Genomic DNA, 57671 nt, shown 5'->3' with positions numbered 1-57671 from the left:
TCAGTTAATGTACAATGACGCACCCGTTGCAAACAACAATCGCAGTGAAGAAGAACCGGCAGCTAAAGAAGAAGAGCCTGCTGAAGAAACACAATCTGAAGAAACTGTAGCTTCTGAATCCACAGAACCAACAGAATCAACTGAAAGCAGTTCATCAGAATCAGCTAGTTCTTCAAGTGAGTCACCTGAAGGCACAACAATGACAATGGAAGCAACAGCTTACACGGCTGATTGCGAAGGTTGCTCAGGAATTACTGCAACAGGAATTGACCTTCGTAACGATCGCAATGCAAACGTAGTCGCAGTAGACCCTAATGTTATTCCACTTGGTTCAACAGTTTATGTTGAAGGATACGGTGAAGCAATTGCCGGAGACACTGGTGGCGCGATTAATGGAAACAAGATCGACCTTCACATGGCAACAACTGAAGAAGCACTTAACTTTGGTCGCCAAAGTGTTGAAGTAACAGTCTTAGACTAATTCTATAACACAACCTCTGATGCCCTGTGCATCGGAGGTTTTTTTGCGTTCGAATAATTTCCGAAATCCATCTCTTTTTTTCATCGGTTTAGAAGATTCTTCGATTATACTTAGATTAACAGAATAAATCACGTTATTTTTCCTATTATTCAGAATAAATAATGTCCAGAGGTGAAATAATGGTAAAATTGATTGACAGTACAGATCGACAATTATTAAAAGCACTCCAAGAAAATGCACAAATTGCAAATGTTGATTTAGCAAAGCGAATTAATTTGTCTCCATCTGCCACTCACACACGCCGTAAGAGACTTGAGAATGAAGGAATTATTTTGAGCTACGAAACAACGATTGACCGACAAGCATTAGGGTATGACTTACTCTGCTTTATCTACATCGCAATGAATGCACATCAACGAGACGACATTACTCAATTCCAACATAACGTCACTCGTCTTCCAGAAGTATTAGAATGTCACCATGTTACCGGAGAATACGATTACATCCTCAAAGTCGTACTAAAAAATACGAATGACTTAAAGTATTTTATCGTTGAACATCTGAGCTCGTTGCCTAGTGTGACGAGAATTCAAACGACCGTTTCATACGGTGAGGTCAAGCAAACGACTGCACTACCACTCTAATTCGTAGGAGGATTACACATGAGTCAACAAGTAAAAACAGGCATGCAACATTACGTTGAAATTGGACGACAAAAGCAACAAGCCGAGCAACAATATCGAGAGAAAATGCGCAAAAAGCGCTTTGACACCATTGCTGCACACGGCATCTACAGCCTTGAAGAATCTTCTTCAAACTATGGGAGTACGATGGAGCCTCTCGTCATCTCTCCTGCCCAACATTTTGAGAACTCCGACCATCTTGAGGCGGCATTGTCTTATGCAACTCCTGCGTGGGGATACACACGTATTCATAATCCTTCGCTTCATTATTTAGAAGAAACGTTATCTCTTTTAGAAGGATACGGGTATCATGGGGAAACGAATGCAACGGTAACTAGCTCTGGGATGTCTGCCATTTTCATGGCCACTCAGCCCTTTTTAGAAAACCCGGTTCCAGGTGTGAACTTTATTGCAGATGCAAAGTGCTATGGCGGTACATTTATGTTATTTAACGAACGGTACCATAAAGAGCGGAATATCGATGTGCGTTGGATTGAGGATTCGTCTGATCTCTCTCATTGGGAACGTTCAATCGATGAACATACACGATTTCTCTATGTAGAAATGCCATCGAACCCAAGCTTAACTGTTGTCGACCTTGAAGGTTTATCAGCACTTGCTCATCACCACAATCTTCCTTTAATTGTCGATGCAACGATTGCGACACCTGCACTCATGCGCCCGCTTCGTCACGGTGCTGACATTGTCATCCATTCGTTAAGTAAAGCGATCGGTGGAAGTGGTTCAGCAATTGCTGGTGCGATTATTGCCAAGAACAACATTACGACGAAACTTGACAATGAAGACTTAAAGGCAAACTTCACAGGGTATTTAAAGCTTTGGCCAATGCGCGATCACGGACCGCATTATCACCGATGAGTGCTCATTTTCTACTCAACGACATTCGCACGCTTCGGACTCGCGTGGATGCGATGAGTAAAAACGCATTCACTGTTGCAAAGCATCTAGAAAACTTACCATCCGTAGAATCCGTTTATTATCCCGGCCTCCCATCAAACGCAGGCCACACGACAGCGAAGCGCTACATGCAACTAGTTGATCACCCTGAACAGACAAATCGTTATGGACACTTGATTAGTTTTACAGTAGCAGGAGGTGCACAGGCAACGAGAGATACACTAGATCGACTTTCGCTCATTTGGCGGGCAACCGATCTTGGCCGCCACAAATCCGTGGCTGTCATCCCTTCAATCTCTACTCATCAGCAACAAGGAGAAACGGGTCGATCACTTGCATCGATTCCAGCGAACTTAATCCGTTTATCCATCGGCATGGAACATCCTGATGATCTAATGACCGACTTAGAGCAAGCACTCCAATAAGCAGCTGTCTTATATCGTAGAAACCAGTTACTCTCTGTAACTGGTTTTTTAATTTTCTAGCACACCCATTTTCTTTTTAATTTTTATAAATTGATTGACAACAATCTGCATTTTACATAGACTAAAAACATAAACTCTATATTTCATATGAATTTAATCGGGAATAAATCGGAGGATACTAATGAGCTTAAATATTTCATTTGATCATGTGATTCACTACATTAATGACGCTCATGAGCTCAAAGATGAGTGGTTAAATAAAGGCTTTCATGCGGTTGAAGGTGGCCGCCACGAACATCGCGGTTCATACAATACACTTCTTCATTTCGGAATCGAATACATCGAATTCTTAGCCATTGATGATTTTGAACGTTTCAAGCGTGTCGGTGCACAAGATGTGAAGGATAGTCCTTTTTATGCAATCGGAGACGATCAATTCGAAGAAGGGTTCTACAAAGTGTGTATTCGAACGAGAAACCTAGACGAATTAGCTGAACGCTTCCGCAAGAAAGGACTTCAAGTGAATGGTCCTGTTCCCCTTAGCCGGAAACGACCAGACGGCACACTTCTCGAATGGTCATTATTATTTGTCGGTGACGAAACTTCAGATTTACCTTTACCATTTTTCATCGATTGGGAAGAAACAGATGACGAGCGTATCGCTGGTTTAAAAGACGCCAATGTCATTCACCCACACGAAGCCGGGAACACGTCAATTACGGGCTTTACGATGGCTGTTCACGACGCAAAACAAACGGTGAACAATTGGGCAAAATGGTTTGAGTTAGACGTAGAAGAACCTGTTTTTGACGAAACACTTAACGCGACTGTGTATACGTTAAATTTGCCAGGTGCAAAGCTGCATTTCGCCGAACCACAAGGAAATGGTCTGGTTCAAGACACGTTAACAACACGAGGAGAGCGACCATTTGAGCTACGCTTACACAATGCGAACAACGTAAGCTCCTTCACGACAAAAGGGGCACACTATAGCATCTCAGGAGGAAACAACAATGCGTAAATCAACACTGATTGTCGGTTCATTTTTATTAGCAAGCGGAGGGGTTCTTGCTGCTTGTGGAAGTGATACTGATTCTTCTGAAGCGAGTGGTAATGATACTATTCGCATCGGCTTTCAAACGGGCAATACTTTAAATGTACTTCGTGATAGCGGTTATCTCGAAGATCGTATTGAAGAAGAGGAGCTAGATGTTTCCGTAGAATGGATTGAATTTGATCAAGGTGGCGCTGTGATGGAAGCCTTGTCTACGAACAACATTGATTACGGTAATGCTGCAGATGGACCAGGAATATTCGCTCAAGCGCAAGGCCGAGAAATCCTTTATGTAGGCGCTAGCTTCCTCATGAAGAAGGCGTAGGCATTATGGTTCAAGCTGACTCTGGCATTGAATCCATATCAGACCTTGAAGGGAAAAGCATTGGAGCATTAGAAGGCGGAAATCATCATTATCTGGCTTTACTTGCACTGGAGAATGCCGGAATTGCCATTGATGATGTTGATTTTCGCTATATGGGAGACGCTTCTCAAGGGCGTGCAGCACTTGAAACAGGAGAACTTGATGCGCTTGCCTCTTGGGATCCGTTCTTCGCAGGCGTTGAACATACGCTTGATGTAACGACACTCGATGACGGGGTTACTGAATATCCGAACCGTACGTTCTATTACGCAACACCTGAATTTGCTGAACAATCACCTGAACTTGTACAGCTCGTTTTAGAAGAAACGAACCGTTCAGACCAATGGGCAAACGACAACCCTGATGATGTTGCAGAACTGCTCTCTGGCATGATCGGCATTGAGAAAGAAATTCTAGATACGGTTGTAAACCGCCGTGATTATGGCGTAGAGAATATTAATGAAGAAATTATTGCTGCGCAACAAGCACAAGCTGATGATTATTACCGATACGAACTCATCCCAGAGGAAATTGACGTTTCTGCAATCATGCCACTTGAACCTGCTTGGGCGTCTGACAACATTGAGTAAGAAGTAGGTGGCCAAAATGGCAAACACATTCCAAAAACAACTACTACCTTGGCTTTTACCGCTTGTCGTTTTGATTGTATGGCAAGTGATAGCGATGTTAGAAATTGTATCGCCAAGTTTGTTCCCGGCTCCAACGACCGTACTTGAGTCATTTTATGGCCTTGTCGTTTCAGGGACATTGGCTGAGCACATTCAAATTAGTTTATATCGTGCCTTTGTTGGTTTACTCATCGGAGGTAGCATTGGATTAATACTCGGAATATTAAACGGATGGTCAAAGTGGTCGTTTTTCACCTTTGATACATCCATCCAGATGGTGCGAAATATTCCCCATCTCGCATTATTGCCCCTTGCAATCGTATGGTTAGGAATTGGTGAGACGTCAAAGATCTTTCTCGTTGCACTTGGGGTTATGTTCCCGATCTACATTAATACGTTACACGGCATACGTAGTGTTGATCGAGGCTACGTTGAAATGGGTCGTATGTACGGCTTACGAGGGTGGCAACTATTCCGCCACGTCTATCTACCAGGCGCACTTCCTTCCATCTTCGTTGGTCTACGGTACGCATTAGGTGTAATGTGGTTAACATTGATCGTTGCAGAAACCATTGCAACGAGCGATGGACTCGGTTATCTTGCAATGAATGCACGTCAATTTATGCAAACAGACATTATTATCGTCACAATTATTATTTATGCGCTGTTTGGTAAATTGGCCGATATGATTGCTCAGGTCGGTGAAAAGAATGCCCTTCGTTGGCATCCAAACTATCGGAAATAGGAGGAGCTGTTTTGACGAACTCAACAAGAGAACACGGTGTCAGAATTAACGTCTCACAACTCCAAAAGTCATTTGGAGACAACGAGGTTTTAAAAGATGTCAATCTCACCATAGAAAAAGGTCAATTTATCGCGATTGTCGGAAAGAGTGGTAGTGGAAAAAGTACGCTCCTACGCCTTGTTGCCGGACTTGAACAACCGACAAGTGGTGCGCTATTGTTTGATGATCAAACGATTAAAAAAACAGATGCGAGTGTCACGATGATGTATCAAGACTCGAGACTGCTTCCTTGGAAAACCGTCATCGATAACGTAGGGCTTGGTCTTAAAGGTGACTGGAAAGACCGAGCACTTTCCGTGCTTCAAGCAGTCGGACTTTCCGAGTTTCAAAAAGAGTGGCCTGGCACGCTGTCTGGTGGTCAAAAACAGCGAGTTGCTTTAGCAAGAGCGCTCATTCGTGAGCCCGATTTGCTTATACTCGATGAACCACTTAGCGCACTGGATGCACTAACACGAACGGAAATGCAAGATCTGATTGAACAGATTTGGAGAGACAATCAGTTTACGTCTCTCCTCGTTACCCACGACGTTCGCGAAGCAGTTAAGCTTGCCGATCGAATTGTATTAATTGAAGACGGTGAGATTACGCTCGACCTTGAGAACCCGTTGCCAAGACCTCGAGATGTCACCGACGAACGACTTGTTGCACTTGAAAAACAAGTCACAAGCAGAATACTCGAAGAAGAACCTTTAACAAGCCATTGAGAGATTCCCCTCTCAATGGCTTTTGTTTGTTCAGGTGGAAGTTGCTGAATTTTAATAGTAGTAATGCATACAGGTCTCTATGCTCTTTTTCATATTCTATAAAAAGTGACTAAGAACTAGATTCGACATAACGCTACGATATACCCGCATATTTTCTCCTGTTATTGTAACAACTTACTAATACTTAAGCATTAAAAAAGTCCTCATATCCCTTTAATACTTCTTAACTAGCTACACTTAAATATTATTTGATTTTTATGAATGTTATACTATTTATCTATCATCTCAAGGAGGGGTTTTTATTGAAAAAGAAGGCGGTCTCATCGATTACGAGCGCAGCAATGATCAGTTCTCTCGTCTTAATGAACGTGCAGTCTGCATCCGCAGAAGAGCAATCGGTTCCTGTAGACTTAGCAGAACACGGAATGGTCTCAAGTTCACACGACCTCGCCACGCAAATTGGTCAACAGTTTTTAAGCGAAGGGGCAAATGCCGTTGATGCGGCGGTAGCGGTTCAGTTTGCATTGAATGTTGTAGAACCACATATGTCCGGAATCGGTGGTGGCGGATTTATGATGGTCTATGACTCAAACACGGGTGAAACGACGATTGTTAACAGTCGTGAGCGCGCTCCACTTGGCGCCACTCCAGATATGTTCCTTGACGAAGACGGGAACGTCATTCCTTTTGCAGAACGTTCAACAAGCGGTCCAGCGGTCGGCGTTCCTGGAACGTTAGATGGGGTAAATGCTGCACTTGGAGAATGGGGTAGCTTCGAATTAGAAGAACTCATTCAACCTGCAATTGATTTAGCTGCAGATGGCTTCCACATTGATCGTCAACTTGCTGATGCCATTTCTAATAATCAAACGAAGTTGCTTAACAGCACAGCTAAACACGTATACTTACCCGATGGCGAACCTTTAGAACAGGGAGATTTTATCATTCAGGATGATCTTGCTCATTCACTTAACCTCATTCAAGAGCATGGTCTTGATGTGTTTTATCATGGTGAAATTGGAGATGCGATCGCAGAAACCGTCCAAACATATGGTGGCACGATGACCACAGACGATATCGCACGTTTCAACTCAACGATTGAACAACCGGTTTGGGGAGAATACCACGACTACTCTATTGCTAGTATGCCTCCACCGAGTTCAGGCGGCCTCACCTTACTACAAATGCTTTCTATCCTAGATGGCTTTGATATTGGACAATATGATCCAAGAGACCCGATGCGCTATCACATTCTAGCTGAAACGATGCGTCTGGCTTATGCAGACCGTGCTGAATACATGGGTGATCCAGAGTTTGTTGAAGTCCCATTCGACGGGTTGTTGCACCCTGAGTACATCGAGCAACGTCGCGACCTTATTCCACTTGATCGCTCTTCAGAAAACGTCGAAGCTGGAGATCCTTGGGCTTTTGATGATCGTGAAAAAGGAGACCTTGTTAGTCAGTATGAAGATCAAGACGGAATGGGCGAAACCACTCACTTCACGGTCACGGACGCAAATGGGAACATGGTGAGCTACACGAGTACGATTGAATCCTTGTTCGGCACCGGAATTATGGTCCCAGACTATGGAATTATGCTTAATAATGAATTGACCGACTTCGATGCTGTACCAGGCGGTGCGAATGAAGTTCAACCAAACAAACGCCCTCTCTCAAGCATGACGCCAACGATCGTTTTTGATGGTGAAGGCGAACCTGTCATGAGTGTTGGCTCGCCTGGTGGCCCTCGTATTATCAATGCCGTATTCCAAGTCATAACCAACGTTCTTGATCACGGAATGACCCTTGAAGAAGCCGTTGACGAACCGAGAATTCATAGCATGGGTGCGAAAGACATTACGTACGAAGATACGATTCCAACTTCTGCAATTCGTACTTTAGAAGAATGGGTCATGAATTCAACACACAAATGGCAATTGGAAACGTCCAAAGCATCCGAGTTACGAGCGAAGGCCTTTATGAAGGTGTTGCGGATAAACGCAGAGACGGTGCCTCACTCGGACTGACTGTTGATGCAACGTCCATGCGTTCTTTAGTACGTGAACTAGAAGCAAACGAGGAGATCAAAAGCACTGAAGTGGCTGATGAACTTTATCGTGATCTTTCCGTCATTCGCCTGTTCCAACTGCACGGATTCACACGTGAAATCGTGAGCCATACCGAAGCCTTTCAAGACACAATCGATGCCCTTTATGAAGAAGAAGAATTATCATTTAAAGTACATCGTATGCTTCACGCACAAGCATCCATCATTATTCATTACGCATAGAACTTCCCTTCGTCCACTTTACTTGTTGTAAAGTGGACGACTTACGTAGTAAACATGAATTGGCATCTGTTGCTAAAATTCCCTATAATAGAGCAATACATGTTCGAAGGGGTGAGGCACATGTTCCGCACAAAAAAATTACCATTACAATTTCGAGTCATGATTTATGCGATGGCGATGCTATTTGGCACCATTTTATTAGGCGGAATATTTGTAGCCTTCTCACAAGCTCAACAAGCAAGACAATCCTTAGAAGATCAAGTGTTGTTGAGCGCTAGTCACCTTGCAGAAAGTCCTATGGTTGTTGAAGCGTTGCAAGCTGACTATGCTGATGAATCACTCCGTACAATGCTTCAGAAATTACGTGTTGAAAATGACCTGCTTTACATAGTCGTTGTCGACATGACAGCTACACGCCTCACACACCCTAACCCATCAGAAATTGGGGAATTGTTTGTTGGTGATGATATCTCGGATGTGTTAGAAAATGGACATACATATACTTCTGAATTCGAGGGAACTTTAGGACCTTCTTTACGTGCATTTACACCCATTTACAATCATATAGACGAACAAATCGGAGCCGTTTCTGTCGGTATTTCGACCGATCGCGTGGATGCTTATGTATCTGACCACTTAAGCTCACTCTTTATCAGTATTGGCATTAGCTTAATGATCGGAACAATTGGATCTTTTCTTCTTGCTAAACGTATTAAACAAACGCTCTATGGCATGGAACCAGAAGATATTGCTCATCGTCTCAAAGAACGAGAAGCCATGCTTTCAAGCGTGCAAGAAGGGGTCATCGCAACAGACCAAAGCGGTATGATTATCGTAGCAAATGCTTCTGCAAAAGCGACCTTTCATTCAAATCTAATCGGATTGTCAATTTATGATGCTTGGCCTGACCTACCAATTCAACAGCAATTAGAACATCAACAAATGGCAAAAGACGAGTTGCACCGTTATCAATCAACCGAAATGATTACAAATCGAATTCCTGTCATTGTGAATGAATCAACAGTAGGTACATTGGTTACGTTTCGAGATAAAAGCGAACTCGATCATTTATTAGAAAGGCTTGCAGGTGTTGAAAATTACGCTCAACAATTACGCATGCAAACACACGAATTCATGAACAAGCTCCATATCATTGGCGCAATGGTGTATACAGAATCTTATGGTGAACTTGAAGAGTATATCGAGACACTTTCAACATCCTATCAAGCTGGTGTTAATGAAGTTGGCAAATATGTGAAAGACGTAACGTTGGCAAGCTACCTTTCTAATCAATTGGAACGACTTCATCAATCAGGTGTTCACATTACTGTTACTGGCGAAGGGACTTGGCCTGAACTGCACTATTCGAGTCAATTGGACACTTGGATTACCGTCATTGGAAATGCATTAAACAACGCCTATGACGCCATAAATCAACAAACCAATCGAGAAATCACACTACGATTCTCAACTGAAAACACAAACCTCGTGCTTGAAATTAGTGATAACGGTAATGGGTTTACGAATGAGCAATTATCAACCTTTAAGCAACAAGGATTTTCTACAAAAGGTCTTGACCGAGGGTTCGGACTAACGATCATGCTAAACGCCATTGCTATAGCCAACGGCACGTATGAATTTGATAGTTTAGTAGGTAAAGGTACGACGTTAAACGTAAAAATTCCATATAAGAAAAAGGAGGATTAACGATGTATTCTATTGGAGCCATCGATGATGAGCCGTTAATTATAAAGTTCCATGAGCTTTATACCGAAAAAGTAGATGGCTACGTTTGGAAAGGTTCTGCAAACACATTGTCTTCAGGAAAAGAAATGATTTTAAACAAAAAACTGGATTTATTATTGTTAGATATTTACTTGGATCAAGAGAACGGACTTCAATTATTACAGTTCATACGTAACGAGAACATTGACCTCGACGTCATCTTGATTACCTCGGCAAATGATATGGAATCCATCACGCTCGGAAAAAGGTATGGAGCTATTGATTTTCTAGTGAAACCTTTTACTTTTGAACGTTTCAAAGAAGCACTAGAGCGTTACCAATCCTTTCAGAAACTTGCAAAGCCGTTAAATCAACAAACGGAAATTGATCAACTTTTTCATGACCAAAGACTCGAAGGACACTTACCTAGAGACCTTCCAAAAGGGATTACAAAAGAAACAGCAATACGCGTTCTCCATGCTTTTAATGACTGTACAAGTTGGTTAACTACCGCCCAACTCTCGGAACAAACCCAGATCTCTCATGTTTCATTGCGAAAATACTTACGTTTCTTTAGCGAAACTGGTTTGCTTTCTAAGGAAGTGATGTACCAGGCTTCCGGTCGACCTTTACAACAATATCAACTTACAAGCAAAGGAGAAGAAATAAAACAAAATGGTTTCATTTAATTAAAAAAGCTAGTCGAAACATGTCTAAATATGCAAAATATAAGTAAGCGTTTTCAATGTACATCGTGGGGGGATATTCTATGAAAGCAACCTTTATAACGACATGGAACAGTTTATGGAGACAGCACAATCGCACGAAAGGTCTCCTTAATATTTTCTCTTATAAAAAAGACATCGACAAAGCTGCTGAACAACGTAAGACCAAAGAAGAAGCAGCCACGAAGAGTAGTTCCGAACCACCATCATCTCCTAATCAACCAAAGCAAGCATATTCAAAAGCCCAAATGATCGGACTATTACTCGGTCCAACACTGTTTATTCTTACAATGGCTTTCTTCAATCCAGAAGGTCTAGCTTCAGAAGCAAGGGCTGTACTTGCGGTAACATTATGGATTGCGACTTGGTGGGTCACTGAAGCCTTACCGATTCCAGCAACTTCATTACTGCCTTTGATCTTATTGCCCACTACTGGCGCTCTAGAAGGAAGTGCTGTTGCTTCTTCATACGGTGACGATGTAATCTTCTTATTCCTCGGTGGTTTCTTTATTGCTACAGCTATGGAAAAGTGGAACTTGCATAAACGAATGGCTTTATTAATTATTTCTCTAATTGGAACGAGCACACAAAGAATTTTGCTAGGATTTATGGTAGCTACCGGATTTATCTCAATGTGGGTGTCTAATACCGCAGCAGTTATGATGATGATTCCGATGGGACTTGCAATTACCGCTCAAGTAGCTTCTGCATTAAAGGACAAGCCTGAGGAAAAAGACTTTCCAAAATTCGAAAAGTCCCTTATTTTCGGTATTGGATATGCAGGTACGATTGGTGGCGTAGGTACACTTATTGGTACACCACCAAATATTATACTTGCTGGACAAATGCGCGAAATTTTTGGAATAGAGATTTCATTTGCTACTTGGATGTTATTCGGTATTCCAGTTGTTGCAATTATGCTCCTCTTCACATGGTTCTACCTTGGTAGAGTGGCCTTCAAAACTGAAATCAAATCACTACCTGGTGGTAAAGCCGTTATTCAAGATGAGCGCAAAAGCTTGGCAAGACCTCTTACGAAGAATGGATGGTAGGAATTGTTTTCCTATTCGCCGCTTTTATGTGGGTGACACGCTCTTTCTTCTGGGATTATGAAAATGGATCATCTTAAATATTCAAGGTTTAAGTGATGGACTAATTGCAGTGCTCGCTGCTGTATTACTGTTCTCCATCCCGGCAAGTCGAGCAAAAGGCGGTCGCATTCTAGTCTGGTCAGACTCAAGAGACATCCCTTGGGGGGTATTGTTACTCTTTGGTGGTGGTCTTGCGATCGCACAAGGATTTACTGCGTCAGGATTATCAGACTGGCTCGGCCAACAGCTTACGGTTCTAGATGGATTTAATTTACTCATCATTATCGCTGCTGCTACAATCTTCATCATGATTTTAACCGAGATCACATCGAATACTGCTACAGCTACAATGATTTTACCTGTAGTTGCTGCACTGGCAATTGCTCTCGACGTTCACCCATTCGCACTCATGATTCCTTGTGCAATGGCTGCGAACATGGCATTTATGCTCCCTGTTGGTACACCACCAAATGCCATTATGTTTGGAACGGGAAAGCTGAAAATAATTGAGATGGTAAAAACAGGATTCTTTGTAAACATTGTTGCCACCATAATCATTATCTTCGGTGTCTACTATGCTGTACCTCTCGTTTGGGGAATTGATTTAACAAGCTTCCCTGCCTCACTTCAATAAATACTGGGTTCTCCCTACTATGGGAGAACTCTTTTTCTTGGCAGAAGCACGAACTATCGTCATACTAGATATGATGAAAGGGAGGGTTAACCAGTGATTCGCAATTACATCCAGAAGATCAAACGTCCTATGAACAAATGGATACTGGCATCGAGGACGATTACATCGCAGCCATTTTTCCGTACCTCGTTACAGGGCCAAACAAAATGTATGGACGATTCATTCAAAATCAACTCGTAAGTACAGCCGGATTTACGATTTACCATTCGGTCTATGCCATGCTTGGAAGATTGCGCACCGACCGTCGCTATCGTGGACAAAACTTAGCTACAGAGATCTTAAACAATGTGTTAGAGCGGGCTTGGGAACATTCAGAGATTCAATGGGTTGGTGCCAATACCCAACAATCAAACATACCCGCTCAAAAAGTACTCCGTAAAATTGGCTTAACACCACGGATCTCTTTGCAATCAGCGACAACAACATCGCCAAATCAATTGGCTGATGAACACGTTCAATGGATGGAGATCTCGAGTCTTTCAAAGAAGAAAACCTTACTTTCAGAACAGTATGTCCAACCGGGACGAGTATTCCCATACGAATGTTATTATCCGTTCGAAGCGAAAACTGAATTGTTCCACGATGATGAAGTTGCTACGTGGCGTTTCTTTGAAAATAATCAATGCGATCGCTTTTTTATAACGAAGTACGACCAAAAGAAATATCACTACTTGCAAGTTGTCTATCCATTTCAAGATCTATTCAATCAATCCGGTTTATGGGCGACGATCACTCACGCACATAACGACTCACAGTCCCAATTTGAAGAAGATGTTCACGTTTGGGTGGACATAACAAGCGATCAAATGGCAAAGCTTCCTAATCAACACCCTTTTGATCTACCTTCACCGTGGAACCTTTACGTTGATCAACGATAATTCTCACCTCAATCGATGCCCGGTTTCAAAAGCATGATTGAGGTGATTTGCTTTAGAGAGATGGTTGATCAAATGCTAGAATATGCTCCGCAATTTCCTTTGGCTTCTCTTCTGGTACATAATGTCCACACCCTTTAATCTCATACCCTCGAACGTAATCAACCGTCCTTTTCCATTCATCCACGACTGGTAACCCAGCCAAGTTGCCACGTTCTCCCCAGAGCACTAACGTCTCCTTCGACAACTTGCCAACCCCTTGTTCATATTCTGGAAGATCAGTACGATAGGTTGCTCGGTAATCACTGAGCGCTGCTTGAACCGCTCCTGGTTCTTTAAACGCTCGTAAGTACTCATCAAAAGTTCCGTCTTTTTTTAGGCTTTCGTATAAGCCATCACCACGACTCAATAGAAACGTTAAGTACTCTTCTTCTTTCCCTTCAATTAACGTCTCAGGAAGGTCTGGAACGATTTGAAATACCCAGTGCCAATACTTTCTAGCAGCTTCTTTTGCTGGCAATTGATAGACGTATTCCATAGGCATAATATCGATGAATACGAGCTTTCTTACAAGTTCTGGGCGTAAGTAAGCAAGCTTCCTCGCAATCCTTGCTCCTCGGTCATGACCAACGATTAGTGCGTTACGAATGTCTAGTCTGTCTAGAACAGACGCAACGTCATGTGCCATCACATCATTTTGATACAATGCTTCTCCGATTGGCTTCCCTGACTTACCGTATCCTCTTAAGTCAACTTTAATGACACGATAACGCTCAGCTAGATGAGGACTAACATACCGCCACGTTAACGAACTTTGAGGAAATCCATGTAGCAAAAGACAGACCGGCTTATCAAACGCTCCATCATCCTCATAATGAATCGCTACGCCAGCAACTGAAACCTCCCCCACATTCGTCACCTCTTTAACTCTTGAATAATGGCATTAGTCACTTCTTCAGTTGTACAATTTCCACCTAAATCAGGCGTCACCATTTGTAGACGTGTGACCTGTTCAATCGCTTCAAGCATTTTTGTTGCTGATTCTTCTTCCCCTAAATGATCGAGCATCATTTTTGCAGTCCAAATCTGACCAATCGGATTCGCAATCCCTTTGCCAATAATGTCTGGAGCGGAACCGTGTACGGGTTCAAACATAGATGGGTACTTCCCATTTACATTTAGGTTTGCTGCCGGAGCGACACCGATACTTCCCATAATCCCTGCACCGATATCTGTCAGAATATCCCCAAATAGGTTGGAGGCAACCACAACATCTAACGTCTCAGGCTTCGTAACGAGAAAGGCCGCAAGGGCATCAATATGCTGTGATTCAGTCGTCATCTCAGGGTAATCTTGGCTTACGTCGTTGAAAACCTCATCCCAGAACGGCATGCTATGAATAATGCCATTTGATTTCGTAGCGCTTATCACATGACCACTGCGTTTCTTCGCTTGTTGAAATGCAAAGCGCATTGCACGTTCTGTCCCTTTACGTGTAAATACAGCGTTTTGAATCGCAATTTCTTCTTCACCATTGCCAATTCGGCCACCGCTAGAACTGTATTCTCCTTCACTATTTTCCCGAACAACGACAAAGTCAAATTGATTTGGGTTCGCCAATGGTGAGGCAATGCCTGGCAATACTTTTGCAGGACGCATATTAATGACTTGCTCGAATTCTCGACGAATTTTGATTAATAATCCCCAAAGTGAAACATGATCAGGAACGAGCTGTTCATTTCCGACAGCACCAAGAAAGATCGAATCAAATGAAGCTAATGTTTGAATCCCGTCTTCTGGCATCATCACACCATGTTCTAAGTAATATTCAGAACTCCAAGGAAAGGACGTAAATTCAAATTCAAATCCACCATGAATATCCGCAATCGTATGCAGCACTTGTTCTGCAGCAGGGACTACCTCTTTCCCAATGCCATCACCTGGAATGCTTGCAATGTTCCATTTCTTCATCATTTGTTCCTCCTGCATTCGAATTCTGTCGGCTGTCGACAGGCTTTGTTTTATTATACATTATTTTTGAGAAAGAACGTACAAAGAAAAATTGACATCGTCTAAATAGAAAAAACGTGCGCGACTGTATGCACACGTTTTCTAGACACAAATCTTTGTGTCTTTAAGGGTCTGTATGATCGCGTCGCACTGCTTCATCCCGATCTCTGTTCTCTTTTGTTTTCTTCTGTGTTTCCGTGAAGTTAGTATCTTTCCCCACGTCTGAATTGTCACTAGAAGGATTCGTGTGATCGCTTCTTTCTTTGTCATCTTGATCTCTGTTCTGCATCGTTTCTTCCTGTGCTTCTGTATAACTACGCTGATTGTCGCTTTTCTTATTATCTTCTCTTTTCCGTTTAAAGTCTGATCGCTCTCCGTGCCAAATGAGGTCAAAGATTGCTCTACCATTCGTTGGTTGTCCATCGGGCAAATAGACAGGAATCACATCAAACAAAACGTAATAAAAACAATAAAAAATGAATGTTGTCCAGAAGATATTATCTGGTAACACACCTTCCAAAACTAAAGCATTCGCTATAAAGGCAATGCTACCGGTCATAATAATCGGTGAACAATAGATCAAACCGTGCCAAAAGCGATTTTTAGGCTTGAGTTCATCATACTCCATCCAACTATACATAAAAAAATACCGTCGAACTTCGACAGTAGGAATTGCAAACAATATTGGTCCACTACCTACAATTAGCTTCTTATTCTCGCCTCGAAGCAAGGTTGCCACAAGATAATACCCTGACTCTCGAATTACCGTGACAATTGGCAAGATAAAAAGCGCTGCCATAAATAGTCTAAACCAATCAATTGGACTAAACATATACTCTCCTTTCTGCGTGTTTTGAGTTCATTTATGATCTAAGTCGTTATTTATTAAATGACGGACGTACTACACTACATGCTATAGAACGATGATGCAAATGGGAAAATTTAAACTCACTAGACCGAGAGTTCAGATCTTCGCAAAAGACTTTACAGAAGCAAGTTTGAGATTTTCTAAAAAGGGAAATCCTCCAACAAGTCATTTAAACGATCTAAGGATTGTGATCTTATGACCCTTGAAGTAGAAATGTTCCCTGGTAATTACACACGGTATTCAATAGAATTCGAAGTATTAATAACTTCACAATCAACTAAGGACGTGATGAACTTGAGTACGCCAATGTTCAAAGAATTCAAAGAAGAAAATGATGCACTGGAAGCTGTAAAAAAAATGAAAACAAAGTTCTCTCCTACGTGCATTAATGTAATTAACCCTTTTCCGCAAGACCGCCACACATTATCAGCTACTGACTATGGATTACCAGAAGAAAACATTTGTTATGAAGGTCTTCAACAAAGTTATCAATCAAAACTGCTTTCATGCGGATTTAATGCTACTGAAATTACCCAATTAGAACGAGAAATTTAAGAAGGTACGTTGTTAGTCATTGTTTGCCAATAATCTTTCACCCCCTTCCCTTGTTTCTCCTCATGCAAAAAGGAAGTAGGAACTGTAAGTTGTCCCCTACTTCCTTTTTGCAATTTAAATAAACGTTTAATTTATTCCTCTACCTGAACGTTCCAAAAGATCGGACCCATTAATAATTCATAATCTGTCAGACGATCACTTACTGCTTCGACATTGTCATAATGACCGATGTTCACGACAGGAACATCTTCATAGAACAATTTTTGCAATTCTTCAAACAACGCGAGTGCTTCTTCTTGCGTTTCGGCTTGATCAATTTGATCAAAATATTCTTCATAGCCAGGGTGATCTGTCCAACCAGCCCAACTTGGATTAAAGAATGGGTATTGATGAGGAACAGCATAGACAAAGAATGACGTTACAAACATTTCATACTCATTTGGGTCATCACGCAGACTAAGTAACGTAGCCCAATCAACGACGTTTAGCGTTGCGTTAATTCCCATTTCTTCGAGTTGTTGGTGGGCAACAACCGCTACATTATAATGAAAATCATAATCCCTACTCGTAAGAATTCGAATCTCTTCCCCGTCATACCCTGCTTCTTCAAGCATTGATAAGGCTCGGTCTGGATCATTCACATCGTAATTCTCTTCCCCAGCTCGTGTGTACCAATCCGTTTGATCCGGAATCATTAAGCCAGGCTCTAAGCTGTAGAAATCCTCATAGTTAAATGCCGCTTGCAAAATCGGTTGCTTATCAAGAGCAATGTTTATTGCCTGTCTTGCTAACGGATCTGAAAATAACCCTTGTTCTTTGTTAAATACAAGCACTTCCATTCCGCTCGGTGTTGTCATCAACTCAATGGAATCATCCGCTTCTAACATTTCGTAATTATCAAAAGGAACACCATTAATCGCATCGTACTCACCTGTCTGCATTCCAGATAACCTCGTCTGTGAATCTGGTACGAAATGAACTAGAATTTCATCAGCATACGCATGCTTTTCACCACTCAGCCCATCAGCTGGTGTATCCACGCCAACATAATCTTCAAATCGTGTTAATTGTACATGTTGGTCTTGGTGCCACACACCAAACTCGTACGGACCTGTACCGATGTATTCATCGACTCCAGTCGCAGGTGCATTTGACGCAATCTCTGCTGGCATGATTGCCGCCATTTGGCTGATATCTGCTAACAGATGTAAGGCCGTGTTGTTCATTTCATCTAGCAACACATTTACGGTATAATCGCCATCTGCCTCGTATTGTGCCTCAGGTAAAACGTTAGAAACTTCTTGCCAACGTTGCATCGAGGCCACAACATCTTCTGATGTCATTTCTTCACCATTATGAAATAGGACACCTTCGCGAAGCATAAATGTGATCGTTTTACCATCTTCACTTACTTCATAATCTTCCGCGAGCATTGGGGCTACTTCGTAGTTACTATTTAACGTAACAAGTGATTCGTAAATAGAACGACTAATATCTCTCGTTGCAGCCGCTGTCGTGAAATGAGGATCCAACACTTCAGGTTGAGTACTGTATCCGTAATTGATTGTACCTCCAAAATTTGAACTCTCTTCTCCGTTTCCTTCTTCAATCGCTGCCTCTTCGTCAGAGCTACCTCCGCAACTTGCCAACAACATGACTCCTACCATTGAGCCAATCAGCGGCATCATTCGTTTCTTCATAACGGCTTACTCTCCTCGACATTCATTTTCGGTTGCTTTTGATAATGCTTTGTGACACTTTCATACGCGTGCGCCATTTGCAACAGCTCAAAGTCTTGCCCAATTGGTGCAACGAGTTGCAATCCAAACGGCAATCCATTCTCTGTAAATCCTCCTGGTACTGAAATCGCTGGCGTATTTAAGACTGAGATGAGCGAACATGATTGCATCCAGCTCGTATACGACTTCATCGCTTCACCTGCAATCATCGTCGGATATTCAACGTTGGCATCAAACGGTTCGACTTGCGTTGTTGGTAACATAAGGAAATCATAGTTACTAAAAAAACGAGCCATTTCATGGACGAGCTCTGTTTGCTTACGTAATGCACGACCAACTTCTGGACCTGTAAGATTCATACCCTTTTCAACATTTTTGACATACGTCGTTTTTAATTCTGCTCGGTGCTGTTCAACAAAAGCGCCACCGGCAGCTTCCATTTCAAACGCACGCAGCGTTTCAAAGACTTCTGCCGCCTCCGCTAAATCCGGTGCTACGTCCACAAGCTCACATCCGAGACTTTCCCAAACCGCTAGTTGGTTTTTAAATGCTTTTCTCACAGGCTCATCTAGAGCTAGTAGACCACCTAAGTCTTCGCTATATGCAACCTTCATCTTTTTGAAATCATGTTCAAGCCGTTGTAAAAACATATGACCCTCTTCACGTATTGCAATTGGTACACGCTTGTCATACCCAGAGATCACCGACATCGCTAAGGCAACGTCATTCACTGTTTTTGCAAGTGGTCCTTGTACAGATATCGTTCCGAAACCGTTCGCTTTCGGATACGTAGGAACTCTTCCAGGTGATGGACGCAACCCTACGACGTTATTGAACGCTGCAGGATTCCTGCATGATCCTCCCATATCTGAACCGTCCGCAAGCGGAATCATTCGTGCAGCAAGAGCTGCAGCTGCACCGCCACTGCTACCACCAGCACTCTTTTCTAAGTTGTATGGATTTCTCGTCAGCCCAAATACCGGATTAAATGTATGAGATCCTGCCGCAAATTCAGGTACATTTGTTTTCCCTATTCCGATTGCCCCCGCTCGCCTTAAGCGAGACACGAGTAGTTCATCTTCTTTCGCGACGTTGTCTTGTAGCACAGTGCATCCTTTCGTCGTCTTAAACCCTCTCGCATCATGCGTATCTTTGAACGCCATCGGAATGCCATGAAGCGGACCATCAACGTTTCCTTTTGCAAAACGCTTATCTGCTTTTCTAGCTTCTGATAATGCATACTCAGGTTGAAACGATACGATGGCATTAATGCTCGGGTTGTGCGTCTCAATTTGCTTAATAAACGCACTCACCACTTCATAGGAAGAGACTTCTTTCCCCTTAATCATCGCGACTAGTTCCACTGTTGTAAGATCAACCAATGAACTCACCGAATCCCCCATTTCTCATTTCTCATTTCTCAATTAAAAAGAAAGCGCTTACTTTTTGTTATCATTCGCTGAAGTGCACTATTATCTCTACTTCTATTAAGAAGTGTACCTAACGGCACGTATACACATTTGGCACAGTCTTATTGACTGAATCAGTTACTTCTCGAAATGACGATCGAGCGGATAGATCGGTCGGTTCACATTCACATATTCAAAGTGATCGAGTGAGTAACTGCTAAGTCCTGGAGAATCGACTGTAATGATTTTTTTCGCTAGATCTTGGAAACCCGCACGGAAATGTTGGCTTGATTTTAAGGCAATTATTTTATAATCTAATGGATTAATTCCTGTTAATGAGATAATTTCTGGATCAAAGGTTTGTGTGCGTACAGAAATCACTATAACTTCAACCTGACCGATGACTAACCTAGCCGTCTTGCCGTAATTTGATTTTTTTCCCGCCATCATCGGGTTCGTGTGTACGAACACCCCATTTGTAAGTGCCACGACCTTTGCTGTGACTCGTAACGGTTCACCGTGAAGGTGATCCGTTTTTCCACCTAGTTCTACGTCAAGTGTTGCACCAGCTCCCTTTTCATGGGCCAGCGTTGCCACATCAGGGTCGTATATGCATGCAAAAACGGTGTCAGGTAAGTCTAGTCTCAGCAATTCTTTTAATAGATTCGTTCCATCTCCAGGGGTTCCTGCACCCGGATTGTCACTCGTTTCATTAATCACGACAGGCTTTCCTTCTACGTTTAAAGCCATGTCAATCCCTTCAGCAGATGATGGCAATTCGACGATAAAGTCGGATTTGGCATCCCAAAGTTCTTTAGCTACTCGCTTTGAGGTCGCTTCTGCTAATTCACGGTGATTGTTCGTTGTCGTTAAGATGGCACAACCAATATGTGCAACATCTGTATGTGGGAACGAATGATAGAACGTACAATCAAGTACATCTCCAAGCTTTTCTTCCTCGAGTGTTTGAGCTTCATCTCAAAAGCCTGACCACTTATTGTATGTGTAGTCGGAATCATCATCGGAAGCTTCGTCATGTGCATAACTGGTATAACCTTGTTAACAACTATTTCTTTGATGAACTTAACAGCATCCAATCCTCGTTCATAACTATCCACATGTGGATATTCTTTTACACCGAGTAAAGCACTCGCATGCTCGACCATTCTTTCTGTTAAATTCGTATGTAAATCGAGGGTGACAACAATTGGAACGTTCGGGTTAAGTGCACGTCTTAGCTCTTCTAATAACTCTCCTTCAAGATCATCAATCCCTTCAACAACACCTGCACCGTGAAGTGCTAGACAAACTGCGTCCAGCTCTTTGATTTCAAGAATACGATTGATTAACTCTCGTTTCATCGTTTTGAATGTCTCCAAAGGGATAACTCCTGAAGGATTTGCTCGAGCAGAAAACGTTGGAATGACGGTATATCCTTCGTGATTCGCTTGATCAATCATGCCACCAATGTAATCTCGCACTCCATCGTAATGCTCAAAAATCTCATCTCCATATAACCATTCATATAATTTAAAAAAATTCTCATCAGAACTTACATTTGAGAACGTATTCGTTTCATGTTGAATGCCACCGACTGCAATGTTCAAAACGCTCACCTCTCTTTAAATCTATACAAAACGATTGATTTTGAAAAAAACCAATCGCCTTGTACGTGTCTATGCATTTACTACTTTCTTCTCTTCCGTTGTGATTCCTTCATCATGCAAGTGACATCTGACCGTATGATTACCTGCTAGATTTAATGATTGTGGAACCGTTGTTTTGCATACGTCCATTGCAAACGGACAACGCGTATGGAACACACACCCAGAAGGAGGATTTAACGGTGACGGAATGTCTCCTTGTAAAATCACGCGTTCACGTTGTACGTTGGGGTCAGGTAACGGCACTGAACTAAGTAGAGCCTTCGTATACGGGTGCTTCGGATTCTCGATGACATCATCTGTATACCCTTCTTCAACGAGATTTCCTAAATACATAACCCCAATTCGATCAGAGATGTGTCTTACGACGCTAATATCATGCGAGATAAATAAGTACGTCAATCCCAGATCTCGTTGTAAACTTTGCAAAAGGTTAATGACTTGAGATTGGATGGATACGTCCAAAGCAGATACTGGCTCATCACAAATAATCACTTTCGGATCGACAACTAACGCCCTTGCAAGACCGATCCGTTGGCGCTGCCCGCCTGAAAACTCATGTGGATATCGATAGTAATGATCGACTTGCAAACCAACCTTGCTCATCACTTCCATAACAATGTCTGTACGCTCACTCTTATTACCGATGTTATGAATGTTTAGTGGTTCTTCTAAAATGTTGCCAATTCGTTTTCTTGGATTCAAAGAAGAATAGGGATCTTGAAACACCATTTGCATATCTTTACGAACCTTGTTCATCTCTTTATTTGAAAGCTTGAAAAGGTCTTTTCCGTTATAGATGGCTTCACCTTCTGTAGCGTCGTGCAGGCGCAATAACGTTCGACCCGTTGTACTTTTGCCACACCCTGATTCTCCTACAAGTGCATAGGTTTCCCCTTTTCTTAAGTCAAAGGAAACACCATCCACTGCTTTGACATAAGTGTTACCGCTTTTAAGTTTGTTCAAGCCTTTTTTTGCCTGATAATACTTCTTCATGTTTCGTACTTGAATCAAGCAGTCTCCTCATGTTGAGCTTGCATGGACGTGACCTCCTTCTTCCCTAGCAATGATCTCTTCATAATGCCAACAACGCACTTTTTTCGTATCGCTATGCGTCTTAAGTGGTGGCATTTCCTCTAGACACTTCTCATCTGCGAATTCACATCTCGTAGAGAAACGGCATCCTTTAGGCTTATTTGTAAGGCTTGGGACGTTGCCTTTAATGACACTTAATTCTGACTTACGTTCTCCAGTCATTTGCGGAATCGATTTAATCAATCCCCGTGTATATGGATGTAGTGGCTTTTCGAAAAGTGTCTTTACATCGGCCTCTTCAACAATTTGACCGAGATACATAACCATGACACGATCACAAAGCTCAGCAACAACGCCCAAGTCGTGAGTAATAAAAATAATGCCCATCTGTAGCTTATTATTCAAATCCCGCATGAGGTTTAAGATCTGCGCTTGAATGGTTACATCAAGTGCAGTTGTTGGCTCATCTGCGATTAATAACCTCGGCTCACACGCGAGCGTAACCGCGATCATCGCTCGTTGGCGCATCCCACCTGAAAGTTGATGAGGGTATTCATGAACTCGCTTTTCTGGTGATGGGATTCCTGTTAATGCAAGCAATTCAACAGCACGTTCGTACGCTTCTTTTTTTGACTTTTTATGGTGAAGCATTAACGGTTCGGCAATCTGCTTCCCTATTGTAAATACAGGATTTAATGAACTAAGTGGATCTTGGAAAATCATCGAGATTGCGTCGCCACGAATTTTTTGCATTTTTTTTATTGGGTAGTTGAGGAGATTGTCACCGTTGAATTCGATTTTCCCTTCATACTCAACCATATATTCATCATATAGACGCATAATCGATTGGGACGTCACACTCTTTCCACAACCTGACTCTCCTACTAAACCGACAATCTCTCCTTCGTGAATCGTAAAACTCACATCATCAACTGCCGTAACCGTACCTTTTTCAGTAAAAAAATGTGTTCTTAACTGCTCTACATTAAGCAACTCAGTCGTCATCAGATTTCCCCCTATCTTTATCCACGTGCTTTTTGAGAATTAAAACGAAAGAGGTTAACACGTTTCTTCTTCGATCTCGGCTTTGTATGTGGATCAATCATATCGCGAAGCCCGTCGCCCACAAAGTTCAAGCCGATTACGGCAAGGATAATCATAATCCCAGGGAATACAGTCATCCACCACGCATTAAAAATAACGAGTTTTCCGTCGTATAATATGTTCCCCCAACTCGGGTCAGGTGTCGGCACCCCAGCACCGAGGAAACTTAATGCAGCTTCTGTGATAATACTATCCGCAAAAATAAACGTCGCTTGAACAACGAGAGGTGAGATCGTATTCGGCGCAATATGTAAGAATATAATTCTAAGAGGACTCGCACCTTGTGCCCTCATTGCCTCCACATACGTCTCCTCTCGAATCGATAACGCTTTCGATCGTACAACCCTAGCAATATGAGGGGTAAAGACAATACTCAAAGCGATAATTACGTTTTGCGTCTGTGGTCCAAGTGCTGCCATTAGCGCAATCGCAAAGAGAATTCCAGGGATTGCCATTAACCCATCGCATATTCTCATAAGAATATGATCGAGTGTTTTGTAGTAACTTGCGAGTAAACCGATGACTAATCCGACAACAGAAGTAATGACTGCTACAGCAAGACCTACACCTAATGAAATTTGTGCACCGTAGACGACTCGAGAGAATAAATCCCGTCCAAAGTTATCTGTACCAAGTAAGTGTTCTGCACTTGGCGGACTTAACCGGTTTTCGACGACCATTTGATACGGTGTATAGTTTAAAAAGAACGGACCAATGAGCGCTACACCGACGACAAATAACATGATGAAACTACCTGTTAATAACAGTTTATTTGACAGAAAACGCTTGAATAACAATGAGCGCTGTTCTTTCTTTAATTCTTTTCGAATGTTCGATAAACTCGTCGTTGACATGTGACCCCACCCCTTTCCTTATTTACTATCAAGTCGTACTCTCGGATCAATGAATCCATAGAGTAAATCAATGATTAAGTTAATCGTTACATAAATGAGTGTCACGAATAAAACGATGCCTTGAATAATTGTATAATCACGTCGCTCAATTGAGTTGATAATAAGCTGTCCAATTCCCGGAATATTGAAAATTGTTTCTGTAACAACTGCCCCAGTTACGAGTGCTCCAAACGTTGCTCCAATGACCGTAAGAATCGGTAGAAAAGCATTTTTAAGTGCATGACTATAAATAACTGTCCGCTCTTTCATCCCTTTAGAACGAGCCATCTTAATGTAATCTGTATTAAGTACTTCTAACATCGATGCACGCGTCATTCGTGCAATTAACGCTGCCTGAATCGCACCTAATGAAATGGCAGGTAGAATTAAATACTGCAAATGATTCCATAGACCATTGGATAACGGTTGATATCCTGCTACTGGTAACCACCCGAGTTGCACTCCGAAAATTAAAGCAAGAAACAGGGCAAGTAGAAAGCTCGGAATCGCCATACCCATTAATGATACGACCATAACGGATTGGTCCGTTGCAGTTCCCCTTTTAATTGCTGCAACAATACCAATAGGAATAGAGATCGACAGTGCAATAATTTCTGCAACAATGGCAAGGGATAACGTCGGTCCTATGTGAGAAAATATCGCATCAAGTACCGATTGATTCATAAAATAGGAATCACCAAAATCCCCTTGTACAACTCCCCCAAGCCAATTCAAGTATTGAACCGGTATTGGATCGTTTAATCCTAATTCTTCACGTAATTCATTGACTTGCTCTGGTGACGCTTCTTCCCCTAGCATGTAGGAAGCTGGGTCCCCAGGGGTTAAATGTACAATCCCAAAAATAACAACGGAAACGACAAATAACACTGGTAACAATGAAAGTATTCGTTTGAGAATATAGATTCCCATCACGCTTTGCCCCCTCTTTGTATAGTTGTCCTCTATCTTTGTCTAACACGATAAAGTATAAATAGTCAGATAAATTAAGGTTTACCTGACTGTCATGCGTGCATATCTAAGTTTTTTCCTATATATAATCCGAAAGCACCTCTGCTCATCACATCATTCTCTTAAATACGTTCATTATGTATGAGTTGATGCGTCTAGACTTTCTTCGTATGCTTATTATCCGAAGCAAATGCTTTATGTTTTTATGATTATGAAGTATTTCCTGCTATAAATCAATATAGTATTTAAAATTTTTAAAAAGTTCTTGTAAGATTTCCTCACGATCAAAAATTTCTGCAGCGATTTCTTACATTCCTGCATTGCTTACGATCTTTTTCTCCATATTCACTAGAATGATCTAACCAATTATAGCAAGCTTGAAACGATGAACTACCTCAAAATACACACTAAAAAAAGTCTCCTCATTACGAAGAGACTTACGTGTTTACTGATTTTCTTTGTCTTCCATCTTTTTTGCACGATCTCGTCGAACCATATTCACGAAAACGGTTACTGCAATCCAAATGATAAGAAACAGTAAAATCATTCCGTACCAAGGCAATTCATAGCCAAGTGTATTCAAAATCGTTATTAAGACGAAAGCAATGATAAAATAAATAAACATGCTCGTCCAATCAAATTGTGTTCGTTTCATACCTTCTAATCCCCTTGAATCATCCTTATTATTAGCATATCGGAAATCGTTCCTCACTGCAACGCTCATGCAATTCAACTACTTGAAAGGAGTCACATTTATGTTCGACTACACTGTTCGAGCTGCTACTGTACACGATGCGTTGCAACTCTCTAACTTACGTCAACTCGTCGACAAAGAAACGGATCATTTAGACCGTGAAGAAGGTGAACAGGTCTTAAGCGAAGCACAGTTTCGAGAGATTCTAATTAAAGATCACGAGGAAGAGAACCGGTATTGTGTTGTCGCTGAACACAATCAACAGCTCGTCGGATTTGCTAGATTACAAGGAAGCAACTTAAAACGGTTTCAACATCACGTTGAATTTGGGGCTGCCATTCAAAAGAGTCATTGGGGCAAACGACTTGGCACGAGATTATTACAAGACTGTCTGTCCTATGCAGATGATCATCAACTCGCAAAAGTAACTTTGCGAGTTCAAGAATCAAATTATAAGGCCCTTCAACTCTACAAAAACTACGACTTCGTTATTGAGGGAACCTTAAATGATGATAAAAGAATGCCTGACGGAACTTTGCAACATACTGTTCTCATGGCTCGCTTTCTTACTTAAACCTCATCTTCGATGTTTACAACAATAACTTCCGGCTCCCCATGAAGAGCTACCTTTAATCCAATTAATGGTCCTCCAAACACTGCCCCACCATCAATACCAATCTTCGTTCCACATTCAGAAAACCAAGCCTCATCGCGCTCGTCTTCATGCAAACGTTGGACAGGGGTATGACCAAAGATAATCGTTTTACCAGAACGATTGCAGCCATCATGGAATAGTTCACGAACCCAGAGATAATCTTCTTTCGTCTGATCTGCCAACTCTTTATTGACGTCAATGCCAGCATGTACAAAGAAATAGTCACCCCATTCATGGAAATGGGGTAGCTGTTTCATAAATCGCAACTCTTCATCAAATTCATCTTCTATAATCGCTCTAAACGCTGTGTAAGAACCTTCATCAAATGTTTCACTTTGCTCCATCATTGAATCTAACGTTTGCACACCACCATTACGTAGGAAACGTTCGACTTGCTCCGAATTCATCCAATCTAAGAACATATCTTCATGATTTCCCTTTAGTGCAATCACGTCATCGTATTGATTTTGAAGCTCCATGACACATTGAACAACTTGTAACGACTTCGGACCACGATCAATGTAATCCCCTAAAAAAACGAGCATCTCTTCGTCACGATTCCAATGCTCGAGCAATTGTTGCAATTCATCATAGCATCCGTGCAAATCTCCGATTACAAATGCTTTTTGCTTCTGCATAATATCAGCTCTTTTTCCCTTACTATAGCATAAGGTTTCTCTCCCTTGCACCGACCTACAATTCTTCTGTTTTAATGACTTAGTTACGTTACGCAAGATCAAGCTAAAAATTCTTGCTTAATTCGTATTGTGCGATACAAAAATACACTTAATCAAAGCGTATGCTCATCTGGTTTGAAACGCACGATAGAGGGAATACACAATTTGCACCCGTAACAAAGTCAATTGTCTTAAGAAAGCAATGAACAAACGAATGATTGCATTCGGCTGATACACTATATGTGACAGACGTTAACGATAAGGACGTGAAATTTATGCAGCTAGGAATTCTCGATCAAATGCCGACTCCAAAGAATATGACTGCTGAGCAGACTGTACAACACACCCTCTCACTCGTGGAGTTAGCAGAAGGTTGGGGTTATTCTAGCTACTGGTTCGCTGAGCATCATGGAACAAAGGGCATGGCCTCAAGCTCTCCCGAAATTATGATGGCTGCCGCCGCAAGTCGGACAAAGCAGATTCAAGTAGGTAGTGGCGGAATTCTTTTACCGCAATATAGTCCATACAAAGTCGCTTCCCAACTCCTCCAATTAGAAGCGTTGTTCCCTGGAAGAATTGAGGCCGGTGTTGGTCGCTCACCTGGAGGAAATGAAACGATCCGTTCACTTTTAGCGAATGGAAAAGAAAATGAAATGGGGATTTTTCAACAAAAGGTACAGCAATTACAAAACTATGTACAAGGGAATACAAAAATCAGGGCGACTCCACGAACGCAAGAACCACCCCGATTATATGTACTTGGATTAGGACCGAATAGCGCAGGGCTTGCCAATGAGGAACAAGTTGGATATGTGTTTGGACACTTTATCCAACCTGAACACGGTGTAGAAACTCATCAAACATTACGCGAGCTTCATCATACACACGATATAAAAACTGCCGTCTTTGTAATCTGTGGAAAAGATAATGAACATGCTGAAAAACTGGCATTAAGCCAGGATCTTTGGCTTTTAAACGTAGAAAAAGGATTAGACAGTCGGATCCCTTCATACGAAGAAGCTAGTAGACAAACATTCTCATTGAGTGATCAAAAGAAGATCAAACAGAATCGAAAACGGATGATTATCGGGGGACCAGAACGAGTAAAAGAGGCAATGAAACGCCTAGTTGATGACTATCAATCAGAATCCTTTCTTCTAGTCGCATCGATCTATGATCCAGTAGAAAGAGAACGATCATTTAAGCGAATTATTGAGCTTTTTTAAATGAAGTGACCTTCATGCGTTTGCTCTGGATCGCTCGTTGTTGATGACTCGTTTTCCATCCTTGATTAAACGCAGTCGTTTTTCGCTCACTATAAAAACCAATGTCCTCTCGTAGAATCGACTCTTTGCTACTAAAAGACATTGCCCTTCTAAAGTATACGTCTGCTTGATAACTATTGTTCAGTTTTAAATAGCTTTGTCCTAAATGATTATAGAAGTTTACTTTCTTCTCTTCACCAATGCCGTGCATGTACTCTTCTGCACGGTGATAAGAATCAATCGCTGAATGATACTTTCCTTGTTCATGATTCAGCTTTCCAATCAATGAATGGTGCAGAAACGATACAGCTCTTTTTGTTTCCTCAATCATGGGGTTTAACTCTTGCTTCACTTTTGGTGCCGTTTGATCTAAAACGCGATGATACGTAATATTGTAATAGAATAAAACAAGTTCATAATACATCTTGATTGTCGACTGCATCTCATGAGGCAGACGCCTTTCAACGTCTAGCTTCATTTGGTGGACCTCTCGTAACTCTCTACCTTGAATCATACTCTCGTACCAATTACCGATAGATTGTACGATGGTCTGCTCCTTGTGATTCACCTGTGATTCCTCCTTAAGCGCGTATCTCTCTTTTTAGAATTGTAGGTTAAACAATTAGAATCAATGTCTAAATTGTTTAAAATCAATTATCTCCTATTCAATGTAATATAAAATCTAGCAAATCTCTATATCCTAAACGGATTTAAGATATTTGAAGTGCGATTTCGACATGAGTCGAGACAATATTGGTATTACTTCCTTTTTTTGCTTACAATAATAATAGCCAATTTCTTAAAGAAAGGGCTTGATGCAATGTCTTTCATTACAGGCACCTTTTCAATTGTTCTACTCATTAATATACTTCTCGCTTTTATTATCGTTTTTATTGAACGACGAGATATAGGTGCTACGTGGGCATGGATTCTCATTTTGTTTTTCATACCCATTGGTGGATTTATTTTGTATCTCATATTCGGAAGACATTTAAAACAAAAGAACTTCTACAATCTCTCCAAAGAAGAACGTGAATACTTAAAGATCGCTGTAGAAGCTCAAGTCTATCATTTGCAACATCACTTATCTGTGTTCCAAGATCAAAAGCTTCAAGATAAATATGAACAATTAATGCTCATTAATTTGCAATCGTCTACCTCCATCATAACGACAGATAACGAGGTCGAATTATTCACTGAAGGAAAGACGAAATTCGATGAACTGTTTCGTGATATTCGCCAAGCAAAAGAAGAGATCAACATTCAGTATTACATCATTCAAAGAGATGAACTCGGAAGAAAATTACGTGATGAATTGACGGCAAAAGCTAAAGAAGGGGTAAAAGTCAGGCTGCTTTATGATGATATCGGCTCTAGGCGATTAAATCGCTCATTCTTCAAGGAACTTATTGAGCACAATGGTGAAGTTGCCGCATTTTTCCCTTCAATCTTTAAAGTCGTTAACCTTCGTATTAACAATCGAAATCACCGTAAGCTCTGTATTATCGACGGCGACATCGGTTACATTGGAGGGTTTAACGTCGGCCGAGAGTATTTAGGGAAGAAAAAGAAGTTCGGCTATTGGCGGGATACCCACTTTCGCATTAAAGGTGGTGCTGTAGATCATATTCATGGCCGGTTCATCCTTGATTGGAAGCAAGCAACCAAACAAGATTCAATCAACCTCTCTGAATATGCTGGTCGAAAAGAACGTCATAGTGGCTCTAGCCCTGTTCAAATCGTTGATAGTGGACCGAACTCAGAAACTGAACACCTTAAGAATATGTACATCAAGCTCATTATGACAGCGAAGAAAAGCATTAAGATTCAAACGCCTTATTTTATTCCCGATACGAGTTTTATGGACGCGATCAAGATTGCACTGTTAAGTAACATTGATGTACACATTATGATTCCTAACAAGCCCGATCATCCATTTGTCTATTGGGCGACACTTTCACATGTAGGTGAACTTTTGAAGTACGGGGCAAACGTCTGGATTTATGAGAAAGGATTTATGCATGCGAAAACGATTGTCATTGACGAAGAAGTCTGTTCAGTCGGCACAACGAACATTGACTCCAGGAGTTTTCGTTTGAATTTCGAAGTGAATGCAACTGTGTACGATGAAGCCGTCGCACAAAAATTGCACAACCTTTTTCTAGACGACATGAAAGACAGCACTTTACTTACTCCACAGATTTATAAAGAACGCTCACTATGGATTAAAATCAAAGAAGCTGTGTCTCGCTTATTGTCACCGATTCTATAAACAGTCGAAAAAGACCCTCCAAAAACGAGGGTCTTTTTCATTTCCCGGGAAATGATGACAATTTCCCTTAAGTTTCGCTGACAGTATTTAACGTTTTTTTCGCTATTGCTTGTTTAGAAAGGCTGATTACAACCGAACAGACAAATATGTTCACAATCGTCAACAAACCTTGATGAACACCTAAGATAAGAAATGATATAAATGCAACAAACGTATCGAAACAAAAGATAACAATTCCAGGATCTATCCGATATCGTTTTTGTAAATATACAGCAAGAATCGTTGCTCCACCCATCGATGATTGGCTTAAGAAAATTAGCACTGCACCAATTCCAACTAGTAACCCTCCAATTACAGAACCGATTGCCGTTGGAATCTCCATATGAAACCATTGCCCACTAAAAATAGTCATAATTGAAACAATAATAACAGTGTAGAGGGAGTTCAATGAGTAGCCCTTGCCAAGTTTTATGAGGGACAAAATGAAAAAAGGTATGTTAACGAAAATAAACAATAAGTAAAAGGGCAATTCAATAATTCCCATTAGCGTAAGTGACATACCTGCCGCTCCAGATGTCGCTAGCCCTGCTAGACCAGTCACTTCAATACCAGCTGTCAATACGAAACAACCGAATAGATTTAATAATAGCCGTCTCACCTGCTCCACCTTCTTCGTATCAATCTTATCTTTATCCTACCACTTCATTCAATTAGCCAAGTATAACATTGCGCATAAATATCACCCGATCGATTTACGACCTTCACATGCTGTTGTCCGTTTACTTGATATTCCAAGCTCATTGTAGATACTATTCTTGTTATATAATCTTTCAAAATAGTTATAACGTTTCGTTTTAAATTCGTGTATAATGCTCTTTATATCTATTATTGTTTCGGAGGGATACACAAATGTCCACCCTGATTGGATCATTACAGGAAGTTTTACAAGAATCTCAACTCTCTACAAGTGAAAGTGTACGAGGGCTACATAGCCAAGATGAGTCGTATCATGCACCCATTTTGCCTGAAGTCGTCGTGTTTCCTCATAGCACAGAAGATGTACAATCCATCTTAAACATCGCAAAACAAGAAAATCGCCCCGTCTATCCATATGGAATGGGGACGAGCTTAGAAGGTCATATTATTCCAACAACCGATGGTATTTCAATTGACTTTTCAGAAATGAATAACATTATTGAAATTCTAGCGGATGACATGCTCGTGAAAGTTCAACCTGGTGTGACGAGAGACCAATTAAATAAAGAATTAAAGAAGCATGGTCTTTTTTTCTCTGTCGATCCTGGTGCAAATGCGACCGTCGGAGGAATGGCTGCCACCAATGCGAGTGGAACGAGCTCCGTTCGTTATGGCATTATGCGGGATCAAGTTCGCAATTTAGAGGTTGTCCTTGCAAATGGTTCTGTCATTCAGACAGGTAGCTTAGCTGCTAAATCGTCGTCTGGCTATAACCTCAATGGATTGTTTGTCGGTTCAGAGGGGACTCTCGCTTGCTTTACTGAGCTCACATTGAAAGTGTACGGAATTCCAGAACAAATTGTTGCTGGTCGTGCAACTTTCCCGTCCGTTGATCACGCCGTCCAAGCAGTTGTACAAATTCTTCAAGCGGGTATTCCAGTAGCACGATGCGAACTCGTTGACGAGCCCTCTATTCAAAAGGCCAATGAGTTTAGCGACACAAATTACTCCATTCAACCAACATTGTTTTTAGAATTTCACGGAAATGAAGCTGGATTAAAGCAAGACGTTGAATTTACAAAAGAGATTGTTAAAGAGTTCGGCTGTAAAGAAATTGAATTTGAAAAAGACACGGCTGCTCGGAACAAATTATGGGAAGCAAGACATAACCTTGCTTATGCACACGTTCACAGCTCACCAGGAAAAAAAATGATGGTAACAGATGTGTGTGTGCCAATTTCTAAGTTGGCCGCTGCAATTACCCACGCTCGTTCAGTCGTCGATCAATCGAGGTTTGAAGGTGGCATTGCCGGTCATGTTGGCGATGGAAACTATCATATCTTAGTAATGTTTGATCGTGACGATCCGGAAGAAGTTGAAGCTGCCTCCAAACTTAATGAAGAAGTTGTTGAATTTGCCCTTTCTGTTGGGGGAACTTGTACCGGTGAACATGGGGTTGGGCTCGGTAAAAAGAAATACCAACAGAAAGAACACGGAGAAGCACTTCAACTTATGAAGGTTCTAAAGCAAACATTTGATCCAGATAATCGTATGAATCCTAATAAACTTATCAACTAATGGGGGAATAACGATGAAGTTTCTTGCTTCAGTGAGTACATTTGCAGGTCGTTACTTCGCTGTACTCGTTATCATCGCAGCATTCACTGCTTTTCTTATGCCAGACCCATTCATCCCGATCAATAGCTACGTTCCGATCTTACTCGGTATCGTTATGCTTGGAATGGGAATGACGTTAAAGCCTGTCGACTTTACACTCGTAGCAAAAAAGCCGACGCCGGTCTTATTAGGTCTTCTCTTTCAATATACAATTATGCCACTCACTGCTTTTCTTATTGCCTTAGCATTAAGCTTACCGCCTGAGCTTGCTGCTGGACTCGTTCTTCTCGGCTCTGTACCTGGTGGAACATCATCAAACGTTATGGTTTACTTAGCTAAAGGAGACTTGCCTCTCTCCATTACGATGACGTCGATATCTACACTCGTTGCGCCAATTGCAACGCCAGCCATCTTATTCTTGCTCGCGGGACAGTGGATGCCAGTTAACTTTATGAGCATGTTCACCATGATTATTCAAGTGATCATTATCCCAGTAGCCATTGGACTTTTACTTAGAAAGTTCGTACCAGTATTTGTTGATAAGACGGTTACTGTTATGCCACTCGTATCGGTTGTTGCTATTCTTGCAATCATGTCTGGTGCTGTTGGTGCCAATGCTGATACACTCGCTTCAGCTGGCTTAATCGCATTCGTAGCTGTCATGCTTCATAACGCCGCTGGCCTTGCACTCGGTTATGCAGCAGCTACCATTTCTAAATTAACCCCTAGTCAACGACGCGCCGTTTCAATCGAGATCGGGATGCAAAACACGGGGCTTGGTGTAACACTTGCAACCGCACATCTTTCGCCTCTTGCCGCAATTCCTAGCGTCATCGGAACGGCTTGGCACAACATTACCGGACCAATCATGGCTACCTATTGGTCAAAACGACCAATAAAGCAAGACGTGCCAAAGGATGAAGATCCAAAAACACCAGAGCTTAACGCTACATCTCACTCATAGAGACTGCCTTCAAATTCTCAAACCTAAGAGAATTTGAAGGCTTTATTATTTGTTAGAATATTTTAAAATCAATATTGATTTCTTGAAGGATAAACTTCATACTTATATAAAAATAATCAGCAATCACTTCAATGACAACATAACTGAAGTGATCGTTAGGGGGACATCATGAAAACATACTATTCGAACAAAGGGCTTTTCGTTGTAAGTGCTCTAGTTTTACTAGCCGCTTGTGGCAACGACGAACCGCAAGATACGACCGAAGCTGAACACACTTCTTCTCCAGATGCAACGAGTGAACTTCGTGTAGCCTTTAACGCCCAACCACCATCACTTGATCCTTACATAACAACAGCCGTAGCAACGAGAGACATCGCTCGCCACATTTACGAAGGTCTCGTAACGTTTGATGACAATTATGAAATCCAACCTTGGTTAGCGGAAAGTTATGACGTTAGTGATGACGGGACGAGCTATACGTTTGCACTGCGAGAGGATGTTTCCTTTCATAACGGTGAAACGATGACTTCTGACGATGTTGTTGCTTCCATGGAGCGTTGGTTTACTACAGCAGCTAATGCAAAAGAAGAATTCAGCGATGCAACAATCTCTGCAGTGGACGAGTACACCGTTTTATTGGAATTAGAAGAACCTTCAGCTGTTGCCATTACAACGCTTGCTTCTCCAGATGAAATTGCTGCAATAACCCCTGCAAACCTTGCAGAGAGCGCTAGTGCAGATGGCATTAGTGAACACATCGGGACCGGACCTTATAAATTAGAAAATTGGCAACATGATCAACATATTCATTTATCAAGATTTGAAGACTACGAAAACCCAGAACAAACATCCACTGGGCTCGCATCACTACGCGAAGCACATGCCAGTGACATCTACTTTGAATTCGTTACCGACCCGTCCACACGCGTTGCCGGCATGCAAAGTAATCAGTACGATGTAGCAAATGCAATTCCTTTTGACAATGTCGAGCAATTAGAACAAAACGCTACCGTCGTTAACCATGCGGATCAAAACGGGTTTAATGCGTTAATCTTTAATAAAGAGCAAGGTGTATTTAGCGACCAAGCCATTCGCCAAGCAGCGAACACTGCACTGAACATGGAAGCGATTCAACAAGCTGCATTTACAAATGAAGAGTATTATAAGATCTCCCATGACTTTATGACAGAAGATCGAGCAGACTGGTACACTGAAGTCGGTTCAGAATACTACAATCAAAATGATCCAGAACTCGCTCAACAACTGTTAGAGGAATCGGCTTATAATGGAGAAGAAGTCGTTATTTTAACGTCTAGAGATTATGACGATCACTATAGTGCTGCGGTAGTTATTCAACAAGAATTAGAAGCGATCGGCATGAACGTGACATTAGACCTTTATGACTGGCCTACCGTATTAGAAAGACGAGCAGATCCTACCGCTCATGATGCGTTTGTCACTGGTTTCCAAACACCTGCATCACCAACCAATACGTATTCCTAGAGTCTAGTGCTGGTTGGCCAGGTTGGACGAACAGTGAAGAAATTGATCAACATGTTGACAACATCCGTACCGCAGTCGATCAAGATGAAGCGATGGGATATTACGAAGATTTACAAGAAGAGATTTGGACATACCTGCCCCTTATTCGCTTCGGAGATAAAACAACCATTACGACTGTTCGTGAAAACGTAGATGGCTATGACTTCCAACAAGGTTTAATTCTTTGGAATACACATGTTACTGATTAACTAAAGGAGCTTTGACATTGAAAATTACTGACCTGACCTTAAGAACCGTAGAAATGACGATGAAATTCCCCTTTGAGACGAGCGTTGGCGTAACGGATACAAGAGAAATACTATTAATTGAAGTTACCGATGGAGAGTACGTCGGTTACGGTGAGTGCGTAGCAGATATCGATCCTTACTATAGCGAAGAGACGGTTGAAACAGCGATTCATATTATTAAAGACTTCATTATTCCGAGATTAAAAGGTGCGTCCATTCAGCACCCTTCTGATATTTCTAGTCTGTTAGCACCAATTCGCCGTCATCAAATGGCAAAAGGTGGCGTTGAATGTGCACTGTGGGATTTGTATGCAAAGCAACAAGCAAAATCCCTTTCCGAAGTGCTCGGTGGCACAAAAACGGAAGTACCTGTCGGAATTAGCATTGGGATTCAAAAAGATGTAGAAACACTTATAGAAAAGATCAACGTGTACGTGAATGAAGGCTATCAGAAAATCAAAATCAAAATTAAGCCTGGGTTTGATTATGAAATTCTCAAACAAGTTCGTGAAGCTTTCCCAGCTGTGTCAATCATGGCAGACGCCAATTCTGCTTTCACGCTTCAAGATCTCGAGCTATTTAAGAAGATGGATACACTCGACTTACTGATGATTGAACAACCACTTGCTTATGACGACATTGTTGATCATAGTAAGTTACAAGCTGCCATCCAAACACCAGTATGCCTCGATGAAAGTATTCATTCATTTGAAGATGCTAGAAAAGCAATTGAACTAGGTAGTTGTAAAACGATCAACATCAAAATCGGTCGTGTCGGCGGTCTGTTCGAGGCGAAACGAATCCACGACCTTTGTGCTGAAAATAACATTCCGGTCTGGTGCGGAGGGATGTTTGAAACAGGAATCGGACGTGCTCATAATGTAGCAATCTCTAGTCTCCATAACTTCTCCATTCCTGGAGACACTGCCCCTTCTGCCCGTTATTGGGATAAAGATATTATTGAACCTGAGATTACGATGAGTGAAGCTGGTACCGTTGCTGTTCCTACAGAACAAGGTATCGGTATCACGGTTGATCAAACTCATGTTGACTCAATTACGAAAAGACTAGAAACGTTCTCTATGTAAAAGAATGGATGGTGTAGCACTTGATTCAGTCCAAATTGCATCAGCTTTACCCGAGCCTGTCCAAATCCAAGCAAAAAGCTGCCCACTACATGATTGAACACCCAGAACAAGTTGCATTATATCCTGCTCAGAAAATTGGTCGTCTCGCTAATACGAGCGAGACGACCATCATTCGCCTTTGTCAAGATTTAGGATATAACGGCTATAAACCATTACAAGAAGCGTTGCAAGCGCAAATGATTACCGATGAATCTGAAAGCTCAAATGACTTGCTCGGTCGTTTCGAAATGAAGACGAACACGCTCAAACATGAACAAGATCTAATCGAGTACGAGAAATACAACGCTCTTTTTGACTTGAAAGAGACATTTGAAACCGTATCACAGCAAACGCTTCACCGTTTCGTTTCAGCGATTACTTCTGCTGAAGAGATTGTTGTAATTGGTTTAAGAACCTCTTTTTCTGCTGCCCACTGGCTAACGTATTCATTAAATGCGTTAAAAGGAAACGCAACGCTCTACCGAAGCGGCATTGATGAAAACATTCATCTACTTAATCGAACCTCAGAGAAAACCGTGCTCATTGCTTTTTCTTTTTCAAGATACACAAAAGAAACGCTCACGTTTACTCGTGCTGCCAAATCTCGTGGTGCAACTGTCTTAGCAATTATCGATGAACACCGTGCACCGATACACGAAATTGCGGATTGCTCCATGATCGCTGGTAAACAAGATTCAATCGTCCCTTCAAAACGCATGATTTCACTCTTTGCAATCATTCATTTGTTATTATCTGCTCTTTCGGTCAATGACTATGAAAGCGTTGCGAAACATTTAAATGACTATGAAAAAGCAAACCTTAGCGTATCACCGTTTATTTGAACGTGTTAGGAGATTTTTATGGATGAACAGACGAAGCATTTCAACCTTATAAACATTTATCATGATTTACACGAACTGGCTGAAATTAGCGGAGAAGAGCATCAAACTACCCGCTATTTAACGAACCACCTTCAACAGTTAGGTCTTCATGTTCACCATTTTAAAACGACCACAGGTCTGTATGTTGAAGTTGGACACGGCAAACGCATCATTGCACTGCGAGCTGATATCGATGCTGTTGACCAACAAGTAAATGGCGAGTGGAGACCGAATCACTCTTGCGGTCATGACGCTCATATGACCATCGCTTTAGGTGTTATTTCAAACCTTTTAAACAGGCATAGTACATTACCTGAAGACCATACGTATCGCTTTATTTTTCAACCTGCAGAGGAAACCGGCTTAGGCGCAATGTCTCTATGTAAAGAAGGGGTTATCGATGACGTCTCGATGCTGTTTGGGATGCATCTTCGCCCGATTCAAGAGCTATCGTCAGGTCAATACTCACCTGCCATCCAGCACGGTGCCTCTCGTTTTATGACTGGAACAATTACTGGCGACGATGCTCACGGTGCAAGGCCCCATTTGAATGTAAATAGCATTCAAGTCGGGATGGATTTTGTAGCTAAGCTCAATGCCATGTCACTAGATCCGATGGCCACTTATTCAGCGAAAATGACAGCTTTTCACGCAGGTGGAAAAAGTCCGAACATCATTCCAGGGAATGCTCATTTCAGTTTAGACCTCCGTGCAGATGAAAATGACACGATGGAGCTTTTGACAGCGAACATTATGAATATCAAGGACACACTTCGCTCTTATTACGGTGTGGAAATTGAATTAACGATTGGTGACGATACACCGGGTGCAGTGATTGACGAAACAGCTGAAGCGATTCTATCCAAAGCAATTGTCGAATGTGTTGGAGAACAAAACCTTAAACCACGTCTCCATACACCCGGAAGTGATGATTTTCATAACTACACAATCTACCATCCCGCGCTTAAAGCCACCATGCTCGGTATTGGATGTAACTTAGAACCTGGACTTCATCACCCTGCAATGCATTTTGATCTTGATCAGTTACGTGCCGCAGTTCGAATTTTGTCTCATGCAATGCAGATTTCTACGTAAAAAGTTCGACTGGAAGTTCCAGTCGAACTTTTTTATTCGATTTCTCCAAAGGCTGCTTCTAATTGCATAAGTCCGTGTCCATACTCATGATGCTCCCCAAGCGGCATAGCAGTATCAATCATCATTTGTCTAAGTTCCGATGCACTTGCATGAGGGTTTTTCTCACGTAACAACGCAGCAAACCCTGCCACTTTCGGTGATGCCATCGACGTCCCACTTAATGTTTGATAACCGTCAGTGCCAAACGTGCTATACACTTGGTCACCCGGAGCCATAATCGTTAATTCGGGACCTACGCTTGAAAACGGAGCCCGTCCATTTGACTGGTTTGTTGCCCCTACAGCAACAACTGAATCATACGCGGCTGGATAACTAACAGTACTGGCCCCTGTTTGACTTGCACCTGTATTACCCGCTGCTGCTACGACGACGATATCTGCTTCTTCTGCTGCATCAATCGCGTCAGACATGACTGTAGAACCTGTTGAAGAACCGAGACTTAAGTTCATCACATCCATGTCATTTTCAATCGCCCAATAAATTCCTTGAATGATACTGTTTAAGCTTCCTGATCCGTTCCCAGCTAATACTTTTACTGCGTAGAGGTTCGCCTCAGGCGCAACGCCAACAACGCCAAAATCGTTATCTAATGCTGCAATCGTACCGGCAACGTGCGTGCCGTGGCCGTTAGAATCGACAAACGGATCTTCATATACGAAGCTTTCACCACCAACGACGTTCAAGTCAGGATGTTCAGCTTGAATCCCTGTATCCAAAACAGCGACATCAATTCCTTCTCCTGTAAATCCATTGGAATAATATACTGGAGCACCAATATGTTCAATCCCCCAAGGAACCTGTTGTTGCTCTACATTGACGACTTGGTCTCTTTCTATATAGTCTATCTGCTCAGAACGTTCGAGTTCAGCAACTTCTTCATCAGTCATTGAAGCATATAAAACCTTTAACTCGTCATACTCATATTCAACGTCTAATTCAAAAGAGGTTTCGATCTCCTCACGTTCGAGCCAAGATGAATCTTTAACTCCAATAAAGTAACCTTCTATTTCTTCTGCGTGAACGACATCTGTCGAAAAAGCAAACAAACACGCGAAGCCACAAGCTGTTACCCCGTTTACTCCCCTTTTCCCCATGTCTAGTTCCCCTTTTTAAGTAATTTTCGTTACTATGCGTATTGTACAAATCGAACGAAGGGGCATCTATACAAAAAATATGTCAATCTAGTTGACGTTTTCTATCTATGGTAGTTTTATGAATTTTTTCTTTCGTTGTATTTACTTTCACTTAACGAGAATCAAGCGCGCTCACTTATTTTCACCACCTTTACCAAACCTGTATAAATTCTCCTTTCATGGTAACGATAACTTTGAAACGTTGTTATGCAGAGGAGATTGAACATGAACATTGGCAGATTACAACCTATTCATATTTATATTTTGATTATTATTGCCACTGGCTTTATGGTGCATGTTCTCCTCATGCCTAGCCTTTTGAATTCTGCTGGTCGAGATGCTTGGCTTAGCGTATTGGTTAGTTTGTTTACGATGCTAATCATCGTAACTGTAATCACTATGATTATTCGCACGTTAAATGGCAAAGATCTTGCTTCGTTTCTTAAAGATCACTACCCCGCACCTGTGGCCTGGGCAATTCTCACTTGCTTTATAATCGTTTTCTTTGCTGAATCGCTGATCTCATTAAAGTTTTCGGTTGATTGGGCAAAGTCAAATTACGCAGCCGACGCTCCAGAGTTAATCATTGCTTCTGGCTTTATTCTTTTATGTTTTTATGCTGCATACAAAGGTTCGTTTGTTCTTGGATTGATTGCTGTAATACTGTTTCCGATCGTATGTTCATTTGGAATTCTTGTAGGCGTTGGAAACATGAAGAGTAAAAACTACGACCTCCTGTTTCCGATGTTCGCGGACGGCTATACCCCGATGTTCGAAGGAATCATGTATACCAATTCTGGTTTTCTAGAAATGATTTATATTTTATTCCTACTTAGCTATACGAAGAAAAAATTAACATTCAAAGGCCTTTTCTTATCCGGGTTGGTCATTTTCATTCTCATTCTCGGGCCTCTTACAGGATCTCTTTCTGCGTTTGGGATTGCTGAATCACTAAAACTAAACACACCTGCTTATGAACAATGGCGACTTCTATCACTTGGGCGCTACATTACACGACTAGATTTCCTATCCATCTTTCAATGGTTTAGTGGCTTACTCGTACGAGTCGCATTGTTTACAACCTTACTGAATCAATTGCTCCCATTTAAAAAGAAAAAGATTTCTTTAGTCATCATTTATATCATCCTATTTATTCTCATTATCTTACCTCTTTCACATCGATCATTTGTCGAACTCATGCATAACGTTTATTTCCCATTTACCTTTTATTTCTTGAGCAGTGCGTTGCTGCTACTCTCAATCCTCGTCTGGATAAAAAAAGGAGGCGACACTCATCAAAAAAGTCAAAGGCGTGCCCGCTCAAATTAATGCTGTATTTGCATCAACCGATGACGTCATCATCTCCACACACGAACTGGCAGGCGATGCAACGTATACACTCGTTTATTGTGAAGGACTAATCGACCTAAACCTTCTCTATCAATCTCTTCTACCTAACCTTAGTCAGGTTGTTAACCAATCAAAGCGTCAAAAAGGAGTTCATTTAGACCGTTACTTCGAGCCCCTCCCAATTTCTCTTCAAGGAAACTATATGAAAACTTTAGAAGAGAACGTTTTTTTAGGTTCTGTCGTCGTCTATATCGAAGAAAGTCATTCACTTCATAGCATCTCAATTCCTAAAATTAACAATCGTAACGTACAAGAGTCGAACATGGAGGTATCAATCCGTGGTCCAAGAGACGGATTCATAGAAAGCGCCATTGACAATGTCTCCTTAATTCGAAAACGTTTAAAAACAAGCACCTTAAAAGTCAAAACATACTCGATCGGCCAAAGAAGCCACACTCAGGTGAAGTTGCTTTACATGGACGACGTCATTGAACCCAAACTCCTCACTGACATCGACAATCGTTTAAAAAACATTGATATTTCAATCGTATCAAGCAGCTATCAGATTGAGGAATTGCTCTATGATAACACCTATTCACTCGTACCATTAGTAGAGTATAGTGGCCGACCAGACTTTGTTGTTGATGCCATTAACGAGGGAAGATTTGCAATCATTATAGATGGCAATCCTAGTGCTTTAATTGGTCCGACAAATTTCTCGCTGCTCATTCGTTCTGCTGAAGATACACAATCAAGTTTCTTCTATGTAAATGCAGAGCGACTCATTCGAATCACTGCGTTAATTACGAGTATCCTTTTACCAGGCTTTTGGTTAGCGATTACGTCCTATCAAATTGATCAAATTCCCTTCCCACTTGTGGCCACCGTCGCCCAATCACGGGTAGGTCTACCTTTATCTTCACCGCTCGAGATCTTTCTCATGCTCCTCTTCTTTGAGTTGTTCAAAGAAGCTGGGATTCGCCTACCTAAACCCGTTGGTCAAACCGTTGCCGTACTCGGTGGTCTAATCGTCGGTGATGCTGCTATTCGAGCAGGTCTTACATCACCAGCAACACTCGTCGTTGGAGCAATTACACTCATTTCAACCTACACGCTTACTGATCAAAGTCTTGCTGGGAACATTCTAATTATCCGCTTTTTCATCGTCGGACTTGCCGCGCTCCTCGGTCTTTATGGCTTCTTTATCGGGGTATTTCTGTTACTCATTTATATCGCATCTTTAACAAGCTTTGGCTTCCCATTTGTGAGTCCTTTAAACCGCATGAAAAACATCAATGATAGTGTGTTTCGCCTGCCTGTGAAAAAGGATCGCACCCGAAGCGTGGCCTATTATCCAACAGACCCGAAGAAATAAGGTGGATAACGATGAAAGGAATACAGATTCTACTTATAATGATTTTGGTAAGCCTGTTATCTGGATGTTGGGGAATCAAAGAAATTCAACACCAAACTTACGTTACAGCGATTGGCATTGATTATGAAGACGACCTTTATCAATTATACTTCCAGTCATTAAGTTACAGCTCTGTTGCAAAAGTCGAAGGTGGTGGCGCCGATACGACTGAATCACGTATTATTGTCGGTTCAGCTAGCGGAAGTACGATTGAACAAGCACTCGGTCGCATAGAACAAGTCGCTCAACTACCAGTTAGTTATTCACACATAAACACAATCTATGTTTCTCCAACAATTCTAGAGGAGCAACAACTTAAGATTGTTAAAGATTTTTTAGGTCGGTGGCCTTTCCTCCGCTACGACACATGGTTATTCGCTGTCGATGATCCGATCGAGGAAATCATGTTGCACAACGACTTTTTTAGTCGTGCACCTGTTTACTCGTTTACTTATGACCCAGCAGAATTGTTAAGCGAGAATTCATTTATTCCTGTGTTAAGCTATCAAACGCTTATCCAACATTATAATGAACCGTTCGGTTCAATATTGGTTCCTTCCTTAACGATTAAACGTAACGCATGGAGAGATGAAAATGCTGATGAGCCAATTCTCAACGTGAATGGCGGCTACTTTATTGAACAACAAGAATTAAGGGGATTCCTAGATTTAGATAAGTTAAAAGGGATGGATTGGTTTAATAAAAAAACAGAGAAACTTCACGTTACATTGCCAGAAGACCTTGTATCTGCACAGTTTGTTTACCCTAAACTACACATCCACGTGTTAACTGAAGAAAACGAGCCTCGTTTCCAAGTCGAGATGAATGTGAAAGCCGCTTTATTGAGCAATGTAAATCAACTCGGTGAAAAAGAATTGATAAGGAAGCTTGAAGAACGTCTCGTGCAAGACATTACAGAAACATTTATGCACGGCATCGATCTTAACGTAGATATTTATCAACTAAATGAGAAAGCGTTCCGCTTTCATCCAGGAGTATGGACGCATGAACAGTTAGAGAACCTTAATGAAAACTTCCTAGATCGCGTTGATATTACAGTAGAAATTCTTGATCAAGGAAATTATCAATAAAAAACTGAGCCATCACTCCTGCGATGGCTCAGTTTTATGATTCAAGCAATGTTACAGAGACGCTGACGTCAAGGTTCTGGTTACCGCCACGGTAAACACCTTGTACCGGACTTACATCCCCGTAATCTCGGCCGACTCCGACTCTGATATGATTCTCTAAGGCTTCAACGTTATTCGTCGGGTCTAAGCTAATCCACCCGATTCCTGGTGCCATAAATTCAACCCAAGCATGGCTCGCAGCATCACCGACTAACGCTGAATCCTCTCCAACATACAAATAGCCACTCACATAGCGGGCAGGAATTCCTTGCGCCCGCAAAACACCGATCATGGCGTGCGCAATATCTTGGCATACACCACTTTTTAATTCGATTGCTTCTCTTGCAGTTGTATTCACATTCGTGGAATTTGAATCATACGTAAAATGTGCATATAAATAGTTCATGAGCGATTTTGCAAATTGGACAGGATTCTGAATGTCACCAATTTCATTTTTCACATTCGTCACTTGATGAGGTTCTAAATACGTATAGTTCGTCTGACTTAAGAATGGTAAATATTGATCTCGAAATAACTGTGAACTAAAGATATCTTGCATCGCTTTTGAATACGTTAGTTGATCGACAAATGGGCTTCGTTGAATACTAACGACACTTGTTGTCTTCACCTCAAGATGGGTGTGGGGTTCAGCGATATAGAAGCTCTCCACCGTGTTTCCCCAAATATCCGTATAATGAGACGTTAATGAATGTGGCGTGATTTCAGTATGATATGCGAGTAACCGTTGACACTCATCCGTTTTTGGCTCTAATCGAATGCTATTCATACTTTGGTCAACAGGTGTCTCGTAGTCAAAACGATTAATATGAATGATCTCGTATTTCACTACGCTATTCTCCCTTGCTGTCGATTTATACCCCTACACTTTTAACGGTGTGTAGTAAGGTTGTATGCCTTGAAATGCTTGCTCTAAGTCAACGTCTTCAAACGACAGCTGCATCACTCTTTCGATGATGATATTGATTTCTTGCACGAGGAGCTGCGTGTATGACGAACCTCTTTCCCCTTCTAACTTTACGATGGCGTCCGTTGCCCGTTTTAAACAATATTCAATTGAACCGGGGAAATTCGGCTCCGCGATCATGAAATGTAAAACATAACTCGGTTCAATTGAAGCGTTTCTTTGTTGCAAAAACGCCTCACTCCCATTAATCATCTGTAAAGCAAGTCGCATGAAATACCGCAATGAGCTAGGGTCTTCTTCTACTTTTTCACTGATCGCTTGTAGCATACGCTGCGTATATTCAGCACGCTCCACCCATTTACCAATCTTCATGATTTGGTAAGGCATTCCTCGCATCGTCGTAGACTCAATGACACCTTGCGCAGAGAGTGACGTCATTTTTACCCGTTGCAATAAACGTTGCATCTGGTAATCACTGTAGTCATCAAACTTTGCAAACTCAACGTCTAAGAAGAACACATTAATGATTTGCCATAAATCGTCGTTAATATGATCTCGGACGCTTCTGGCATTCTCCCTTGCAACTCGTACACAGTTCATCACAGAATTAGGATTTTCTTTTGCAAATAACAAATACGATAGAACCTGATGCAAAGTAATTGTTCCTTTAGCCTTCAACCGATCGGCTTCTTCTTTTGATGCAGCCACATTTACAGCCGTATACAACTCTTCTTGTACGAGCAAATCTTCTTCTTGGGATTCTAACACTTGTAGAACTTGAACAGACAATAAGCTTGCGGTCTTCTCCGAGCGCTCCAAATTCCTCGACATCCAATACAAAGCATCTGCTACTCGAATCAACATTATACTCTTACTCCCTTTTTAAGCACCCACGTATCTTTACCACCGCCACCTTGTGAAGAATTGACGACGAGAGAACCTTTCTTAAGAGCGACTCTAGACAACCCGCCTGGAATGACTCGGACTTTCTTTCCACTCATTGCATACACACGTAAATCAACATGGCATGGATAAAACTGATTATCTTGAAATGCAGGTGCCCGTGATAACTTGATTGTCGGCTGAGCGATGTATTGCTCTGGGTTTTCAGTAATCTTCTCTCGGAATAAATTCAATCGTTCTCGAGTAGAATGGGGACCAATTAACATGTCATAGCCACCTGATGATCCGACATTTTTAATGACGAGCTGATCAAGTCGTTCTAACACCCACTTGCGCATAGAAGGTTTACGGAGTGAATACGTATCAACATTCTTCAAAATTGGTTCTTCGTTCAAATAGTAGCGGATAATGTCTGGAACAAAAGCGTAAAGCGCCTTGTCATCAGCCACACCATTTCCCATTGCATTTACAATCGCGACATTCCCAGCACTCGCTGCACGATACAACCCCTTTACACCGAGTAAAGAGTCTGATCGGAACTGTTCTGGGTCTAAGTAGTCATCATCAATTCGCCGATAAATAACATCGACTTGTCGCAGACCATGAATCGTTCTCATGTACACAGATTCACCTTTAACAACGAGGTCACTACCTTCTACAAGCTGAATCCCCATTTGTTGGGCTAAGAAGACATGATCATAGTAAGCTGAATTGAATACACCTGGGGTCAGCAGGACCGCAACAGCACTTTTCTTCCGAGAACTATAATCCATCAACGTCTGTCTTAAAGGGTCTAATTGCTGCTCAATCTTATACAGCGTATGTTCCTTAAAGAATTCTGGGTAAACGTGACGCATCACGAAGCGGTTTTGGTACATGTAGGAAAGTCCTGATGGATTACGTAAATTATCTTCGAGAACTCGGTACTCTCCACGATCGTCACGAATGAGATCAATGCCAGCTAAAAAGATATGATTCGTTAACGGAAAAGGAAACCCTTTTAAATGCTCAATGTAATAGGGGTTATCTTTAATTAGGTATTCAGGAATTATCCCTTCCTTAATGATTCGTTCTTCACCATAAATGTCTTCTAAAAATGCGTTCAGACCTTTAATTCTTTGCTCAATGCCCCGTTCAATTTCGACCCAATCTTCACTTGAAATGATAATGGGAATAAAATCAAATGGCATCGTCCGTTCAGTACTAAGGTTATCTTGGTAAAGAGTAAATGTGATCCCTTGGCGCAAAAATGACGCTTGTGCTTGTTCGTGTTTTAACTTTAGTTCTTCACGGTCAAAGGAACGAATGGTATTATGCAGCGTTCGATAATGAGGTTTTACCTTACCTTCTGAAGTAAACATTTCATCGAAATACGTTTCTGTTTGATAAGGTTTTAATTGTTCCACCGTATATTGTTCACTCCTTTAACGTACAAGTTACATAATGATTCCCTTTTTTTGGATACCCGAAACAATGATTCCGATAGTTTCTTATTATTTGAAATATCTTATTGTTTATCCGCGCTTCTTTTCGGGTAAAGCTTTGTGAGTATCTCTGTTGAATGGGGTTGGGTTGTGGATGGAAATTGCCTCTTCTCTTCTTATAGCGATTGCATATGGTACAATCCTCTGGTCAATCTACCAAATATTATTCAAAGACGATGATCTTGTAACTGAAGGTCTAGTCGGCATGTATTATATGATTTTACCTATATTTGTTGGGCTTCCAGCATTTCTGTTAGTCAGTCAGTTCTTGCATGCGGTTACATTTCCGTTAACGATTGCCATCGTTCTTTTACCGTTTCTTTCTATTCTTTCTACAATTATCATGATTTTATTCGTATACCGTCATCATTTCACACCATAAATGCATAATTCCCGTCCCTTTTTGACAATCTATACGTCAAGGAGGGGATGAATCATGGGTCACAAAAGCAACAAAAACCAAAAGCACGATCACCAATTCCGTGAAACGAGCAACCATGGGGAGCATCGCAACGGTCGCCTCAGTCAGTTTAAGAATTCAACCTCAGGTGAGGACGATCACTATAATCAATACGTCAGTAGCAAAGACAACGACTAACAATAAATAAGAGCTGCTATCCCACATGGATAGCAGCTCTTATTTATTGTTGTTTTAATGATGCAAACCTTTGAGCGAACTTTTCTAATTGTTTTTTTAAATGCCATTGGTCATTTGAAAGCATGCGAATATGGATTCCACGGTCTTCTAAGCGTGTGACCCCTGCTTTGCAATTACTTATACTCGTTAGCTCATCATGAAGCTCTTGAACGTCAACTGATGAGGCTGCTTCAGAAAAGAACCAGATTGAACCGACATACCGATACTCCCCAAGCACGCCAAAGCGCTGAATCGCTTCTTTCTCCGGTTGAAACCGAAAGGCATCAAGCGCTAGTAAACGTCCATCTAGGTAAACTTCCATACGTTGTTCCAGTTCATAATAACGAAAGCTCTCTCCTCGATGTTCTCGACCCGGTGCAATAAGATCTGCCCAAATTAACGAGGAATTCGAACGTAATTGTACGACGGTTTTCGTTTTGAATCTCGACTGTTCAAATGGAATCACTGCTTCAGGAAAATAGGTGACCGACGCCTCTTCACCTACGGTAATATGAAGTTCTTGTACACATGGCTGTTCATTGTGTGAAGGGTAGATCTTAGTAGCAGACTGGGGAATTAATGTTACATTTGCCTTCGCTTTTGCATTTATGAAAAACGTATTGCGATCACCAGCAACCATTCCCCCGGATGATTCCATTAAGTACACATAAGCATGTCCAGGATTCGCCTCATCAAGACGCAATACGCGACTGACTTTTAATGGCGGTTGCTGGAACGCATGGATCATCTTCGTTTTGTCTCGATGATATGCAAATGAAGCTTCTAATACACCGTCATGCTTTGGTCTTTGCATATTCCATCCTTTCAAACAACAAATCCTTTTGGATCCACTCAATTATCTCCTCGACACCTGTCCCGCTTTTCACATCAGCGAATACATACGGGCGCCCATCTCTCGCTAATTTGGTATCGCTCTTCATGACCTGTAAGTCTACCCCTACGTGAGGTGCGAGTGTCGTTTTATTCACAACTAAAAGATCTGACCTTGTCACCCCAGGACCGCCCTTACGAGGAATGTCACCACCTTGCGCGACATCGATTACATAAATGAAAGCATCAACAAGTTCTGGACTAAACGTAGCGGATAAATTGTCCCCACCACTTTCTAAAAACAGAATCTCCAAATCTTCAAAACGATCACAAAGCGTATCAATCGCTTCAAAATTCATGGACGCATCCTCTCGAATAGCTGTATGGGGGCACCCTCGTTTCAACACCTAAAATACGATCCTTCGGCAATACCCCGTTTTGCGTTAGAAACTGGGCATCTTCTGTTGTATAAATATCATTCGTAATGACGGCGACCGAATACTTCTCATGCATCTGACGTGTTAATTGTTCAATCATCGCAGTTTTTCCTGACCCTACTGGACCAGCTACACCAATTCTAACCGTTGCCATCGTTGTCTCCTCCTTATGAAATAAATAATCTAGATCGTAAAAACTGATGGTTCATCGATGAAATATCAATGAGTAATGCATTGTTAGCAATGTCATCAATCGTCTGGCTTTGGATCGTTTTTGTAAGCTCAGAAATTAGCGGAAACATCGCGTGAACCGTACGAACACCTGCTTGCTGCCCGAGAGGAATCGCTCTCACTGCATTGGTGATGAGGCTATTCATCGATGAATATAGAAACGTCGAAACAGCAACATCAATAGAGACCCCTAAAAGGCTCGTATACATTCCAAACACGACCGGGTAATGACCGTCGATTTGCTTTTGCTTTAATCGCTCTCTAAACGCTTCGAATTGGGCGTCATTATGCAATGGGGTAACCGTTTTAATGAATTGCCTTCCCATCATTGCAGATCCCTTTCGAGCTTCTTCTGTTATTTTGAAAGCATGACAGCGATGATCAAGCTCTATGAGTTGTTCCAACTCACTCTGAGAAGCTCGTTGATAGGCTTCTTGCACGAACAATGCATCCCCAGTTGCAACGCTGTTCGTTAAATAACTCGACAAGTACTCCACAAGCTCATGTTCATTCGTAATTGCTTCGTCTTGTATGAACGTCTCCATTCCAAAAGAGTGGGTATACCCGCCAATTGGAAAGGCAGAGTCAAGGATATGGAGCAATTGCAACATTTGCCCATTAGTGGTGGTGGCTTCTGTATTTGAATGGGGCGTTAAATCGTTGTGATTCTTGCTCATACTGCACCCCTATCTCATCGAATAATCGTTCGAGCGTAGCATCGTACCGAACCGTTATCCGATCTTCTTCGACCAAGCACGGTGTATGACGATTGCCTAATTCAAATGAAGCTTTGCCCATTTCTTGCATCGATTTAGGATAAACGACAAACACTGGCTCCATTTTCGTACGTAGAACAATTTGCACGTCATGATCTTCATACAAAACATCTCCGACATGTAAATGCTGTGCATCCTCTAGCTTAATTGCTATCTCTCTTCCTTGATCTGTCGTTCTGCGCATTCTCCGTTTGTTTAACTCTTCCCACTCAACTTCAAGCCATTCTTTCATCTCTTTTTCTGGGTGTCCGTTCTGAATATTTCCAAGTACTTCAGTAATAATCATGTTCGATCCTCCACTATCAAAATAAAAAGTATCGTTGTGCTAGTCCGACTTTTTCAACCGGCTCACACGTCATAAGTTCACCATTCACTCGTACCTCATACGTTTCAGGGTTAATCGTAATCTCTGGCGTTGCGTCGTTTAACTTCATCGATTTCTTCGAAATACTGCGGCAACCTTTCACAGCTACAACACGCTTTTTCAGTTGTAGGCGTTCAGGTACCCCAAGATCAACAGCACTTTTTGACATAAACGTTATACTCGTTTGCTCTTTCGCTTTCCCATAGTTCCCAAACATCGGTCTCATATAGACCGGTTGAGGTGTCGGATGGACGCATTTGGATCACCCATTTGGGCGTACGCAATCATTCCGCCTTTTATAATTTGTTCTGGTTTTACGCCGAAGAACGCTGGTTCCCAGAGCACCAAATCAGCTAACTTACCTACTTCTACAGAACCTACCTCATGACTAATTCCATGTGTAATTGCAGGATTAATCGTATACTTGGCGATATAACGCTTTACTCTCGTATTATCATTGCCACTACCTTCGTCTTCAACGAGGGAACCACGTTGAAGCTTCATCTTATCTGCCGTTTGCCACGTTCGGATTAACACTTCGCCGACTCTGCCCATCGCTTGAGAATCTGACGAAATAATGCTTAAAATGCCTAAATCATGAAAGATATCTTCAGCTGCAATTGTTTCTGGGCGAATGCGAGAATCCGCGAATGCAACATCTTCAGGAACATTGCCATCTAGATGATGACAAACCATTAACATATCAAGGTGCTCATCGATTGTATTTACGGTGAATGGTCGAGTTGGATTTGTAGATGATGGCAACACGTGGTCAAGACCGGCTATTTTCATAATGTCAGGAGCATGTCCTCCGCCTGCACCTTCTGTATGGTACGTATGAATAACACGACCATCAATTGCTGCTATTGTGTCCTCGACAAATCCAGCTTCGTTTAGCGTATCCGTATGAATAGCAACTTGGATATCCATTTCGTCAGCGACTGTAAGGCAATGGTCAATTGTGGCTGGCGTTGTTCCCCAATCTTCGTGTAACTTCAAGCCAATGACGCCAGCATCAATTTGTTCTTCTAACGGTGCGTGACCAGAAGCATTGCCTTTCCCTAAAAACCCTAAATTCATTGGGAAGTCTTCTGCAGCCCGTAACATTTGATGAATGTTCCATTCCCCTGGAGTAACTGTTGTGGCATTTGTTCCCGTTGCAGGTCCTGTACCTCCACCAATCATCGTTGTTGTCCCTGATGCAATGGCCGCTTCAATTTGTTGAGGCTTATAAAGTGAATGTGTGCATCAATCGCTCCTGCTGTGACGATTTTGCCTTCGGCAGCAATAACTTCCGTAGCAGCACCAACAACCATATTGTCCGTCACACCATCCATAACGTCAGGGTTTCCTGCCTTGCCGATTCCGACAATCCTTCCATCTTTCACACCGATGTCTGCTTTTACGATGCCACTATAATCAATGATTAAAGCGTTCGTAAAAACTAAATCCAATACGCCATCTTCTCTCGTTCTCGTACTATTCTGTCCCATGCCATCGCGAATGACCTTGCCGCCACCAAACTTAATTTCATCACCGTAATGTGTATAATCATGCTCAACCTCAACCCAAAGGTCCGTATCCGCAAGGCGCAGCTGATCACCGGTTGTTGGTCCAAACATACTACTATAGGCTTTACGAGACATCTTCATGAATGATCACCTTCCGCAATGAACTGACGTTCTTTTGCACGTCTCACGAATTCTGTTACATCGCTACTTCCCGCCGTTAAATCGTTGAACCCATGAACAACTCCTGATCCGCCAAACATGACGAGATCTACCTCCCGTTCTTCTCCTGGTTCAAATCGCACAGCGGTCCCTGAAGCAATATTAAGACGCATGCCAAACACCAATTCTCGATCAAATGTAAGCATCCGATTCACTTCCGAAAAATGATAGTGGGAACCTACTTGAATCGGACGATCGCCCTCGTTTCTTACTCGAATCGTTACTGTCTTACGATTTACATTGCATTCAATGTCTTCCTGACGAAGACGATATTCACCTGGTATCATCGACATTCTCCTTATTGAATGGGCTCGTGGACTGTGACGAGTTTCACACCGTCTGGGAATGTTGCCTCGACTTGTACGTTTTCAATCATTTCTGGAATTCCTTCCATTACATCTTCAGCCGTTAAGACATGTTTCCCTTCTGACATTAACTGTGCAACGGTCTTCCCATCTCTTGCTCCTTCGAGAATAAAGTTGCTAATCAGTGCAATTGACTCTGGGTAATTCAGTTTCACTCCACGCTCTTTACGCTTTAATGCCAGCTCACCTGCTACAAATAACAGCAGTTTATCTTGGTCGACTGGAGACAATTTCACTTCGATCACCCTTTATGTAAAATAAAAACATTCTAATTTGTTGATTTCTTCATCGTATCTTTCTGACGAAACTTTCTCAATATTTTTGTAAGATAATCTAACAATAGCAAACGAATGCTAGATTGAGCAATAAATAGTAAGTTTTCAGTTATCTCGTTTCTATTTGTGATAGTATTCTAACTAAGTATTGAAAGGGAGGAAGAACATGACAACATTACAAGACGTATTTCCGAAGATCGTTGAGTGGAGAAGACATTTACATATGCACCCTGAACTCTCCTTTGAAGAGGTTGCGACACCTGAATACATCGCAGAAAAACTTGAAGCACTTGGTCTCGAAGTCACGACACACATTGGTGGCCGAGGCGTTGTAGCCAAGTTACAAGGTAAACATGATGGACCAACGATCGCGTTTCGTGCCGATTTCGATGCTTTACCGATTGAGGAAGAAAACGATACAGAGTATGTTTCTAAAAACCCGGGCGTAATGCACGCTTGCGGTCACGATGGACACACCGCTGCGTTACTAGGCGCAGCAACCATTCTTACAGAGTCCAAAGACCAACTAAGCGGCACGATCGTCTTTATCTTTCAACATGCCGAAGAACTTCCACCTGGTGGTGCAAAAGAGATGATTGCTGATGGATGCTTAGACGATGTAGACTACATCTTTGGTGCTCACGTACAATCTGGTCTTGAACTTGGGAAAGTCAATGTTCGTCAAGGACCTTCCATGGCTGCTGTGGATCGTTTTAAGATTCGGGTTCAAGGTAAAGGTGGGCATGGGGCTATGCCGCATACGACTGTTGATTCAATCGTTGCAGGATCAAAGCTCGTACTTGATTTACAACAAATTGTAGCAAGAAGAGTCGATCCAATGGATAACGCCGTTGTAACCGTCGGAGTATTCGAAGCAGGCAAGGCATTTAATGTTATCGCGGACTCGTCAACGATTCAGGGAACCGTGCGCACGTTTAAGCCTGAAACGAGAAAACAGATTGAAGAAGACATTCGTGGAATTGTACGAGGGCTTGAAGCAAGCAACCATGTCACGTGCGACATTGACTATTTAAATGGATACCCTGCTCTTGTAAATCACGCAGAAGAAACCACACTTGTCGGTTCCATCATCCAAGAAACATTTGGAGAAGACGCTTGGATTCAAGGTGAACCAGTCCTTGGTGGTGAGGATTTTGCGTATTATTTAGAAGAGAAGCCAGGTTGTTTCTTTCATGTCGGCAGTCAAACCGAAGAAGAATGGACTACGTTCCCTCACCATCACCCACGATTTGACTTCGACGAACGTGCACTGTTAAACATCGGTGAATTATTCTTAAAGATTGCTCATCACTATTTAGTCGCTAAGTAATCTGATGTAACTGTTCAACCGTTGTTTTATAGGGGCCCCGCCTTGAGCAAGCTGCTTTTGGCCCCCTCCTTTTCCGCCAATCATAGCTAAAAAATCTTTTAAACATTCGTTCATATCTAGGTCTACGTCGTTTCCTCTTGCGAAAACACACTGTACCTTTTCGTGGGGTATGACAGTAAACAAGCGTACCGTAAGTGTAGGTTGCTCTTGAGTTGCTAGCTTCGCAAGAAGTTGTAAGTCTTTAATTGACCTATTTTCATATACCCGTTCAATAACCGAATGCGTCCCATCCACACTCGCCAACTTCATAGTGATGCAGTTGCTCGTGTGCTTGCTCAAGTTGATTAGAACGGAACTCATTTACTCGGCGTAACTCTGTGAATTGTTCTTCCATTTTATTATTTTCTATATTCCAACGTTGGACGGCTCTTAGACCGCATACGAAGTGCAATCGTACGCTTTTTCGAACCTTTTCGGTTTTTAGTAGCTTGATGATGCCCACTTCACTTGTTGTAAGAGGATGCGTTCCTCCACATCCGTTATAGTCATACTCAGAAACGATGACAAGTCGGATCTGTTCGTTTACCGTTGGCGCTTTACGTAATGGATAATGGTGCAACTGATCGTTTGTTACAAAGCGGGTTTCAACGTTTCGATTTTCAAAAACGATAGAGTTCACAGCGCGTTCGACATGGACCATCTCTTCGTTTTGAAGCGAAGGAATATCAAGATCGATCGTGACCGTTTCTTTACCTAAGTGAAATCCGATCGTTTTATAGCCATACACATCGTCAAACGTTGCACTAAGAAGATGTTGCCCTAGATGTTGCTGCATGTGATCAAACCTTCGGTGCCAATCGATGACACCGGTCACTGTAGCACGTTCTATCGGCTCCTTGATGTAATGACGAATCTCCCCATCAACTTCTTGAGTGTCATACACTTCGGCGCCAGCCAAATGCCGGTATCACCAGGCTGTCCGCCTCCTTCTGGATAAAATGCGGTTTGATCCAGTACAATGTAGTCACTCGTCGTTTTAATCACATTCGCTTCAAATTCTTTTAAATAAGCGTCATCATAATAAAGTTTGTGTGTCATCATAATCCCCTTTTCAACTAATTATTGGAGGTTTTTCAATGAGTTTTTCAAAGCGCATTCGACAGACTGCTGATTCAATTTGGCAAGCAAGCATCAGCATCCATTCGTTCAAGGCATTGGCGATGGTTCTCTAGATCTTGAATCGTTTAAGTATTACATGAAGCAAGATTATGTCTACTTGATTGATTATAGTAAAGTGATGGCGAAAGCCGTCGTGCTCGCACCAGACTTAAAAACAATGACTTCTTTCTCTCATGCATTGCATGAAACGTTAGCCATCGAAATGGACTTGCATAGAGCTTACGCCAAAAGGCTTGGAATTAGCGAAGAAGAATTAGAAAACACAACACCAGGTCCAATTACGATCGCTTATAGCGGTGCAATGCTCGCTGAAGCAGAAAAAGGATCACTTGCTGAATTAATCGTAGCCATTTTACCATGCGCTTGGAGTTATTACGAGATTGGCACAGCGCTCGCCAAAACCCCAGGTAGTACAGAGCACGAGTTTTACGGGGAATGGGTTCAGATGTATAGTTCAGAGCAATTTGGCGAAATTGCTACACACCTTATAAACCTTCTCGATGAACTGGCACAATACAAGTCTGAGAAAGAACTGGACAAACTTGAACAAATTTTCTTAAACACGAGTCGATATGAATATCTATTTTGGGATATGTCTTACAAACAAGAAGGTTGGCCAATTTAACTAAAAAGACTCCCACCAAAGCAACCTTTGGTGGGAGTCTTACCATTTACGACGAAAGTTTTTGTTTTACTAATTGAGCTAATGGCTCATCTTCAGACAGAGCACTTACGTTCAAAAATGCCTCATAAGCGCCATGCTCTTCAATTAACGCTCGTAATTGTTCGCTTTCAGGATCATCGTCTGCATAGAACTCAAGCGCGTTCACAATTGCTTGTACGAGATGCTCTGGGTTCCCTTTACGAGCAAAAGCTTTCGCAGGTTTTACGAGTCGATCATTTGGGCCAAGTTTGCGGATCGGCCCACGTCCAACTCGAGCAACCGTATCTTGCAAGTACGGGTTTTTGTAGCGTTCTACAATCCGTTCAGCATATTGTCTATGCTCGTCTTCATCGAACCCATAATCTTCAACGAGTACGGTTGACGTTTCACGAAGCGCACCGCGGACATGTTCCTCAATATCGCGATCAAGCATCGCATCAACAATTCTCATTTTCCCTTGCTTCATTCCAGCGTATGCCGCTGCTGCATGACCTGTATTTACTGTAAAGAGCTTGCGCTCTAAATAAGGGTCAAGTTCGTCAACGAGCTTCGCTTCCCCAAGGATCATATCGCCTACCAACATCGGCGCTTCTACAACCCACTCGAAAAACGGCTCAACAGTAACTGCTAGAACATCCTCCGAAGGAACACTCGGTACGATTCGGTCGACCGCAGCATCTGCAAAGCCAATCCAATCTGGAACTTCCGTTGCATGTTCAAGTACATAAGACTTCAACGTGCTCGTCGCACGAATTGCATTTTCACACGCAATAATATTTAACGGAGTCGCTGTGATTCGCTTCTCAATACCCTTTGCAATGACTGGAGCGATGCGTGGTAAAATGTTCGGTCCAACCGCAGTTGTGACAAGATCTGCATTCGTTATCGCAGAAATAACCTCATCTTCTTCCGTCAGGCTATTCAAACCGTCAACACCATTAACCTGAAAACTTGATTGCTCTTCTGATGCAATGGTTACGGTATACCCTCTTCTAGACTTAAGAGCGTTAA

Annotated in this window: 58 protein-coding genes and 5 pseudogenes (2 of these 63 running past the window's edge); 32 read left to right on the top strand and 31 right to left on the bottom strand. The window is 41.9% G+C overall.

Annotation, left to right across the window (positions count from 1 at the left end; all coding sequences use genetic code 11):
- The 14 genes and pseudogenes from JCM19038_RS21690 to JCM19038_RS07070 form a co-directional block, all read left to right on the top strand.
- Positions 1 to 481: the 3' portion of a peptidoglycan-binding protein gene (locus JCM19038_RS21690; RefSeq protein WP_042416119.1), read on the top strand. Its footprint begins 476 nt before the window's first position; 481 of the gene's 957 nt are visible here — the last part of the coding sequence; its start codon lies beyond the left edge, outside the window; the stop codon is at positions 479 to 481.
- 179 nt (positions 482 to 660) lie between these two features.
- A complete protein-coding gene (locus JCM19038_RS07120; protein WP_042416116.1) occupies positions 661 to 1125 on the top strand; it encodes an Lrp/AsnC family transcriptional regulator in 465 nt (154 codons plus the stop codon).
- Between the two features lie 18 nt (positions 1126 to 1143).
- Positions 1144 to 2043 (top strand): aminotransferase class I/II-fold pyridoxal phosphate-dependent enzyme, encoded by a 900-nt coding sequence (locus JCM19038_RS24315; protein ID WP_052361207.1) that lies wholly within the window; start codon positions 1144 to 1146, stop codon positions 2041 to 2043.
- A complete protein-coding gene (locus tag JCM19038_RS24310) occupies positions 2004 to 2507 on the top strand; it encodes a PLP-dependent transferase (RefSeq protein ID WP_152549358.1) in 504 nt (167 codons plus the stop codon). The genes JCM19038_RS24315 and JCM19038_RS24310 overlap by 40 nt, the downstream gene beginning before the upstream one ends.
- 181 nt (positions 2508 to 2688) lie before the next feature.
- A complete protein-coding gene (locus JCM19038_RS07110) occupies positions 2689 to 3528 on the top strand; it encodes a VOC family protein (RefSeq protein WP_042416113.1) in 840 nt (279 codons plus the stop codon).
- The gene (locus JCM19038_RS23425; RefSeq protein ID WP_238554314.1) at positions 3521 to 3886 is read left to right on the top strand and encodes a hypothetical protein; all 366 of its coding nucleotides are present in this window, start codon (positions 3521 to 3523) and stop codon (positions 3884 to 3886) included. Before JCM19038_RS07110 ends, JCM19038_RS23425 begins: the two co-directional genes overlap by 8 nt.
- Positions 3887 to 3891: 5 nt before the next feature.
- Entirely contained in the window at positions 3892 to 4515 is a 624-nt protein-coding gene (locus JCM19038_RS23420) for an ABC transporter substrate-binding protein (protein ID WP_238554313.1), read from the top strand.
- 16 nt (positions 4516 to 4531) lie between these two features.
- Complete coding sequence (locus JCM19038_RS07100) at positions 4532 to 5299, top strand: ABC transporter permease subunit (RefSeq protein ID WP_042416110.1); 768 nt, start codon at positions 4532 to 4534, stop codon at positions 5297 to 5299.
- An 11-nt stretch (positions 5300 to 5310) separates the two neighbouring features.
- Positions 5311 to 6063, top strand: a complete 753-nt coding sequence (locus tag JCM19038_RS07095) for an ATP-binding cassette domain-containing protein (RefSeq protein WP_042416105.1) — start codon at positions 5311 to 5313, stop codon at positions 6061 to 6063.
- Positions 6064 to 6320: 257 nt separating this feature from the next.
- Positions 6321 to 8353, top strand: a pseudogene (gene ggt / locus JCM19038_RS07090) (gamma-glutamyltransferase).
- A gap of 120 nt (positions 8354 to 8473) precedes the next feature.
- Positions 8474 to 10060: an ATP-binding protein gene (locus JCM19038_RS07085; RefSeq protein ID WP_042416103.1), complete on the top strand. Its 1587-nt coding sequence runs from the start codon at positions 8474 to 8476 to the stop codon at positions 10058 to 10060.
- Between the two features lie 2 nt (positions 10061 to 10062).
- Positions 10063 to 10767: a response regulator gene (locus JCM19038_RS07080; protein ID WP_042416100.1), complete on the top strand. Its 705-nt coding sequence runs from the start codon at positions 10063 to 10065 to the stop codon at positions 10765 to 10767.
- Between the two features lie 80 nt (positions 10768 to 10847).
- A pseudogene (locus JCM19038_RS07075) lies at positions 10848 to 12528 on the top strand (SLC13 family permease).
- A gap of 137 nt (positions 12529 to 12665) precedes the next feature.
- Positions 12666 to 13466 (top strand): GNAT family N-acetyltransferase, encoded by an 801-nt coding sequence (locus tag JCM19038_RS07070; protein ID WP_042416098.1) that lies wholly within the window; start codon positions 12666 to 12668, stop codon positions 13464 to 13466.
- Positions 13467 to 13518: 52 nt separating this feature from the next.
- Here JCM19038_RS07070 and JCM19038_RS07065 read toward each other — a convergent pair whose 3' ends face one another.
- From JCM19038_RS07065 to JCM19038_RS07055, 3 genes are all read right to left on the bottom strand, one after another.
- Complete coding sequence (locus JCM19038_RS07065; protein ID WP_238554312.1) at positions 13519 to 14373, bottom strand: alpha/beta fold hydrolase; 855 nt, start codon at positions 14371 to 14373, stop codon at positions 13519 to 13521.
- Positions 14374 to 14378: 5 nt separating this feature from the next.
- Complete coding sequence (locus JCM19038_RS07060) at positions 14379 to 15434, bottom strand: tartrate dehydrogenase (protein ID WP_042416093.1); 1056 nt, start codon at positions 15432 to 15434, stop codon at positions 14379 to 14381.
- A gap of 163 nt (positions 15435 to 15597) precedes the next feature.
- A complete protein-coding gene (locus tag JCM19038_RS07055) occupies positions 15598 to 16305 on the bottom strand; it encodes a hypothetical protein (RefSeq protein ID WP_193745066.1) in 708 nt (235 codons plus the stop codon).
- Between the two features lie 330 nt (positions 16306 to 16635).
- Here JCM19038_RS07055 and JCM19038_RS07050 point away from each other — a divergent pair, with 330 nt between their 5' ends.
- On the top strand, positions 16636 to 16896 hold the full coding sequence (locus JCM19038_RS07050) for a hypothetical protein (protein ID WP_152549357.1): 261 nt from the start codon (positions 16636 to 16638) through the stop codon (positions 16894 to 16896).
- 131 nt (positions 16897 to 17027) lie between these two features.
- Here the strand turns inward: JCM19038_RS07050 and JCM19038_RS07045 are convergent, their stop codons facing one another.
- From JCM19038_RS07045 to JCM19038_RS07010, 10 genes and pseudogenes are all read right to left on the bottom strand, one after another.
- Positions 17028 to 18596, bottom strand: a complete 1569-nt coding sequence (locus JCM19038_RS07045; RefSeq protein WP_042416087.1) for an ABC transporter substrate-binding protein — start codon at positions 18594 to 18596, stop codon at positions 17028 to 17030.
- The gene (locus tag JCM19038_RS07040; protein WP_238554310.1) at positions 18593 to 20026 is read right to left on the bottom strand and encodes an amidase; all 1434 of its coding nucleotides are present in this window, start codon (positions 20024 to 20026) and stop codon (positions 18593 to 18595) included. The genes JCM19038_RS07045 and JCM19038_RS07040 overlap by 4 nt, the downstream gene beginning before the upstream one ends.
- A gap of 156 nt (positions 20027 to 20182) precedes the next feature.
- Positions 20183 to 20794: an MlrC C-terminal domain-containing protein gene (locus tag JCM19038_RS23410; RefSeq protein ID WP_238554327.1), complete on the bottom strand. Its 612-nt coding sequence runs from the start codon at positions 20792 to 20794 to the stop codon at positions 20183 to 20185.
- Positions 20795 to 20848: 54 nt separating this feature from the next.
- Positions 20849 to 20944: pseudogene (locus JCM19038_RS24305) on the bottom strand (hypothetical protein); the annotation flags it as partial.
- The gene (locus JCM19038_RS23405; RefSeq protein ID WP_255343357.1) at positions 20914 to 21660 is read right to left on the bottom strand and encodes a M81 family metallopeptidase; all 747 of its coding nucleotides are present in this window, start codon (positions 21658 to 21660) and stop codon (positions 20914 to 20916) included. The pseudogene JCM19038_RS24305 and the gene JCM19038_RS23405, both read right to left, overlap by 31 nt.
- A gap of 60 nt (positions 21661 to 21720) precedes the next feature.
- Positions 21721 to 22722 carry an ABC transporter ATP-binding protein gene (locus JCM19038_RS07030; protein ID WP_255343356.1) on the bottom strand — a complete coding sequence of 334 codons (1002 nt, stop codon included), beginning with the start codon at positions 22720 to 22722 and terminating at the stop codon, positions 21721 to 21723.
- A gap of 9 nt (positions 22723 to 22731) precedes the next feature.
- A complete protein-coding gene (locus JCM19038_RS07025) occupies positions 22732 to 23748 on the bottom strand; it encodes an ABC transporter ATP-binding protein (RefSeq protein WP_042416081.1) in 1017 nt (338 codons plus the stop codon).
- A 17-nt stretch (positions 23749 to 23765) separates the two neighbouring features.
- Positions 23766 to 24701 (bottom strand): ABC transporter permease, encoded by a 936-nt coding sequence (locus tag JCM19038_RS07020; protein WP_042416078.1) that lies wholly within the window; start codon positions 24699 to 24701, stop codon positions 23766 to 23768.
- An 18-nt stretch (positions 24702 to 24719) separates the two neighbouring features.
- Positions 24720 to 25670, bottom strand: coding sequence for an ABC transporter permease (locus tag JCM19038_RS07015; RefSeq protein ID WP_042358782.1), 951 nt, complete (start codon positions 25668 to 25670; stop codon positions 24720 to 24722).
- A gap of 484 nt (positions 25671 to 26154) precedes the next feature.
- Positions 26155 to 26364, bottom strand: coding sequence for a hypothetical protein (locus JCM19038_RS07010; RefSeq protein WP_042416076.1), 210 nt, complete (start codon positions 26362 to 26364; stop codon positions 26155 to 26157).
- A 100-nt stretch (positions 26365 to 26464) separates the two neighbouring features.
- On the opposite strand from JCM19038_RS07010, the gene JCM19038_RS07005 reads away from it, so the two are divergent.
- Positions 26465 to 26977 carry a GNAT family N-acetyltransferase gene (locus JCM19038_RS07005; RefSeq protein WP_193745065.1) on the top strand — a complete coding sequence of 171 codons (513 nt, stop codon included), beginning with the start codon at positions 26465 to 26467 and terminating at the stop codon, positions 26975 to 26977.
- Here the strand turns inward: JCM19038_RS07005 and JCM19038_RS07000 are convergent.
- A complete protein-coding gene (locus JCM19038_RS07000) occupies positions 26974 to 27696 on the bottom strand; it encodes a metallophosphoesterase family protein (protein WP_042416068.1) in 723 nt (240 codons plus the stop codon). The two genes, JCM19038_RS07005 and JCM19038_RS07000, sit on opposite strands and share 4 nt — an antisense overlap.
- A gap of 314 nt (positions 27697 to 28010) precedes the next feature.
- Between JCM19038_RS07000 and JCM19038_RS06995 the strand changes: the two genes are divergently transcribed.
- Positions 28011 to 28961: an MsnO8 family LLM class oxidoreductase gene (locus JCM19038_RS06995; protein ID WP_042416065.1), complete on the top strand. Its 951-nt coding sequence runs from the start codon at positions 28011 to 28013 to the stop codon at positions 28959 to 28961.
- Here the strand turns inward: JCM19038_RS06995 and JCM19038_RS06990 are convergent.
- On the bottom strand, positions 28945 to 29568 hold the full coding sequence (locus JCM19038_RS06990; protein ID WP_042416063.1) for a hypothetical protein: 624 nt from the start codon (positions 29566 to 29568) through the stop codon (positions 28945 to 28947). The two genes, JCM19038_RS06995 and JCM19038_RS06990, sit on opposite strands and share 17 nt — an antisense overlap.
- A 252-nt stretch (positions 29569 to 29820) precedes the next feature.
- Between JCM19038_RS06990 and cls the strand changes: the two genes are divergently transcribed.
- Complete coding sequence (gene cls, locus JCM19038_RS06985) at positions 29821 to 31272, top strand: cardiolipin synthase (RefSeq protein ID WP_042416059.1); 1452 nt, start codon at positions 29821 to 29823, stop codon at positions 31270 to 31272.
- Positions 31273 to 31339: 67 nt separating this feature from the next.
- Here the strand turns inward: cls and JCM19038_RS06980 are convergent, their stop codons facing one another.
- A complete protein-coding gene (locus tag JCM19038_RS06980; RefSeq protein ID WP_042416057.1) occupies positions 31340 to 31930 on the bottom strand; it encodes a YitT family protein in 591 nt (196 codons plus the stop codon).
- Between the two features lie 251 nt (positions 31931 to 32181).
- On the opposite strand from JCM19038_RS06980, the gene JCM19038_RS06975 reads away from it, so the two are divergent.
- The 7 genes from JCM19038_RS06975 to JCM19038_RS06950 all read left to right on the top strand — a co-directional run bounded on the left by JCM19038_RS06975 (position 32182) and on the right by JCM19038_RS06950 (position 39442).
- Complete coding sequence (locus JCM19038_RS06975) at positions 32182 to 33546, top strand: FAD-binding oxidoreductase (protein WP_042416054.1); 1365 nt, start codon at positions 32182 to 32184, stop codon at positions 33544 to 33546.
- 13 nt (positions 33547 to 33559) lie between these two features.
- A complete protein-coding gene (locus JCM19038_RS06970) occupies positions 33560 to 34549 on the top strand; it encodes a bile acid:sodium symporter family protein (protein ID WP_042416051.1) in 990 nt (329 codons plus the stop codon).
- A 168-nt stretch (positions 34550 to 34717) separates the two neighbouring features.
- Entirely contained in the window at positions 34718 to 36052 is a 1335-nt protein-coding gene (locus JCM19038_RS06965; protein WP_052361201.1) for an ABC transporter substrate-binding protein, read from the top strand.
- Positions 36053 to 36144: 92 nt separating this feature from the next.
- Positions 36145 to 36300, top strand: a complete 156-nt coding sequence (locus JCM19038_RS22685; RefSeq protein WP_193745064.1) for a hypothetical protein — start codon at positions 36145 to 36147, stop codon at positions 36298 to 36300.
- Positions 36301 to 36317: 17 nt separating this feature from the next.
- Complete coding sequence (gene menC, locus JCM19038_RS06960) at positions 36318 to 37427, top strand: o-succinylbenzoate synthase (RefSeq protein ID WP_042416048.1); 1110 nt, start codon at positions 36318 to 36320, stop codon at positions 37425 to 37427.
- 20 nt (positions 37428 to 37447) lie between these two features.
- Positions 37448 to 38308, top strand: a complete 861-nt coding sequence (locus tag JCM19038_RS06955) for a MurR/RpiR family transcriptional regulator (RefSeq protein WP_081831665.1) — start codon at positions 37448 to 37450, stop codon at positions 38306 to 38308.
- 18 nt (positions 38309 to 38326) lie between these two features.
- Entirely contained in the window at positions 38327 to 39442 is a 1116-nt protein-coding gene (locus tag JCM19038_RS06950; RefSeq protein WP_042416040.1) for an amidohydrolase, read from the top strand.
- A gap of 32 nt (positions 39443 to 39474) precedes the next feature.
- Here JCM19038_RS06950 and JCM19038_RS06945 read toward each other — a convergent pair whose 3' ends face one another.
- Positions 39475 to 40596, bottom strand: a complete 1122-nt coding sequence (locus JCM19038_RS06945; protein ID WP_042416037.1) for a S8 family peptidase — start codon at positions 40594 to 40596, stop codon at positions 39475 to 39477.
- Positions 40597 to 40860: 264 nt separating this feature from the next.
- Here JCM19038_RS06945 and JCM19038_RS06940 point away from each other — a divergent pair, with 264 nt between their 5' ends.
- Genes JCM19038_RS06940 through JCM19038_RS06930 form a run of 3 tightly spaced genes read left to right on the top strand, consistent with a single transcriptional unit; the run spans position 40861 to position 44490 of the window.
- On the top strand, positions 40861 to 41964 hold the full coding sequence (locus tag JCM19038_RS06940) for an endospore germination permease (protein ID WP_042416033.1): 1104 nt from the start codon (positions 40861 to 40863) through the stop codon (positions 41962 to 41964).
- A complete protein-coding gene (locus tag JCM19038_RS06935; protein WP_052361200.1) occupies positions 41948 to 43360 on the top strand; it encodes a spore germination protein in 1413 nt (470 codons plus the stop codon). Before JCM19038_RS06940 ends, JCM19038_RS06935 begins: the two co-directional genes overlap by 17 nt.
- A gap of 11 nt (positions 43361 to 43371) precedes the next feature.
- Positions 43372 to 44490: a Ger(x)C family spore germination protein gene (locus JCM19038_RS06930; protein ID WP_042416027.1), complete on the top strand. Its 1119-nt coding sequence runs from the start codon at positions 43372 to 43374 to the stop codon at positions 44488 to 44490.
- A gap of 34 nt (positions 44491 to 44524) precedes the next feature.
- On the opposite strand, the gene JCM19038_RS06925 is transcribed toward JCM19038_RS06930, so the two are convergent.
- The 3 genes from JCM19038_RS06925 to JCM19038_RS06915 are packed head-to-tail and all read right to left on the bottom strand — an operon-like array spanning position 44525 to position 47718.
- Complete coding sequence (locus JCM19038_RS06925; RefSeq protein ID WP_042416025.1) at positions 44525 to 45376, bottom strand: transglutaminase family protein; 852 nt, start codon at positions 45374 to 45376, stop codon at positions 44525 to 44527.
- Positions 45377 to 45409: 33 nt separating this feature from the next.
- Positions 45410 to 46318, bottom strand: a complete 909-nt coding sequence (locus JCM19038_RS06920) for an alpha-E domain-containing protein (RefSeq protein ID WP_042416023.1) — start codon at positions 46316 to 46318, stop codon at positions 45410 to 45412.
- Positions 46318 to 47718 (bottom strand): circularly permuted type 2 ATP-grasp protein, encoded by a 1401-nt coding sequence (locus JCM19038_RS06915; RefSeq protein ID WP_042416316.1) that lies wholly within the window; start codon positions 47716 to 47718, stop codon positions 46318 to 46320. Before JCM19038_RS06915 ends, JCM19038_RS06920 begins: the two co-directional genes overlap by 1 nt.
- A gap of 217 nt (positions 47719 to 47935) precedes the next feature.
- Here JCM19038_RS06915 and JCM19038_RS06910 point away from each other — a divergent pair, with 217 nt between their 5' ends.
- Together JCM19038_RS06910 and JCM19038_RS22680 are read left to right on the top strand one after the other, a co-directional pair.
- Complete coding sequence (locus tag JCM19038_RS06910) at positions 47936 to 48223, top strand: hypothetical protein (RefSeq protein ID WP_042416022.1); 288 nt, start codon at positions 47936 to 47938, stop codon at positions 48221 to 48223.
- Between the two features lie 54 nt (positions 48224 to 48277).
- Positions 48278 to 48439, top strand: a complete 162-nt coding sequence (locus JCM19038_RS22680; RefSeq protein ID WP_193745063.1) for a hypothetical protein — start codon at positions 48278 to 48280, stop codon at positions 48437 to 48439.
- A gap of 43 nt (positions 48440 to 48482) precedes the next feature.
- Here JCM19038_RS22680 and JCM19038_RS06905 read toward each other — a convergent pair whose 3' ends face one another.
- From JCM19038_RS06905 to ureA, 7 genes and pseudogenes are all read right to left on the bottom strand, one after another.
- Entirely contained in the window at positions 48483 to 49292 is an 810-nt protein-coding gene (locus JCM19038_RS06905) for an urease accessory protein UreD (protein WP_042416020.1), read from the bottom strand.
- Positions 49273 to 49900, bottom strand: a pseudogene (gene ureG, locus JCM19038_RS06900) (urease accessory protein UreG). The gene JCM19038_RS06905 and the pseudogene ureG overlap by 20 nt, the downstream one beginning before the upstream one ends.
- Before the next feature lie 13 nt (positions 49901 to 49913).
- Positions 49914 to 50654: an urease accessory protein UreF gene (locus tag JCM19038_RS06895; protein ID WP_081831662.1), complete on the bottom strand. Its 741-nt coding sequence runs from the start codon at positions 50652 to 50654 to the stop codon at positions 49914 to 49916.
- Positions 50596 to 51039, bottom strand: a complete 444-nt coding sequence (locus tag JCM19038_RS06890) for an urease accessory protein UreE (protein WP_042358808.1) — start codon at positions 51037 to 51039, stop codon at positions 50596 to 50598. Before JCM19038_RS06890 ends, JCM19038_RS06895 begins: the two co-directional genes overlap by 59 nt.
- Before the next feature lie 16 nt (positions 51040 to 51055).
- Positions 51056 to 52769: pseudogene (gene ureC, locus JCM19038_RS06885) on the bottom strand (urease subunit alpha).
- Positions 52766 to 53134 (bottom strand): urease subunit beta, encoded by a 369-nt coding sequence (locus JCM19038_RS06880; RefSeq protein WP_042358809.1) that lies wholly within the window; start codon positions 53132 to 53134, stop codon positions 52766 to 52768. Before JCM19038_RS06880 ends, ureC begins: the two are co-directional and overlap by 4 nt.
- A gap of 11 nt (positions 53135 to 53145) precedes the next feature.
- On the bottom strand, positions 53146 to 53448 hold the full coding sequence (gene ureA / locus JCM19038_RS06875; protein WP_042358811.1) for an urease subunit gamma: 303 nt from the start codon (positions 53446 to 53448) through the stop codon (positions 53146 to 53148).
- 205 nt (positions 53449 to 53653) lie between these two features.
- Here ureA and JCM19038_RS06870 point away from each other — a divergent pair, with 205 nt between their 5' ends.
- Positions 53654 to 54817, top strand: coding sequence for a M20 family metallopeptidase (locus JCM19038_RS06870; RefSeq protein ID WP_042416015.1), 1164 nt, complete (start codon positions 53654 to 53656; stop codon positions 54815 to 54817).
- On the opposite strand, the gene JCM19038_RS25380 is transcribed toward JCM19038_RS06870, so the two are convergent.
- Genes JCM19038_RS25380 through JCM19038_RS20520 form a run of 3 tightly spaced genes read right to left on the bottom strand, consistent with a single transcriptional unit; the run spans position 54803 to position 55915 of the window.
- Entirely contained in the window at positions 54803 to 55126 is a 324-nt protein-coding gene (locus JCM19038_RS25380) for a DHHA1 domain-containing protein (RefSeq protein ID WP_373902574.1), read from the bottom strand. The genes JCM19038_RS06870 and JCM19038_RS25380 overlap by 15 nt on opposite strands.
- Positions 55086 to 55775, bottom strand: coding sequence for an alanyl-tRNA editing protein (locus tag JCM19038_RS06860; RefSeq protein WP_152549356.1), 690 nt, complete (start codon positions 55773 to 55775; stop codon positions 55086 to 55088). Before JCM19038_RS06860 ends, JCM19038_RS25380 begins: the two co-directional genes overlap by 41 nt.
- The gene (locus JCM19038_RS20520) at positions 55703 to 55915 is read right to left on the bottom strand and encodes an alanine--tRNA ligase-related protein (RefSeq protein WP_052361194.1); all 213 of its coding nucleotides are present in this window, start codon (positions 55913 to 55915) and stop codon (positions 55703 to 55705) included. Before JCM19038_RS20520 ends, JCM19038_RS06860 begins: the two co-directional genes overlap by 73 nt.
- Positions 55916 to 55994: 79 nt before the next feature.
- On the opposite strand from JCM19038_RS20520, the gene tenA reads away from it, so the two are divergent.
- Entirely contained in the window at positions 55995 to 56621 is a 627-nt protein-coding gene (gene tenA / locus JCM19038_RS06855; protein ID WP_152549354.1) for a thiaminase II, read from the top strand.
- A 46-nt stretch (positions 56622 to 56667) separates the two neighbouring features.
- Here tenA and JCM19038_RS06850 read toward each other — a convergent pair whose 3' ends face one another.
- Positions 56668 to 57671, bottom strand: the 3' portion of a protein-coding gene (locus JCM19038_RS06850) for a mannitol-1-phosphate 5-dehydrogenase (protein WP_042416009.1). It continues 109 nt past the right edge of the window; the window shows 1004 of its 1113 coding nt (coding positions 110–1113); its start codon lies beyond the right edge, outside the window; the stop codon is at positions 56668 to 56670.

The organism is Geomicrobium sp. JCM 19038, from assembly GCF_000698125.1.
Lineage (GTDB): Bacteria > Bacillota > Bacilli > Bacillales > Marinococcaceae > Geomicrobium_A.
The sequence above is the reverse complement of the archived record's forward strand: the minus strand, read 5'-3'. Positions and strand labels throughout refer to the sequence as shown.

Bases quoted from the DNA above. Each gene is read 5' to 3' on its own strand.
- JCM19038_RS07120 (WP_042416116.1), top strand. From the start codon at position 661: ATGGTAAAATTGATTGACAGTACAGATCGACAATTATTAAAAGCACTC.
- JCM19038_RS24315 (WP_052361207.1), top strand. From the start codon at position 1,144: ATGAGTCAACAAGTAAAAACAGGCATGCAACATTACGTTGAAATTGGA.
- JCM19038_RS07110 (WP_042416113.1), top strand. From the start codon at position 2,689: ATGAGCTTAAATATTTCATTTGATCATGTGATTCACTACATTAATGAC.
- JCM19038_RS23425 (WP_238554314.1), top strand. From the start codon at position 3,521: ATGCGTAAATCAACACTGATTGTCGGTTCATTTTTATTAGCAAGCGGA.
- JCM19038_RS23420 (WP_238554313.1), top strand. From the start codon at position 3,892: ATGGTTCAAGCTGACTCTGGCATTGAATCCATATCAGACCTTGAAGGG.
- JCM19038_RS07100 (WP_042416110.1), top strand. From the start codon at position 4,532: ATGGCAAACACATTCCAAAAACAACTACTACCTTGGCTTTTACCGCTT.
- JCM19038_RS07085 (WP_042416103.1), top strand. From the start codon at position 8,474: ATGTTCCGCACAAAAAAATTACCATTACAATTTCGAGTCATGATTTAT.
- JCM19038_RS07080 (WP_042416100.1), top strand. From the start codon at position 10,063: ATGTATTCTATTGGAGCCATCGATGATGAGCCGTTAATTATAAAGTTC.
- JCM19038_RS07070 (WP_042416098.1), top strand. From the start codon at position 12,666: ATGGATACTGGCATCGAGGACGATTACATCGCAGCCATTTTTCCGTAC.
- JCM19038_RS07060 (WP_042416093.1), bottom strand. From the start codon at position 15,434: ATGAAGAAATGGAACATTGCAAGCATTCCAGGTGATGGCATTGGGAAA.
- JCM19038_RS07055 (WP_193745066.1), bottom strand. From the start codon at position 16,305: ATGTTTAGTCCAATTGATTGGTTTAGACTATTTATGGCAGCGCTTTTT.
- JCM19038_RS07045 (WP_042416087.1), bottom strand. From the start codon at position 18,596: ATGAAGAAACGAATGATGCCGCTGATTGGCTCAATGGTAGGAGTCATG.
- JCM19038_RS23410 (WP_238554327.1), bottom strand. From the start codon at position 20,794: ATGGCTTTAAACGTAGAAGGAAAGCCTGTCGTGATTAATGAAACGAGT.
- JCM19038_RS07025 (WP_042416081.1), bottom strand. From the start codon at position 23,748: ATGACGACTGAGTTGCTTAATGTAGAGCAGTTAAGAACACATTTTTTT.
- JCM19038_RS07020 (WP_042416078.1), bottom strand. From the start codon at position 24,701: ATGTCAACGACGAGTTTATCGAACATTCGAAAAGAATTAAAGAAAGAA.
- JCM19038_RS07015 (WP_042358782.1), bottom strand. From the start codon at position 25,670: ATGGGAATCTATATTCTCAAACGAATACTTTCATTGTTACCAGTGTTA.
- JCM19038_RS07010 (WP_042416076.1), bottom strand. From the start codon at position 26,364: ATGAAACGAACACAATTTGATTGGACGAGCATGTTTATTTATTTTATC.
- JCM19038_RS07005 (WP_193745065.1), top strand. From the start codon at position 26,465: ATGTTCGACTACACTGTTCGAGCTGCTACTGTACACGATGCGTTGCAA.
- JCM19038_RS07000 (WP_042416068.1), bottom strand. From the start codon at position 27,696: ATGCAGAAGCAAAAAGCATTTGTAATCGGAGATTTGCACGGATGCTAT.
- JCM19038_RS06995 (WP_042416065.1), top strand. From the start codon at position 28,011: ATGCAGCTAGGAATTCTCGATCAAATGCCGACTCCAAAGAATATGACT.
- cls (WP_042416059.1), top strand. From the start codon at position 29,821: ATGTCTTTCATTACAGGCACCTTTTCAATTGTTCTACTCATTAATATA.
- JCM19038_RS06975 (WP_042416054.1), top strand. From the start codon at position 32,182: ATGTCCACCCTGATTGGATCATTACAGGAAGTTTTACAAGAATCTCAA.
- JCM19038_RS06970 (WP_042416051.1), top strand. From the start codon at position 33,560: ATGAAGTTTCTTGCTTCAGTGAGTACATTTGCAGGTCGTTACTTCGCT.
- JCM19038_RS06965 (WP_052361201.1), top strand. From the start codon at position 34,718: ATGAAAACATACTATTCGAACAAAGGGCTTTTCGTTGTAAGTGCTCTA.
- JCM19038_RS22685 (WP_193745064.1), top strand. From the start codon at position 36,145: ATGGGATATTACGAAGATTTACAAGAAGAGATTTGGACATACCTGCCC.
- JCM19038_RS06950 (WP_042416040.1), top strand. From the start codon at position 38,327: ATGGATGAACAGACGAAGCATTTCAACCTTATAAACATTTATCATGAT.
- JCM19038_RS06945 (WP_042416037.1), bottom strand. From the start codon at position 40,596: ATGGGGAAAAGGGGAGTAAACGGGGTAACAGCTTGTGGCTTCGCGTGT.
- JCM19038_RS06940 (WP_042416033.1), top strand. From the start codon at position 40,861: ATGAACATTGGCAGATTACAACCTATTCATATTTATATTTTGATTATT.
- JCM19038_RS06930 (WP_042416027.1), top strand. From the start codon at position 43,372: ATGAAAGGAATACAGATTCTACTTATAATGATTTTGGTAAGCCTGTTA.
- JCM19038_RS06920 (WP_042416023.1), bottom strand. From the start codon at position 46,318: ATGTTGATTCGAGTAGCAGATGCTTTGTATTGGATGTCGAGGAATTTG.
- JCM19038_RS06915 (WP_042416316.1), bottom strand. From the start codon at position 47,718: ATGTTTACTTCAGAAGGTAAGGTAAAACCTCATTATCGAACGCTGCAT.
- JCM19038_RS06910 (WP_042416022.1), top strand. From the start codon at position 47,936: ATGGAAATTGCCTCTTCTCTTCTTATAGCGATTGCATATGGTACAATC.
- JCM19038_RS22680 (WP_193745063.1), top strand. From the start codon at position 48,278: ATGGGTCACAAAAGCAACAAAAACCAAAAGCACGATCACCAATTCCGT.
- JCM19038_RS06905 (WP_042416020.1), bottom strand. From the start codon at position 49,292: ATGCAAAGACCAAAGCATGACGGTGTATTAGAAGCTTCATTTGCATAT.
- JCM19038_RS06895 (WP_081831662.1), bottom strand. From the start codon at position 50,654: ATGAGCAAGAATCACAACGATTTAACGCCCCATTCAAATACAGAAGCC.
- JCM19038_RS06890 (WP_042358808.1), bottom strand. From the start codon at position 51,039: ATGATTATTACTGAAGTACTTGGAAATATTCAGAACGGACACCCAGAA.
- JCM19038_RS06880 (WP_042358809.1), bottom strand. From the start codon at position 53,134: ATGATACCAGGTGAATATCGTCTTCGTCAGGAAGACATTGAATGCAAT.
- JCM19038_RS06870 (WP_042416015.1), top strand. From the start codon at position 53,654: ATGACAACATTACAAGACGTATTTCCGAAGATCGTTGAGTGGAGAAGA.
- JCM19038_RS25380 (WP_373902574.1), bottom strand. From the start codon at position 55,126: ATGAAGTTGGCGAGTGTGGATGGGACGCATTCGGTTATTGAACGGGTA.
- JCM19038_RS20520 (WP_052361194.1), bottom strand. From the start codon at position 55,915: ATGACACACAAACTTTATTATGATGACGCTTATTTAAAAGAATTTGAA.